Source organism: Kitasatospora sp. NPDC048286, from assembly GCF_043201735.1.
Taxonomy (GTDB): domain Bacteria; phylum Actinomycetota; class Actinomycetes; order Streptomycetales; family Streptomycetaceae; genus Kitasatospora.
Window position 1 is genome coordinate 57,142 of record NZ_JBICZE010000006.1, and the last position, 56,019, is coordinate 113,160.

The 56,019-nt window shown below is 73.2% G+C and carries 52 protein-coding genes (2 of these 52 cut by a window edge); 35 read left to right on the plus strand and 17 right to left on the minus strand.

Annotated features, from left to right (window positions below; genetic code table 11):
- Positions 1-186, plus strand: partial view of an ornithine cyclodeaminase family protein gene (locus ACGF13_RS15715; RefSeq protein ID WP_392874432.1) — the 3' end only. It extends 747 nt beyond the left edge of the window; 186 of the gene's 933 nt are visible here — the last part of the coding sequence; the start codon falls outside the window, past its left edge; the stop codon is at positions 184-186.
- Positions 187-190: 4 nt separating this feature from the next.
- Here ACGF13_RS15715 and ACGF13_RS15720 read toward each other — a convergent pair whose 3' ends face one another.
- Both ACGF13_RS15720 and ACGF13_RS15725 read right to left on the minus strand, forming a co-directional pair.
- A complete protein-coding gene (locus ACGF13_RS15720) occupies positions 191-520 on the minus strand; it encodes a hypothetical protein (protein WP_392874435.1) in 330 nt (109 codons plus the stop codon).
- A gap of 137 nt (positions 521-657) precedes the next feature.
- Positions 658-1,335 (minus strand): TetR/AcrR family transcriptional regulator, encoded by a 678-nt coding sequence (locus ACGF13_RS15725; protein ID WP_392874438.1) that lies wholly within the window; start codon positions 1,333-1,335, stop codon positions 658-660.
- Between the two features lie 119 nt (positions 1,336-1,454).
- Here ACGF13_RS15725 and ACGF13_RS15730 point away from each other — a divergent pair, with 119 nt between their 5' ends.
- From ACGF13_RS15730 to ACGF13_RS15740, 3 genes are all read left to right on the plus strand, one after another.
- The gene (locus ACGF13_RS15730) at positions 1,455-2,336 is read left to right on the plus strand and encodes an NAD(P)-dependent oxidoreductase (RefSeq protein WP_392874440.1); all 882 of its coding nucleotides are present in this window, start codon (positions 1,455-1,457) and stop codon (positions 2,334-2,336) included.
- A 216-nt stretch (positions 2,337-2,552) separates the two neighbouring features.
- Positions 2,553-3,263, plus strand: coding sequence for a GntR family transcriptional regulator (locus tag ACGF13_RS15735; RefSeq protein ID WP_392874442.1), 711 nt, complete (start codon positions 2,553-2,555; stop codon positions 3,261-3,263).
- Positions 3,264-3,362: 99 nt separating this feature from the next.
- Positions 3,363-3,959: a Uma2 family endonuclease gene (locus ACGF13_RS15740; protein WP_392874445.1), complete on the plus strand. Its 597-nt coding sequence runs from the start codon at positions 3,363-3,365 to the stop codon at positions 3,957-3,959.
- A gap of 1 nt (position 3,960) precedes the next feature.
- Here ACGF13_RS15740 and ACGF13_RS15745 read toward each other — a convergent pair whose 3' ends face one another.
- On the minus strand, positions 3,961-4,644 hold the full coding sequence (locus tag ACGF13_RS15745; protein ID WP_392874448.1) for an ABC transporter ATP-binding protein: 684 nt from the start codon (positions 4,642-4,644) through the stop codon (positions 3,961-3,963).
- Positions 4,645-4,717: 73 nt separating this feature from the next.
- Positions 4,718-5,794 carry an ABC transporter permease gene (locus tag ACGF13_RS15750; protein WP_392874451.1) on the minus strand — a complete coding sequence of 359 codons (1,077 nt, stop codon included), beginning with the start codon at positions 5,792-5,794 and terminating at the stop codon, positions 4,718-4,720.
- Positions 5,795-5,957: 163 nt separating this feature from the next.
- Here ACGF13_RS15750 and ACGF13_RS15755 point away from each other — a divergent pair, with 163 nt between their 5' ends.
- The 3 genes from ACGF13_RS15755 to ACGF13_RS15765 are packed head-to-tail and all read left to right on the plus strand — an operon-like array spanning position 5,958 to position 8,859.
- Positions 5,958-7,163, plus strand: coding sequence for a sensor histidine kinase (locus tag ACGF13_RS15755; RefSeq protein ID WP_392874453.1), 1,206 nt, complete (start codon positions 5,958-5,960; stop codon positions 7,161-7,163).
- Complete coding sequence (locus tag ACGF13_RS15760; protein ID WP_392874456.1) at positions 7,160-7,786, plus strand: response regulator; 627 nt, start codon at positions 7,160-7,162, stop codon at positions 7,784-7,786. The genes ACGF13_RS15755 and ACGF13_RS15760 overlap by 4 nt, the downstream gene beginning before the upstream one ends.
- A 50-nt stretch (positions 7,787-7,836) precedes the next feature.
- The gene (locus ACGF13_RS15765) at positions 7,837-8,859 is read left to right on the plus strand and encodes an NAD(P)H-dependent flavin oxidoreductase (RefSeq protein WP_392874459.1); all 1,023 of its coding nucleotides are present in this window, start codon (positions 7,837-7,839) and stop codon (positions 8,857-8,859) included.
- A 4-nt stretch (positions 8,860-8,863) separates the two neighbouring features.
- Here the strand turns inward: ACGF13_RS15765 and ACGF13_RS15770 are convergent, their stop codons facing one another.
- The gene (locus tag ACGF13_RS15770; RefSeq protein ID WP_392874462.1) at positions 8,864-10,315 is read right to left on the minus strand and encodes an aminopeptidase P family protein; all 1,452 of its coding nucleotides are present in this window, start codon (positions 10,313-10,315) and stop codon (positions 8,864-8,866) included.
- Positions 10,316-10,475: 160 nt separating this feature from the next.
- On the opposite strand from ACGF13_RS15770, the gene ACGF13_RS15775 reads away from it, so the two are divergent.
- The 5 genes from ACGF13_RS15775 to ACGF13_RS15795 are packed head-to-tail and all read left to right on the plus strand — an operon-like array spanning position 10,476 to position 16,158.
- Positions 10,476-12,224 (plus strand): ABC transporter substrate-binding protein, encoded by a 1,749-nt coding sequence (locus ACGF13_RS15775; RefSeq protein ID WP_392874465.1) that lies wholly within the window; start codon positions 10,476-10,478, stop codon positions 12,222-12,224.
- A 13-nt stretch (positions 12,225-12,237) separates the two neighbouring features.
- Positions 12,238-13,200: an ABC transporter permease gene (locus ACGF13_RS15780; protein ID WP_392874468.1), complete on the plus strand. Its 963-nt coding sequence runs from the start codon at positions 12,238-12,240 to the stop codon at positions 13,198-13,200.
- Positions 13,197-14,183 (plus strand): ABC transporter permease, encoded by a 987-nt coding sequence (locus ACGF13_RS15785; RefSeq protein ID WP_392874471.1) that lies wholly within the window; start codon positions 13,197-13,199, stop codon positions 14,181-14,183. The genes ACGF13_RS15780 and ACGF13_RS15785 overlap by 4 nt, the downstream gene beginning before the upstream one ends.
- Positions 14,183-15,184 (plus strand): ABC transporter ATP-binding protein, encoded by a 1,002-nt coding sequence (locus ACGF13_RS15790; protein ID WP_392874474.1) that lies wholly within the window; start codon positions 14,183-14,185, stop codon positions 15,182-15,184. The genes ACGF13_RS15785 and ACGF13_RS15790 overlap by 1 nt, the downstream gene beginning before the upstream one ends.
- Entirely contained in the window at positions 15,181-16,158 is a 978-nt protein-coding gene (locus tag ACGF13_RS15795) for an ABC transporter ATP-binding protein (protein WP_392874477.1), read from the plus strand. Before ACGF13_RS15790 ends, ACGF13_RS15795 begins: the two co-directional genes overlap by 4 nt.
- A 161-nt stretch (positions 16,159-16,319) precedes the next feature.
- Here ACGF13_RS15795 and soxR read toward each other — a convergent pair whose 3' ends face one another.
- Positions 16,320-16,793 carry a redox-sensitive transcriptional activator SoxR gene (gene soxR, locus ACGF13_RS15800; protein WP_392874480.1) on the minus strand — a complete coding sequence of 158 codons (474 nt, stop codon included), beginning with the start codon at positions 16,791-16,793 and terminating at the stop codon, positions 16,320-16,322.
- Between the two features lie 60 nt (positions 16,794-16,853).
- Here soxR and ACGF13_RS15805 point away from each other — a divergent pair, with 60 nt between their 5' ends.
- The gene (locus ACGF13_RS15805; RefSeq protein WP_392874483.1) at positions 16,854-18,311 is read left to right on the plus strand and encodes an MFS transporter; all 1,458 of its coding nucleotides are present in this window, start codon (positions 16,854-16,856) and stop codon (positions 18,309-18,311) included.
- 69 nt (positions 18,312-18,380) lie between these two features.
- On the opposite strand, the gene ACGF13_RS15810 is transcribed toward ACGF13_RS15805, so the two are convergent.
- The gene (locus tag ACGF13_RS15810; RefSeq protein WP_392874485.1) at positions 18,381-20,744 is read right to left on the minus strand and encodes an immune inhibitor A domain-containing protein; all 2,364 of its coding nucleotides are present in this window, start codon (positions 20,742-20,744) and stop codon (positions 18,381-18,383) included.
- 169 nt (positions 20,745-20,913) lie between these two features.
- A complete protein-coding gene (locus ACGF13_RS15815; RefSeq protein WP_392874488.1) occupies positions 20,914-22,980 on the minus strand; it encodes a prolyl oligopeptidase family serine peptidase in 2,067 nt (688 codons plus the stop codon).
- Between the two features lie 95 nt (positions 22,981-23,075).
- Between ACGF13_RS15815 and ACGF13_RS15820 the strand changes: the two genes are divergently transcribed.
- Both ACGF13_RS15820 and ACGF13_RS15825 read left to right on the plus strand, forming a co-directional pair.
- Positions 23,076-24,245 carry an aminotransferase class V-fold PLP-dependent enzyme gene (locus tag ACGF13_RS15820; protein ID WP_392874491.1) on the plus strand — a complete coding sequence of 390 codons (1,170 nt, stop codon included), beginning with the start codon at positions 23,076-23,078 and terminating at the stop codon, positions 24,243-24,245.
- Positions 24,246-24,407: 162 nt separating this feature from the next.
- The gene (locus tag ACGF13_RS15825) at positions 24,408-27,263 is read left to right on the plus strand and encodes a DEAD/DEAH box helicase (RefSeq protein WP_392875756.1); all 2,856 of its coding nucleotides are present in this window, start codon (positions 24,408-24,410) and stop codon (positions 27,261-27,263) included.
- A 68-nt stretch (positions 27,264-27,331) separates the two neighbouring features.
- Here ACGF13_RS15825 and ACGF13_RS15830 read toward each other — a convergent pair whose 3' ends face one another.
- The 3 genes from ACGF13_RS15830 to ACGF13_RS15840 form a co-directional block, all read right to left on the minus strand.
- Positions 27,332-28,264 (minus strand): 5'-3' exonuclease H3TH domain-containing protein, encoded by a 933-nt coding sequence (locus tag ACGF13_RS15830; protein WP_392874494.1) that lies wholly within the window; start codon positions 28,262-28,264, stop codon positions 27,332-27,334.
- Positions 28,265-28,293: 29 nt separating this feature from the next.
- The gene (locus tag ACGF13_RS15835) at positions 28,294-29,364 is read right to left on the minus strand and encodes a cation diffusion facilitator family transporter (protein ID WP_392874497.1); all 1,071 of its coding nucleotides are present in this window, start codon (positions 29,362-29,364) and stop codon (positions 28,294-28,296) included.
- A gap of 194 nt (positions 29,365-29,558) precedes the next feature.
- Positions 29,559-30,287: a gamma-glutamyl-gamma-aminobutyrate hydrolase family protein gene (locus ACGF13_RS15840; RefSeq protein WP_392874499.1), complete on the minus strand. Its 729-nt coding sequence runs from the start codon at positions 30,285-30,287 to the stop codon at positions 29,559-29,561.
- A gap of 209 nt (positions 30,288-30,496) precedes the next feature.
- Here ACGF13_RS15840 and ACGF13_RS15845 point away from each other — a divergent pair, with 209 nt between their 5' ends.
- The 4 genes from ACGF13_RS15845 (at position 30,497) to ACGF13_RS15860 (ending at position 35,372) form a co-directional block, all read left to right on the plus strand.
- Positions 30,497-31,900, plus strand: coding sequence for a glutamine synthetase family protein (locus tag ACGF13_RS15845; protein ID WP_392874502.1), 1,404 nt, complete (start codon positions 30,497-30,499; stop codon positions 31,898-31,900).
- Positions 31,901-31,903: 3 nt separating this feature from the next.
- On the plus strand, positions 31,904-33,301 hold the full coding sequence (locus ACGF13_RS15850) for an aldehyde dehydrogenase family protein (RefSeq protein ID WP_392874505.1): 1,398 nt from the start codon (positions 31,904-31,906) through the stop codon (positions 33,299-33,301).
- A 7-nt stretch (positions 33,302-33,308) separates the two neighbouring features.
- Positions 33,309-34,109, plus strand: a complete 801-nt coding sequence (locus ACGF13_RS15855) for a 3-oxoacyl-ACP reductase (RefSeq protein ID WP_392874508.1) — start codon at positions 33,309-33,311, stop codon at positions 34,107-34,109.
- A gap of 111 nt (positions 34,110-34,220) precedes the next feature.
- Entirely contained in the window at positions 34,221-35,372 is a 1,152-nt protein-coding gene (locus ACGF13_RS15860) for a DUF2510 domain-containing protein (RefSeq protein ID WP_392874511.1), read from the plus strand.
- Between the two features lie 136 nt (positions 35,373-35,508).
- Here ACGF13_RS15860 and ACGF13_RS15865 read toward each other — a convergent pair whose 3' ends face one another.
- The 3 genes from ACGF13_RS15865 to ACGF13_RS15875 form a co-directional block, all read right to left on the minus strand.
- On the minus strand, positions 35,509-36,423 hold the full coding sequence (locus tag ACGF13_RS15865) for a lytic polysaccharide monooxygenase (RefSeq protein WP_392874514.1): 915 nt from the start codon (positions 36,421-36,423) through the stop codon (positions 35,509-35,511).
- A gap of 242 nt (positions 36,424-36,665) precedes the next feature.
- On the minus strand, positions 36,666-37,085 hold the full coding sequence (locus ACGF13_RS15870; RefSeq protein ID WP_392874517.1) for a hypothetical protein: 420 nt from the start codon (positions 37,083-37,085) through the stop codon (positions 36,666-36,668).
- Positions 37,086-37,144: 59 nt separating this feature from the next.
- The gene (locus ACGF13_RS15875; protein WP_392874520.1) at positions 37,145-38,368 is read right to left on the minus strand and encodes an amino acid deaminase/aldolase; all 1,224 of its coding nucleotides are present in this window, start codon (positions 38,366-38,368) and stop codon (positions 37,145-37,147) included.
- A gap of 91 nt (positions 38,369-38,459) precedes the next feature.
- Here ACGF13_RS15875 and ACGF13_RS15880 point away from each other — a divergent pair, with 91 nt between their 5' ends.
- Positions 38,460-39,233, plus strand: a complete 774-nt coding sequence (locus ACGF13_RS15880; protein WP_392874523.1) for an SseB family protein — start codon at positions 38,460-38,462, stop codon at positions 39,231-39,233.
- 55 nt (positions 39,234-39,288) lie between these two features.
- Here ACGF13_RS15880 and ACGF13_RS15885 read toward each other — a convergent pair whose 3' ends face one another.
- A complete protein-coding gene (locus ACGF13_RS15885) occupies positions 39,289-39,666 on the minus strand; it encodes a DUF1844 domain-containing protein (RefSeq protein ID WP_224281591.1) in 378 nt (125 codons plus the stop codon).
- Between the two features lie 465 nt (positions 39,667-40,131).
- On the opposite strand from ACGF13_RS15885, the gene infC reads away from it, so the two are divergent.
- The 11 genes from infC (at position 40,132) to ACGF13_RS15940 (ending at position 51,116) form a co-directional block, all read left to right on the plus strand.
- Positions 40,132-40,887, plus strand: coding sequence for a translation initiation factor IF-3 (gene infC / locus ACGF13_RS15890; RefSeq protein WP_392875759.1), 756 nt, complete (start codon positions 40,132-40,134; stop codon positions 40,885-40,887).
- Positions 40,888-41,030: 143 nt separating this feature from the next.
- A complete protein-coding gene (gene rpmI, locus ACGF13_RS15895; protein WP_030055648.1) occupies positions 41,031-41,225 on the plus strand; it encodes a 50S ribosomal protein L35 in 195 nt (64 codons plus the stop codon).
- Positions 41,226-41,334: 109 nt separating this feature from the next.
- A complete protein-coding gene (gene rplT, locus ACGF13_RS15900) occupies positions 41,335-41,730 on the plus strand; it encodes a 50S ribosomal protein L20 (protein WP_030055649.1) in 396 nt (131 codons plus the stop codon).
- Positions 41,731-41,828: 98 nt separating this feature from the next.
- Entirely contained in the window at positions 41,829-42,695 is an 867-nt protein-coding gene (locus ACGF13_RS15905) for a TrmH family RNA methyltransferase (RefSeq protein ID WP_392874526.1), read from the plus strand.
- A 118-nt stretch (positions 42,696-42,813) separates the two neighbouring features.
- On the plus strand, positions 42,814-43,917 hold the full coding sequence (locus ACGF13_RS15910) for an ATP-binding protein (RefSeq protein WP_392874529.1): 1,104 nt from the start codon (positions 42,814-42,816) through the stop codon (positions 43,915-43,917).
- Positions 43,918-44,043: 126 nt separating this feature from the next.
- A complete protein-coding gene (gene pheS / locus ACGF13_RS15915; protein ID WP_316520288.1) occupies positions 44,044-45,165 on the plus strand; it encodes a phenylalanine--tRNA ligase subunit alpha in 1,122 nt (373 codons plus the stop codon).
- Positions 45,165-47,666 carry a phenylalanine--tRNA ligase subunit beta gene (gene pheT, locus ACGF13_RS15920; protein WP_392874533.1) on the plus strand — a complete coding sequence of 834 codons (2,502 nt, stop codon included), beginning with the start codon at positions 45,165-45,167 and terminating at the stop codon, positions 47,664-47,666. The genes pheS and pheT overlap by 1 nt, the downstream gene beginning before the upstream one ends.
- A 134-nt stretch (positions 47,667-47,800) precedes the next feature.
- Entirely contained in the window at positions 47,801-48,238 is a 438-nt protein-coding gene (locus ACGF13_RS15925) for a GntR family transcriptional regulator (protein ID WP_392874536.1), read from the plus strand.
- Positions 48,238-49,164, plus strand: coding sequence for an ATP-binding cassette domain-containing protein (locus tag ACGF13_RS15930; RefSeq protein WP_392874539.1), 927 nt, complete (start codon positions 48,238-48,240; stop codon positions 49,162-49,164). The genes ACGF13_RS15925 and ACGF13_RS15930 overlap by 1 nt, the downstream gene beginning before the upstream one ends.
- A complete protein-coding gene (locus ACGF13_RS15935; RefSeq protein ID WP_392874542.1) occupies positions 49,161-50,126 on the plus strand; it encodes an ABC transporter permease subunit in 966 nt (321 codons plus the stop codon). The genes ACGF13_RS15930 and ACGF13_RS15935 overlap by 4 nt, the downstream gene beginning before the upstream one ends.
- A gap of 147 nt (positions 50,127-50,273) precedes the next feature.
- Positions 50,274-51,116 carry a chitosanase gene (locus tag ACGF13_RS15940; protein ID WP_392874544.1) on the plus strand — a complete coding sequence of 281 codons (843 nt, stop codon included), beginning with the start codon at positions 50,274-50,276 and terminating at the stop codon, positions 51,114-51,116.
- Positions 51,117-51,190: 74 nt separating this feature from the next.
- Here ACGF13_RS15940 and ACGF13_RS15945 read toward each other — a convergent pair whose 3' ends face one another.
- Positions 51,191-52,060 (minus strand): 3-hydroxybutyryl-CoA dehydrogenase, encoded by an 870-nt coding sequence (locus tag ACGF13_RS15945; RefSeq protein ID WP_392874546.1) that lies wholly within the window; start codon positions 52,058-52,060, stop codon positions 51,191-51,193.
- Positions 52,061-52,364: 304 nt separating this feature from the next.
- Between ACGF13_RS15945 and ACGF13_RS15950 the strand changes: the two genes are divergently transcribed.
- Positions 52,365-53,183, plus strand: coding sequence for an SDR family NAD(P)-dependent oxidoreductase (locus tag ACGF13_RS15950; protein ID WP_392874549.1), 819 nt, complete (start codon positions 52,365-52,367; stop codon positions 53,181-53,183).
- 48 nt (positions 53,184-53,231) lie between these two features.
- Here the strand turns inward: ACGF13_RS15950 and ACGF13_RS15955 are convergent, their stop codons facing one another.
- Complete coding sequence (locus tag ACGF13_RS15955) at positions 53,232-54,137, minus strand: polysaccharide deacetylase family protein (RefSeq protein WP_392874552.1); 906 nt, start codon at positions 54,135-54,137, stop codon at positions 53,232-53,234.
- A gap of 214 nt (positions 54,138-54,351) precedes the next feature.
- Between ACGF13_RS15955 and ACGF13_RS15960 the strand changes: the two genes are divergently transcribed.
- From ACGF13_RS15960 to ACGF13_RS15970, 3 genes are all read left to right on the plus strand, one after another.
- The gene (locus ACGF13_RS15960; protein ID WP_392874555.1) at positions 54,352-55,236 is read left to right on the plus strand and encodes an SAM-dependent methyltransferase; all 885 of its coding nucleotides are present in this window, start codon (positions 54,352-54,354) and stop codon (positions 55,234-55,236) included.
- A 135-nt stretch (positions 55,237-55,371) separates the two neighbouring features.
- Positions 55,372-55,926 carry an HD domain-containing protein gene (locus ACGF13_RS15965; protein WP_392874558.1) on the plus strand — a complete coding sequence of 185 codons (555 nt, stop codon included), beginning with the start codon at positions 55,372-55,374 and terminating at the stop codon, positions 55,924-55,926.
- Between the two features lie 45 nt (positions 55,927-55,971).
- On the plus strand, positions 55,972-56,019 hold the 5' portion of the coding sequence (locus tag ACGF13_RS15970; RefSeq protein ID WP_392874561.1) for an FBP domain-containing protein. 459 nt of this gene lie beyond the right edge of the window; only the first 48 of its 507 coding nucleotides appear in the window; its start codon is at positions 55,972-55,974; its stop codon lies off the right edge, out of view.

The window sequence follows — 56,019 nt, forward strand, 5'->3', positions numbered from 1 at the left end:
GGCGTCGCGGCCCGGGAGGCCGGGGACCTGCTGATGGCGGGCGTGGCCGGGCGGCAGCTGTGGAACCTCGCCGAGCTGGTGCGCGGCGACGCGCTGGTGCCGGACGGGCGGCCGCGGTTCTTCAAGAGCGTCGGGATGGCCTGGCAGGACCTGGCCGTCGCGGCGGAGGTGCACCGGCGGCAGTAGCCGCTCAGTCTCCGTGGAAGGCCAGCCAACTGCCCGGAATGGCGGCACAGTTGGCGAGCAGGTTACGCAGGTCGCGGACGGCCGCCCGCTGCTCCTCGGTGGTGCAGCGGGCGAGCAGCGCGGTGGCCTCCTCGAAGGCGGCGCCGGCGTCCTGTTCGTTGAACAGCGTGTCGCCGTACGGGTCGATCCGGCCGAGCCGGTGGTGCGCCGGATCGGTGTGCCGGGCCAGGGCGATGGTGAGGGCCTCGCCGGGGCTCGAAAGGTGCAGCATCCGGGGGCGGGTGCGGCGGCCGTCGTTCGGGCGGCCGTCGTACAGCGCCATGTCGATTCCCACGTCCGTTACTCCTGTCGGTGGTCGGGAGTCGTGGAACCGGAGCCGGCGCAGCGGGAAGGGATCCCCCGCTGCGCCGGCTCCTCGCGTTTTCCCGGCCGGGTTCGCTGGCCCGGTGTCCGGTGTCCGGTGCCCCGGTGTCAGGCCCGGTCGGCGGCGTAGGCGGTGACCAGCCGGGCCAGGTGCTTGCCGGTGACCAGCAGCGGCTCCTCGCTGCGGGCGACCTGGGCGGCGAGCTCGGCGCCCTCCAGGGCGCCGATCACCGTGCCGGCCAGCTCGCGGGCGTCCTCCTCGCCGATACCGGCGGCGCGCAGCCGGTCCGTCACGAGGGCCCGCCAGTTGGCGAAGGCCTCGGCGACCGCCTCCTCGATCACCGGCGCCCGGCCGATCGTCTCCAGGGCGGTGCTGGTGATCGGGCAGCCGTCCTGCCAGTCGGACCTGCGCAGTTCGGTGGCGAGCAGCCGGGTGCAGGAGGTCATCGCCGTGCCCAGGTCCGGCGAGGAGCCGAGCCCGGCGCGCAGCAGGACGGCGAACTCCTCGTCGCCGTGCCGGATCGCCTCGGCGGCCAGCTCCTGCTTGCCGCCGGGGAAGAAGTGGTAGACGGACCCGAGGGTGGCCTCGGCCTCGCGGGAGATCTGCTTGATCCCGGTGCCCTCGTACCCCTGGCGCTGCAGCAGCCGGGAGGTGGCCCGGACGATCCGCTCGCGGGTGCCGGGTTTCGCCTCGGCCGTCGCACTGGTGCCGGCGCCGGTCTTCGTGCCGGTCTTCGCGCCGGCCTTCGGGCCGGTCTTCGCGTCGGCTCTCTCGGGCGTCTTCACGCCGCGATCCTAGCCGAGATTCTGAGTAGAGCGTTCGTTCCAGTCCTGTGCTAGCGTCGGCCCGGCGCTCTGAATAGAGCGTTCGTTCCAGAGGATCGGTCCAGTGGAGGGGAAGACGCATGTCCGTTGAGCGGCAGTCGAAGCGGTCCGTGACGGTGATCGGGCTCGGCCCGATGGGGCAGGCCATGGCCGGGGCGTTCCTGGACGCCGGGTACGAGGTCACGGTGTGGAACCGCACGGCCGCGCGGGCCGGGGAGCTCGTCGCCCGGGGCGCGCGGTTGGCGCCCGACGCGGAGGCGGCGGTGGCGGCGAACGAGCTGGTGGTGCTCAGCCTCACCGACTACGACGCCGTGTTCGAGGTGCTGGAGGCGGTCGAGCCGGCGCTGCGGGGGAAGGTCGTCGCCAACCTCAGCTCGGACACCCCCGGGCGGGCCCGCGAAGCCGCCCGCCGGCTGGCCGAGCTCGGCGCCGTCCACCTGACCGGAGGGGTGCAGGTGCCGCCGTCGGGCATCGGCAACCCCGGGTCGTCCACCTTCTACAGCGGCCCGGTCGAGCCGTTCCGGCGGCACCGGGCGGCCCTGGAGGTGCTCACCGGGGCCGACTACCGGGGCGACGACCCCGGGCTGGCGCAGCTGTACTACCAGATCCAGATGGACCTGTTCTGGACCTCGATGGTCGGCTACCTGCACGCCACGGCGATCGCCGAGGCCAACGGGATCCCGGCCGAGGAGTTCCTGCCGTACCTGAGCTCGACCGCCGCCTCGATGCCCGGCTTCCAGGCGTTCTACGCACCGCGGATCACCGCCGGGGACCACCGCGGGGACGTCGACCGGCTGGCGATGGCGCTGGCGAGCATCGAGCACGTCCGGCACACCGCGGAGGCCTCCGGGGTGGACGGCGCGCTGCCGGCCGTCCTGGCGGAGGCGGTCCGGCGGGGTGTCGAGGCCGGGAACGGCGCGGCGAGCCTGAGCACGCTGGTGGGGCGGTTCCGCCGGGCGTAGCCCTCCGTGCGGGTCCGGAGGTGGGCCTGAAGATCGTGTGCCGTCGGCCGTTGTCACGGCCGACGGCCGCTGCCACCATGGCTTTCGGGGGGTGCGAGGGGTCGTCGCGGCGGGCTCGTGACGGGCTGGTGACGGGTGTTCGAATCACTGGCTGTTGCGCACGCAACGTAACGTGACATTGTACGCTGGTGTTCTGCACCCACCCGGAGGAACACCATGGCCGACCTCAAATCCCGCACCCTGATCTCCGTACAGGAGCGGCTTCGCGACCAGGTCGCCCACGCACTCCGGGCGGCCCTGATCTCCGGCGAACTGCGCCCCGGCGTGGTCTACTCCGCACCCGCGCTCGCCGCCGACTTCGGCGTCTCCGCGACGCCGGTCCGCGAGGCCATGCTCGACCTCGCCCGCGAGGGCCTGGTCGAGGCCGTCCGCAACAAGGGCTTCCGGGTCACCGAGCTGACCGACCGCGACCTCGACGACTTCACCGAGATCCGCGCCCTGATCGAGGTCCCGACCGTCGGCCGGGTGGCCCGCACCGCCACCAAGGAGCAGCTGGAGCGGCTGCGCCCGCAGGCCGAGGCGATCGTCGCGGCGGCCGGCAAGCACGACCTGATCGGCTACCTGGAGGCCGACCGCCAGTTCCACCTGGACCTCCTGGGTCTGGCCGGCAACAGCCGGCTGGTCGAGGTCGTCGGCGACCTGCGCAAGCGCTCGCGCCTGTACGGTCTCAACCGGCTCGACGAGCGCGGCGAGCTGGTCTCCTCGGCCCAGGAGCACCTGGAGCTGCTGGACCTGCTGCTCGCCGGCGACTCCGCCGGGGCGGAGGCCTGCATGACCCGCCACCTCAGCCACGTCCGCTCCCTGTGGGCCGGCGAGGAGAAGCCCGCCGAGCCGGAGCCCTCGGCCCTGCGCCTGCGGTCCAGGTAGGGGCAAACCGCTCGTTCGGGTGAAGAGTGAGGATCGGGCGTCGGGAGATGCCCGGGTTCTACGATGATGCTCTCGACATCGGCAGCCAGGAGGAAATCCATGTCCGCCGCAGCAGTGGAAGAGCCCTTCGAGCAGCTGACGCTGCTCGAATCCGCAGAGCTGGTCTCCCAGCAGCTTGTGGGGCACCGGGTCGAGATCCTCGGAGGACAGATCACAGTGACGCCGCCCGCAGACGGCCAGCACGGTGACTCTCTCACCAGCATGAGCGTTCCGTTCCTCATGGCGGGCCTCCACGGCGATACGACCCGTGTGATCCAGGGGATCGGCCTCTGGCTGCCCCAGGGGCCATCGGACTACGCCGTTCCCGACATGTCGATCGTCGATGCCGACTACGCGGACCACCTGATCGAGCGCAACTGCTACGACCCGGCGATCTTCAGGCTGGTGGTGGAGGTGACCTCCTCGAACCACCTGACCGATCTCAAGATCAAGCCGACCTTGTACGCGGAAGCCGGAGTGCCCGTCTACGCCATCGTCGACCGCAAGAACCTGAAGGTCATGGTCCTGACCGACCCGCGGGACGGCGAGTACCGCGTGCACGCCGTCCACCACCCGGGGCAGTCCTTCACCCTGCCGGAGTCGATCGGAGCGTCGGTGACGCTCTCGGTGGACGACGTGCTGACGGCCAAGAAGTAGGTCAGACCGCCGCCGCGGGCAGCGTCAGCCGGCCGTCGTGGACCTCGGCGACCTGGTCGACGGCCGTCAGGTGGGTGCGGTCGTGGGTGACCAGGACGGTGGCGGTGGCCCGGCGGTGGGTGAGGTCGGTGATCAGGTCGAGGACGGCGGCGCCGCGTTCGTGGTCGAGGGCGCTGGTGGGTTCGTCCACCAGGAGCACCGTGGGGTCGTTCATCAGCGCGCGGGCGATGTTGACCCGCTGACGCTGGCCGCCGGAGAGCTGGTGGGGGCGGCGGGCGGCCTGGTCGCGCAGGCCGACGGCGTCCAGGAGTTCCAGGGCGCGGGGCAGGGCGCTGCGCGGGGGGCGGCCGTCGAGGTGGGCCATCACCTGCAGCTGCTCCACGGCGGTGAGCGAGGGCAGCAGGTTGGCCTGCTGGAAGACGATGCCGATCCTGCTGCGGCGCAGCGCGGTGAGGTCCGCCCGGCTGAGGCCCGTGGTGTCGGTGCCGTCGATGACGACCTGCCCGGAGTCCGGGGTGATCAGGGTGGCGGCCACCGCCAGCAGGCTGGACTTGCCGGAGCCGGAGGGGCCGACGACGGCGGTGAGCGAGCCCTTGGGGACGGTCAGCGAGACCTCGTCGAGGGCGGTGAGGCGGCCGTCGCCGTCCGGGTAGGTCAGGGTGATGCGGTCCAGTACGAGGCTCATACGCCCGTCTCGCTTCGCTCGGCGGAGGCATTCGCCCACGCGCACCTTTCAATGGTCACTTCGCTTTGCTCGTTCATCGGGCGCTCCCCAGGGCGGTCAGCGGGTCGACGGAGGTGATCCGGCGGATGGACAGGGCCGCGCCGATCGCGCCGAGGGCGATCATGACGGCGGCGGGCAGCAGGACGGTCGGGGCGTCCAGCACGAAGGGGACGGCGGAGCCGATCAGCGCGCCGAAGCCGGAGGCGATCGCGGTGCCCAGCAGGGTGCCGAGCACCAGCAGCAGGACGGCCTGGCCGAGGGCGTCGCGCAGCAGGTAGCGGGTTGAGGCGCCGAGGGCCTTGAGGACGGCGATGTCGCCGCTGCGCTGGATCGTCCAGACGGTGAAGAACGCGCCGATCACCAGGGCGGAGATGGCGAACAGGAAGCCGCGCATCAGCTGGAGGGAGCCGTTCTCCGAGGTGTAGGAGCCGATCGCGGCGAGGGCGTCGTCGCGGGTGTGGGTCTCGGTGCCGTGGCGGGCGTCGGCGGCGGCCAGGTCGGCGCCCTTCGCCGTGTCGAGTGCGATGACGGTGGCGTGGCCGGCGCCGCCGGGGGCGAACCGCTGCCAGTCGGTGAGGCTGGTCCAGATCACCGGGGTGTGGCTGTACGCGGCGTCGCCGTCGACGGCGGCGACCCGCAGCGGGTGCCCGGCCAGGGTGAACTCGGCGCCGGTGGTGAGGCCGCCCAGGTTCTCCGCGGCGGTCTTGGACAGCACGGCCTGGCCGGCGGTGATCCGGCCGCCCTGCGGGGCGAGGCCGGAGCCCTCCGGGACGCCGAAGGCGGACAGTGCGGCGGTGCGCTGCCCGGCGGCGGCCTTGGTGGTGGTGATGCCGAGCGGCTGGGCGGAGGTGACGCCGGGCTCGCGGGCCCAGGCCTGCCACTGTTCGGGGGTGACCTGGGAGTCGGTGAAGGAGAGCTTCTGCCCGTCGGCGGGCTTGCCGAAGACCAGGTGGTCGGCGGGCAGGCCGGTGATGGCGGAGATGTTCTGCCGGCCGAGCCCGGCGGTCAGTCCGGACAGCAGGCCGACCAGGACGGTGATCAGCACGATGACGGTCCCCATCAGGGCGAACCGCCCCTTGGCGAACCTCAGGTCCCTCCAGGCGACGAACACGTTGGGCCTTCCTCTGCGCAGGTGTTTTCGACCCTTCCACCGTCCTGGACGACGGGGCCTCGGGGCATCGCGCCGGGGATTGCATCCTGGGCATCAAAGGGAAGACGCCGAGTTCAACCTTTTGATTGATGCCGGACCGGTGGTGCCGACTTAGGCTGGACGGATGGCGACCGAACGATCCAGAACCACCCCCGTCGCCCGCGTCCTCCAGGTCTGCCTGCACCTGCTCGTGGCGGGCCTGCTCGCGCTCGCCGTCGCCCGGGCCGTCTTCGTCGACCGCAGCGGTGATCCCGCGGCCGTCGCCGCGGCGGCCACCGCGATGGCGGCCGTCTACACCGTCGGGCCGCAGCTGGCCGCCGTGCGCCGTTCGCGCCGGGCGGCCGCGCTCTGGCTGGTGCTGCTCGGCGTCACCTGGGCGGGTGTGCTGATCGCCACCCAGGACGGGGTCTGGCTGGCCTTCCCGCTGTACTTCCTGGAGCTGCACCTGCTCGGGCGGCGCGGCGGCCTGGTCGCCGTCGGGCTGACCGCCGCCGCGTCGATCGCCGCGTGGTCCTGGCACCAGCACAGCTTCAGCTTCGCCGCCTCGATCGGGCCCGCGCTCGGCGCGGCCGTCGCCACCGCGACCGTGCTCGGCTACCAGGCGCTGTACCGGGAGAGCGAGGAGCGGCGCCGGTTGATCGACGACCTCACCGCCGCCCGCGCCGACGCCGCCGCCGCGCACCACGCGGCCGGGGTGCTGGCCGAGCGCGAGCGGCTCGCCCGGGAGATCCACGACACCCTCGCGCAGAGCCTCAGCTCCATCCAGTTGCTGCTGCGGGCCGCCCAGCGGGCCCTGCCGGAGCGCACCGAGGCCGCCGCCGGGTACGTCGAGCAGGCGCGCCAGGCCGCGCAGGACAACCTGGACGAGGCCCGCAGGTTCGTCCGGGCGCTCACCCCGCCCGCGCTGGACGGGGATCCGCTGCCGGTCGCGCTGGAGCGGCTGTGCGCGACGACGACGGCGCACGGCACGCTGCCCGTCCACCTGCACGTCTCCGGCGACCCGGTCCGCTTGCCGGCCGCGCAGGAGGTCGCGCTGCTGCGGATCGCGCAGTCGGCGCTCGGCAACACCATCCGGCACGCGGCGGCGACCCGCGCCGAGGTGACACTCAGCTACATGGAGGGCGAGGTGGCGTTGGACGTGGTCGACGACGGGGCCGGGTTCGATCCGGCGGCGGTCGCGGGCCGCACCAGTGAGGAGGGCGGGTTCGGGCTGCCCTCGATGCGGGCCAGGGCGCGGGCGCTCGGCGGCAGCTTCACGGTGGAGTCGGTGCCCGGCGAGGGCACGGCGGTGGCGGTGCAGCTGCCGGTCACCGCGGAGGCCGGCTCGTGATCGGGCTGCTCATCGCGGACGACCACCCGGTGGTGCGGGCCGGACTGCGGGCGGTGCTGGAGTCCGAGCCGGACTTCACCATCGTCGCGGAGGCGGCCACCGCCGAGCGGGCCGTCGAGCTGGCCGCGGAGCCGGGCGTGGACGTGGTGCTGATGGACCTCCAGTTCGGTCCGGGGTCGGCGATGAACGGGGCGCAGGCCACCGCGGCGATCACCGCCAGGCCGGGCGCGCCCCGGGTGCTGGTGGTCACCACGTACGACACCGACGCGGACACCCTGCCGGCCCTGGAGGCCGGCGCCACCGGCTACCTGCTGAAGGACGCGCCACCGGAGGAACTGGCCCAGGCGGTACGGGCCGCCGCGGCCGGGCGCAGCGCGCTGGCGCCCAGCGTCGCGGACCGGCTGCTGGAGCGGATGCGGACGCCGGCGGCGGCGCTCAGCGCCCGGGAGACCGAGGTGCTGGGGCTGGTCGCGGACGGGCTGGCCAACCAGCGGATCAGCCAGCGGCTGCACCTGAGCCAGGCCACGGTGAAGTCCCATCTGGTGCACATCTACACCAAGTTGGGGGTGGACTCGCGTACGGCGGCGGTGCGCGAGGCGCGACGGCGGGGGCTGATCCGCTGAGCGTAGGGTGGGATCGGTCCCCGTGCCCGCCCGCAGTGTGAGGAGCCCCGATGGCCGTCGGTATCCATGACCTCGCCGTGCCCGTGATCGCCGCCCCGATGGCGGGCGGGCCCTCGACGCCCGAGCTGGTGGCGGCGGTGAACCGGGCCGGCGGGCTGGGGTTCCTGGCCGCCGGGATGAAGAGTGCCGCCGGGATGTCCGAACAGATCGCCGCGGTACGGAAGGCCGGCGACCGGCCGTTCGGGGTGAACCTCTTCGTGCCGGGCCCGCCCGGGGACCGGGTGGCCGTCGCCGCCTACCGGGAGCGGCTGCGGCCCGAGGCCGAGCGGTGGGACGTGACGCTGCCGGAGGAGGCCGAGCCGGACCGGGACGACTGGGAGGCCAAGCTCGCCGCGCTGGTCGCGGACCCGGTGCCGGTGGTCTCGTACACCTTCGGGTTGCCGACGGCCGAGGAGGCGGCGGCGCTGCGGGCGGTCGGGACGACCCAGGTCGCCACCGTCACCACGCCGCGGGAGGCGCGGGCGGCGCAGGCCCTCGGGATGGACGCGCTGTGCGTGCAGGGCCCGGAGGCGGGCGGCCACCGGGGCACCCACCGGGTGGCGGACGTGCCGGGGGACCTGCCGCTGCTCCGACTGCTGCCCGCCGTACGGGAGGTGACGGCGCTGCCGCTGGTCGCCGCGGGCGGGCTCGGCGACGGCCCGGCCGTCGCGGCGGCCCTGCGGGCGGGGGCGGTGGCGGTGCAGCTGGGCACGGCGCTGCTGCGCTCCGACGAGTCCGGTGCCCCGGCCGCCCACCGGGCCGCGCTCGTCGAACTCCCGGAGACGGCCGTCACCCGGGCCTTCACCGGCCGTCCCGCCCGCGGCCTGCGCAACGCCTTCATCGACCGCTACGGCCCCTACGCCCCGCCCGCCTACCCCGAGGTCAACCGCCTCACCACCCCCCTGCGCGCCGCCGCCGCCCGCCGCGGCGACACCGCCGCCATGCACCTCTGGGCCGGCACGGCCCACCTGCTCGCCCGCACCGGCCCCGCGGAGGCGATCGTCACCGAGCTGTGGCGCGCGGCGCGGGGGTAGTCGCTCAGCTCAGCAGGTCGGCCATCCAGGACTCGACGGCGTCGGCGGTGCGGGGGAGGGCGCCGGACATCAGGTGGGCGCCGTCGGCGGTGATGACCAGGTCGTCCTCGATGCGGATGCCGAGGCCGCGGAGTTCGGCGGGGAGGGTCTCGTCGTCGGGCTGGAGGTAGAGGCCGGGTTCGACGGTGAGGACCATGCCCTCCTCCAGGGTGCCGTCGAGGTAGCGGTCGGCGCGGGACCTGGCGCAGTCGTGGTAGTCGAGGCCGAGCATGTGGCCGCTGCCGCAGAGGGTGTAGCGGCGGTAGAGGCCGTTGTCCTCGGCGAGGGCCTCCTCGGCGGAGACGGGCAGGACGCCCCAGTCGGCGAGGCCCTCGGCGATGACGCGCATGGCGGCGCGGTGGAAGTCGCGGAACTGCGCCCCCGGGCGCAGGGCGGCGATGCCGGCGCTCTGGGCGGCGAGGACGAGGTCGTAGGCCTGGCGCTGGACCGGGGTGAAGGTGCCGCTGAGCGGGAGGGTGCGGGTGATGTCGGCGGCGTAGAGGGTGTCGGTCTCGACGCCCGCGTCCAGCAGCAGCAGGGAGTTCGGGTCGAGGGCGCCGTCGTTGCGGATCCAGTGCAGCACGCAGGCGTGGGCGCCGGAGGCGGCGATGGTGGTGTACGAGGTGCCGTTGCCCTCGGCGCGGGCGCGCAGGTCGAAGACGCCCTCGATCCAGCGTTCGCCGCGGTGGTGGCGCAGGGCGGTGGGCAGGGCGCGGACGACGTCCTCGAAGCCGGTGGTGGTGTGGTCGACGGCCAGCTGCAGCTGGCCGATCTCCCAGGCGTCCTTGACCAGGCGCAACTCGGAGAGGACGGCGGCCAGTTCGCCGTCGCGGAGTCCGTCGTCCGGCCGCCCGGTGGCCTCGTCGACCAGCGGGTCGGTGCCGGCCAGCACCCGGGTGGGCGGCTGGGGGCCGCTGAGCAGCTTGCCGAGGTCGTCGAGGTGTTCGGTGCGCACCCCGGTGAGTCGGGCCGCCTCGGCGAGGTCGGGCCGGGAGCCGACCCAGAACTCGCCGTAGCGGCGGTCGCGGTAGAACTCGCCGCCGTCGCGGGGGGAACGCGGGCGCAGGTAGAGGATCGGCTCGTGGCCTTCGGGGCCGGCCGGTTCGAGGACCAGGACGTGGTCGGCCTGGTCCTCGCCGGTGAGGCCGGTGAGCCAGACGTACGCGCTGTGCGGGCGGAAGCGGTAGTCGAGGTCGTTGCAGCGGACCTTGAGCCGGCCGGCCGGGACGATCAGCCGTTCGCCGGGGAAGGCGGCGGAGAGCCGGGCGCGGCGGCCGGGGAAGCGGTCGTAGCCGGGGACCCGCCGGTCGGTGGGGAGCGGGGTGGCGGCCCAGCTGGTGGCCATGAACGAGGCGAGGGCGGGGGAGACCGGGAGGTCGTGGCTTCCGGTGTTGAGGCCGGTCGTGGGGAGGGTCACCGGTGAACTCCTAGATGGGGCTGGGGAGATGCGGGCACGGACACAGCTCGGTAACGGAGGGCGTCACCTCTTGTGCAGTGCAATTTCACATTACTATGTTACGGGTCACACAGCGCAGCCGGCCAGATCGCGGGATCGGGCCCCCACAGCGGAGTTGCACATGACCAGGCGCACCCACGCCGCCCTCGCGGCGGCCCTCGCGGCGACCCTCACCCTCGGCCTCGGGGCCTGCTCCAACGACAAGAGCGACAGCGGCACCGACGCCGCCCCCTCCGACGGCAAGGGCCCGGGCGCGGCGTCCGGCTCGATCATCGGCGGCACCCCGGTCAAGGGCGGCACCCTCACCGTCCTGACCAACCAGGACTTCGCCCACCTCGACCCGGCCCGCAACTGGACCGTCCCGCACATGGACTTCGGCACCCGGCTGATCTACCGCACCCTGACCACCTTCAAGTCCGAACCGGGCGCCGCCGGCAGCGAGATCGTCCCGGACCTCGCCACCGACCTCGGCAAGTCCTCCGAGGGCGGCAAGGTGTGGACCTTCACGCTGAAGGACGGCCTCAAGTACGAGGACGGCACGCCGATCAAGTCCGCCGACATCAAGTACAACGTCGAGCGCTCCTTCTCCCCGGACCTCACCGGCGGCCCCGACTACGCGATCCAGTACATGGCGGGCGGCGAGAACTACAAGGGCCCGCTGGGCGGCGAGCACCTGGCCAGCATCGAGACCCCGGACGACAAGACGATCGTCTTCCACCTGAAGCGCCCGGTCGCCGAGTTCTCCTCCACCGTCTCGCTGCCGACCTTCTCCCCGGTGCCGCAGTCCCAGGAGAAGGGCACCCAGTACGACGCCCGGCCGTTCTCCTCCGGCCCGTACAAGATCGAGACCTACGACCGCGGCAAGCAGCTGGTGCTGGTCCGCAACACCAACTGGGACGCGGCCACCGACACCGTCCGCAAGGCGTACCCGGACAAGGTCGTGGTCACCCAGGGCATCAAGGGCGGCCAGGCCGACGACCGGATCATCGCCAGCGACGGCGCCGACGCCAACGCCATCAACATGCCCTGGATGCAGCACGAGACCGTCGCCAAGGTGCTGCCCAAGCCGGACATCAAGTCCCGGATGGCCGCCGAGGTCACCGGCTGCACCGACATGCTGTACCTGAACACCGCCAAGGCCCCCTTCGACGACCCGAAGGTGCGCGAGGCGATGATGTGGGCGGTCGACCGCGACGCGCAGGTGACGGCCTTCGGCGGCCCGGCGATGGCCGACGTGGCGACCTCCTACCTGCCGCCCTCGCTGACCGCCGGCGTCAAGTCCGACCCGTTGAAGATCCCGGCCACCGGGGACCCGGAGAAGGCCAAGAAGCTGCTCCAGGACGCCGGCAAGACCGACCTCAAGGTCTCGCTCACCGTCTCGCTCGGCGACAAGACCCGTGCCGAGGCGATCCAGCAGTCGCTGTCCAAGGCCGGCGTCCAGGTCACCATCAACACCACCGACCCGTCAGCCTTCCAGGACACCGTCGGCGACATCAAGAACGCCCCGGACCTGACCATCCAGGGCTGGTGCCCCGACTACCCCTCCGGTGCGACCTTCCTGCCGTTCCAGTTCGACGGCCGCACCATCAAGGAGAAGGGCAACCAGGGCAACCTGAGCCAGTTCAAGGACCAGGCCACGATGGACCGGATGGACCAGATCGCGGCCATGACGGACGTCAACGAGGCCAACAAGGCCTGGCAGCAGCTGGACCAGGACCTGCTGAAGAAGGCCCCGGCCGTCCCGCTGATCTGGCAGCGCCGCCCCCTGCTGGTCGGCTCCAACGTGGCCGGCGCGTTCGGCAACCAGGGCTACGCCGGCATGCTCGACCTGGGTGCCATCGGCCTCAAGGACCCCGCCAAGGGCAAGTGAGGGGCCGTCAGCGATGAGTACCACCACTGAGCCCCCCGCCGTGGCCGACGCCACGGCGGGGGGCGCCAAGAAGAGTGCCGGGCGCGGGCCCTGGCGGCTGGTCTGGGACCAGCTGTGGGCCAAGGGCTCGGCCCGGTTCGGACTGATCACCGTCGGCGTGCTGCTCCTGGCCGCCGCGCTGGCCGGCCCGCTCAGCTCGCTCGGCGGCTGGACCCCCGAGGAGTTCGACAAGCGCGCCATCGACCCGTACCTGGGCGGCGTGCCCCGGGGCGACTTCGGCGGCATCAGCGCCCGGCACTGGCTCGGCGTCGAGCCGGGCACCGGCCGCGACCTGTTCGCCCGGGTGCTGCACGGCGGCCAGGTCTCCCTGCTGATCGCCTTCACCGCGACGGCCGTCGTCGTGCTCGTCGGCACCCTGGCCGGCATCGCGGCGGGCTACTTCGGCGGGCGCGTCGACACCCTGCTGTCCCGGCTGATGGACCTCACGATGTCCTTCCCCTCGCTGATCTTCATGATCGCGATGATGTCGGTGGCCAAGGACGTCAACCGGATCCTGCTGATCACCCTGGTGATCGGGCTGTTCACCTGGCCCGGCATCGCCCGGGTGGTGCGCGGCCAGACCCTCTCGCTCAAGCACCGCGAGTACGTCGAGGCCGCCAAGGTCGGCGGGGCGCGCTCCTGGCGCATCCTCACCCGGGAGATCCTGCCGAACGTCTCCGGCCCGATCATCGCCTACACCACCCTGCTGGTCCCCGGCATGATCGCCACCGAGGCCGCGCTCAGCTACCTCGGCGTGGGCGTCCGCCCGCCGACCGCGTCCTGGGGCCAGATGATCGCCGAGAGCATCGTGCACTACGAGACCGACCCGACCTACTTCCTGATCCCGACCGCCTTCCTGTTCGTCGCCGTGCTCGCGTTCACCCTGCTCGGGGACGCGCTGCGCGACATCCTCGACCCCCGGGGAGGCCGGTCGTGATCCTCTACCTCGGCCGCCGGCTGCTCGGCGTGGTGGGCATCCTGCTCGCCATCTGCGCCATCACCTTCACCATCTTCTACCTGCTGCCCAACGACCCGGCCGCGGCCGCCTGCGGCAAGACCTGCAGCCCCGAGCGGCTCGCCGACGTCAAGGCGGCGATGGGCCTGGACAAGCCGGTCTGGGACCAGTTCCTCGCCTACCTCGGCGGCATCTTCGCCGGCCGCGACTACGGCTCCGGCCCCAGCGCCGTGCACTGCGGCTTCCCCTGCCTCGGCTACTCCTACGAGTACGGGCTGCCGGTGTGGGACCTGCTCACCGACCGCCTGCCGGTCTCCATCTCGCTGGCACTCGGCGCGGCCGTGCTCTGGCTGGTCCTCGGCCTCGGCGCGGGCGTCACCTCGGCGCTGCGCAAGGGCCGGCCGGTCGACAAGGCGCTGATGGTGCTGTCCGTCGGCACCGCCTCGCTGCCGGTCTACTTCACCTCGATCATGCTGATCTGGGGCGTCGTCAGGACGGCCGGCCTGCTGCCCTACCCGGCGTACCACAAGTTCACCGAGAACCCCTTCGAGTGGGCCTCCAACCTGCTGCTGCCGTGGATCGCGCTGGCCCTGCTGTACGCGGCGATGTACGCCCGGCAGAGCCGCAACTCGATGATCGAGACGATGGCCGAGCCGTACATCCGCACCGCCCGGGCCAAGGGCCTGCCGTCGCGGACGGTCACCGTCAAGCACGGGCTGCGCTCCGGGATGACGCCGATCCTGACCATCTTCGGGATGGACCTCGGCGGGCTGCTGGCCGGTGCCGTCATCACCGAGTCGATCTTCGGCCTGCCCGGCGTCGGCCGGCTGTTCTACGACGGCCTGGCCCGATCCGACCAGCCCGTCATCCTCGGCGTCACCCTGCTCGCGGCCTTCTTCATCGTCGCGGCGAACCTGCTGGTCGACCTGCTCTACGCGTTCGTCGACCCGAGAGTGAGGTACTGATGGCCGAGCTGTTGGAGGTCGAGGACCTCAAGGTCGCCTTCGACACCCCGCGCGGCACCGTCCGGGCGGTGGACGGGATCTCCTTCACCGTCCAGGCCGGGCGGACCCTGGGGTTGGTCGGCGAGTCGGGCAGCGGGAAGTCCGTCACCTCGCTCGCCGTCATGGGCCTGCACCGCGGCGCCACCGTCACCGGCTCGATCCGGCTGAACGGCCAGGAGCTGAGCGGCCTGGGGGAGCGGGAGCTGGGAGTCGTCCGGGGCCGGCGGATCGCGATGATCTTCCAGGACCCGCTGTCCAGCCTGCACCCCTTCTACACCGTCGGGGAGCAGATCGCCGAGCACTACCGGGTGCACTTCAAGGCCAACCGCAAGGCCGGGCGGGCCCGGGCGGTGGAGATGCTGGCCGAGGTCGGCATCCCCGAGCCGGCCCGCCGGGTCGACGAGTACCCGCACCAGTTCTCCGGCGGCATGCGCCAGCGCGTCATGATCGCCATGGCGCTCGCCTGCGAGCCCGAGCTGCTGATCGCCGACGAGCCCACCACGGCGCTCGACGTCACCGTCCAGGCGCAGATCCTCGACCTGATCGCCCGGATCCAGCAGGAGCGCGGCCTCGGCGTCGTGATGATCACCCACGACCTCGGCGTGGTCGCCCGGGTCGCCCACGAGGTCCTGGTCATGTACGGCGGCCGGGCCGCCGAACAGGCCCCGGTGGACCGGCTGTTCGCGCAGCCCGCGCACCCGTACACGCGCGGCCTGCTGGACTCGCTGCCGCGCCTGGACGACACCGACGACGCCCCGCTGCGGGCCATCCCCGGCAGCCCGCCGTCGCTGATCGCCCCCGCCCCCGGCTGCTCCTTCGCCCCGCGCTGCGCCCGCACCACCGCCGCGTCCGCCGAGGAGCACGCCCGCTGCCTGGCCGAGCGCCCCCTGCTCGGCCCGCTCGCCCCCGGCCACCAGGCCGCCTGCCACCTGCCGCTGGTGCCGGAAGGGGTGTCGCGATGACTCAGCCGTTGCTCTCGGTACGGGACCTGGTGAAGACCTTCCCCGGCCGGCGCGGGCGCACCGGGCGGCCCGGCGCGCCGATCCGGGCGGTGGACGGGGTGAGCTTCGACGTCGGCGCGGGCGAGACGCTCGGCCTGGTCGGCGAGTCCGGCTGCGGCAAGTCGACCACCGGGCGGATGATCGTCCGGCTGCTCGACCCGACCTCGGGCACCGTCACCTTCGACGGCACCGAGATCGGCGGGCTCTCCCAGGCGCAGCTGCGGCCGCACCGGCGCGACCTCCAGATGGTCTTCCAGGACCCGTACTCCTCGCTCAACCCCCGGCAGACGGTGGCCCGGATCATCTCCGAGCCGCTGCTGGTCCAGGGCGAGAGCGCGACGGCCGCGCGCGAGCGGGCCGCCGAGCTGATGGAGCTGGTCGGGCTGATCCCCGAGCACCTGGACCGCTACCCGCACGAGTTCTCCGGCGGCCAGGCCCAGCGCATCGGCATCGCCCGCTCGCTGGCCACCTCGCCGCGGCTGGTGATCGCCGACGAGCCGGTCTCCGCGCTGGACGTCTCCATCCAGGCCCAGGTGGTCAACCTGATGGAGCGGCTCCAGAAGGAGCTGGGGCTGGCGTACGTGTTCATCGCCCACGACCTCTCGGTGGTCAAGCGGGTCTGCGACCGGGTCGCGGTGATGTACCTGGGCCGGATCGTGGAGATCGGCGACAAGGCCGAGGTGTACGGCAACCCCGCGCACCCGTACACCAGGGCGCTGCTGTCCGCCGTCCCGCTGCCCGACCCGGAGGCGGAGCGGACCAGGGAGCGGATCGTGCTGCTCGGCGACCCGCCGAGCCCGGCCGCCCCGCCCCCCGGCTGCACCTTCCACCCGCGCTGCCCGAAGGCCCAGGACCTGTGCCGGACCGAGCGGCCGCTGCTGAGGATCGCCGGGCCCGGCGAGCGGCAGGCGGCCTGCCACTTCCCGGAGGCCTGAGGCGTGTCCCGCGGATTCCGTCGGCCCCGGCCCGGATCCGCGGGACCCGGCCCGAGGCACCAATGACCCCCGGTCGGACGCGGCGGGGAACCCTGCGAGGGCCGCGTCCGACCGGGTTCCACCCTTCCCGTCCCAGGCCTCGTCCCGTCCCGGCCCTCGTCTCAGTCCTCGACGGGCAGCAGGCCCTCGCCCGGCAGCAGCCGGCGCGGGCCCGGCCCCTCGGCGGCGAGTTCGTCCCCCGGGTTGAGCACCCGGCAGCGGCGCAGCGACACGCAGCCGCAGCCGATGCAGCCGGTCAGCTCCTCCTCCAGCCGCTCCAGCTCGGCCCGGCGGGCGCGCAGCTGCTCGGCCCAGCGCCGGGAGATCCGCTCCCAGTCGTGCTTGCCGGGCATCCGGTCCTCGGGCAGTCCGGTGAACACCTCGGCGACCTCGGAGAGCGGGATGCCGAGCCGTTTGGCGACCAGGATGAGCGAGATCCGGCGCAGCACGTGCCGCCGGTAGCGGCGCTGGTTGCCCGCCGTGCGCTCGGAGGAGATCAGCCCCTGGTCCTCGTAGAAGCGCACCGCCGAGGTGGCGATCCCGGCCCGCCGGGCCACCTCGCCGACGCTCAGCAGATCGACCGGTGCGGTGGTCATGGCGGCTCCTCGGCGGTCGGTCTTGACTTCAAGTTTTGTTGAAGTCCTAGCGTACCGGACGTGACCGAATCAGTTGCCGCCAAGAACGACAGAACCCAGCCCGAGCTGGGAAGTTACCCTAAGGAGTCGCCGTCCGCGGGAGCCACCGGCGGGTGGCGCGAACTCTTCTCCCGCCGCTACGCCGCCCCCGCCTCGATCCTGGCCGGCGGCGTCGCGCTGTACGCGATGAACCTCTACTTCACCGCCGCCCTGATGCCCTCGATCGTGGCCGACATCGGCGGCGAGCGGTACTACGCCTGGGTGGCCACCGGCTTCCTGACGGCCGCCGTCATCGCCTCGATGCTGGTCAGCCGTCTGCTGGACCGGCTCGGCGCCGCCCGGGCCTACGTGCTGGGCTTCCTGGTCTTCGGCGCCGGCGCGGTGGTCAACGCGCTCAGCCCGTCGATGGCGGCGCTGATCACCGGCCGGGTGGTGCAGGGCCTCGGCGGCGGCCTGGTCGCCGGGCTCGGCTACGCCGTGATCCGCAGCGCCCTGCCGGAGCGGCTGTGGACCCGTGCGGCCGGGCTGGTCTCCGCGATGTGGGGTGTCGGCACCCTGGTCGGCCCGTCGCTGGGCGGGCTCTTCGCCCAGCTCGGCATCTGGCGCGGGGCGTACGTCCTGCTGCTGGCCGCCGCGCTCGTGCTGGCGGCGCTGGCCCGCCGGGTGCTGCCCGGGCGCTCCGGCGCGGGGCACGGCAGCGGCCCGGTGCCGCTGCCCTCGCTGCTGCTGCTCACCCTGGCGGCGGCCGCCTTCAGCGTCAGCTCGACCGTGCCGAGCGGCTGGCCGACGGCGCTCTGCCTGCTCGCCGGACTGGCGCTGCTGGCGGGCTTCGTCTCGGCCGAGCGGCGCGCGGCGGCGACGGTGCTGCCGCAGCAGACCTACCGGGCCGGCAACCCGCTGAAGTGGCTCTACCTGACCGTCGCGGTGCTCTGCGCGGGCGTGGTGACGGAGAACTTCATCCCGCTGTTCGGCCAGGAGCTGGGCGGGCTCTCCCCGCTGGTGGCCGGGTTCCTCGGCGCCACGACCTCGGCCGGCTGGACCACCGCCCAGCTGTTCAGCGTCGGCATCGAGTCGGCCCGCGGCTGGGCCCTGGCGATCCGCACCGCGCCGCTGGTGCTGGTCGCCGGCCTGCTGGTCTACGGGCTGTCGCAGACCGGGCACGCCTCCGGGCTTCGGGTCCTGCTGTGGGCGGTGGCGCTGTTCGGCGCCGGCACCGGGATCGGGCTGGCCTTCCCGCACCTGAGCGTGGCCGCGATGCGCAGCAGCAGCGACCCGGCCGAGGGCGGCAAGGCGGCCGCGGCGATCAACACCACCCAGCTGATCGCCTTCTCGGTGACCTCGGCACTGGCCGGCACGCTGGTCAACCTGGGCGGCGACACCCCGGTCGACTCGGCCCGGTACATGACCTTCGGGATAGCCGCGATCACCGTCCTCGGGGTGGCGACCGCGGCCCGCACCGCCCGTGCTCTGGGGCGGTGAGGACACGGACCGGCCCCGGATCCCCTTCGTCGGGGGGATCCGGGGCCGCTTTTCACACGGTTGCGCGGGTCAGGAGGCCGGGCCGACCCGGACGGTGGTGATCTTCCCGCCCTGGGACTCCCGGACGACCTCGATCTTCGTGTTGGTGTCCGGCACCTTCACCGTCAGCTGCGGCGTCGCCGGGTCGCCGTACACCCCGGTGTGGTCGTTGAACACCGGCACGGCCGGCTTCGCCGGGACCCGCACCGCGACGCCGCCCTTGTGCAGGGTGAACGGCGTGGTCGGCTTGAGCGAGAAGGGCGCGTCGTACGTCTGCGCCCGCCCGTTGACCAGGGTGCCGTCGGCGAAGCGGACCGGCGCCGGGTGGGCGTCGACCGGCAGGATCAGCCCGCCGCCGGGGTGGTCCTTGGTGTTGTTGTCACCGTACGAGGTGTCCCACAGCCAGACCAGGACGCCCTCCTGGTACGGGTAGTTGTCCACCACGTTGGCCTTGCCCGCGACGCCGCCGTAGCCGAAGTTGTACGGGCCGGTCTTCAGGAACGCCCCGTAGCCGGTGTAGCGGCGGTTCTCGGCGAGGTACGCGCGCGGGTGCTGCTTGACGGCGGTGCGGCCGGTGATGACCGTGAAGCCGCCGGCCGTCCAGCCGCCGGTGCCGTTCTCGGCGCCGTCGGTGAACAGCACGGTGGCGCCGGCGGTGGCCTTCACGGCGTCCACCAGCACGCCCCGGCCGTGGGTGTTGCTGTCCGAGGTGACGTGGAAGCGCAGCCGCACCTGCTGCCCGAGGTAGCCGTCCAGCGGGATGTGCAGCTGCTTGTAGCCGCCGGAACTGCCGCTCAGCCCAGGGGTGTTGGCACTGGTGTTGCCGATCGGGGCGCCGTCCACGGTGCCGCCGAGGGCGGTCCAGTGCTTGCCCTGGTCGGTGGAGGCCTCGACGGTCAGGAAGTCGTAGTCCTGCTCGGTGTCGTACCAGACCGCCGCGTCCAGGGCGGCCGGGCCGGCGGCGGTGCGCAGGTCGACGTCCCGGGCGAGGGAGTTGTCGAGGTTGTCGCCGGTGTCGCTCCACCACTGCCGGCCGCCCTCGTACGGGTCGGCGAGGTCGGTGCTGGTGGTGCCGTCCGGCAGGTGCACCAGGACCGCCTGGGCCTGGTCGGTGTTGTAGCTGCTCACCCCGAGGGCGTGGGTGGAGCGGGTGGCGGCCTGCGCCTCGTCGTAGTCGAGCCAGCCGAACTGCAGCTTGCTCCAGGCGTCGAGGTCGCCGGGGTAGCCGCCGGTGGTGTTCGGGCCCTTGCCCAGGTAGGAGCCGGAGGACATCAGCGACCAGAAGTTGACGCTGTTGTCGCCGCCGCTGGTGGGGTACAGGTCGGGCAGGCCGAGGTTGTGGCCGTACTCGTGGGCGAACAGGCCGACGCCGCTGTTCTCGCCCGCCTGGACGTAGTCGTAGACGTACAGGCCGGTGTCGCCGACGGGGGCGCCGCCGATCCTGTTGCCCTCCGGGCCGGTCTGTCCGGTCGCGTCCGGGAAGGTCCAGCTGCGGTGCGCCCACAGCGCGTCGGCGCCCTGGGCGCCGCCGCCCCAGGTCTCGTCCACGCCCGCGTGCACCACGACGACGTTGTCCAGGTAGCCGTCCGGCTGGGCGAACTCGCCGTCCTTGTCGTGGTCGTAGCGGTCGTAGACGTCGTACTGGGCGAGCTGCGCCTTGATGTCGGCGGCGGAGCGGCCCTTGGCGATCTCGCCGTCGTACCAGGCCTTGACGGCGTCCCGGATGAACTCCTGGCCCTGGGTCCAGGCGCCGGAGCCCTGCGGGCCCTTGTTGCTGCCGTAGCGGGCCTCGTTGTACGGGACGGTGACCCAGTCGCTGACGGTGCCCTCGACGTCGTACCGGCCGGAGGACTGGGTGCGGTAGTAGTTGCGCATCGACACCGCGCCGGGCGTGTCGTCGAAGAACATCTTCTGGTAGTACGCGCGGTCGAAGTCCGCCGACCACAGGGTGTGGTTGTCGTCCTGGCCCGGCTTGGGGATCTGGTTGTGGCGTGGGCCGGGGGTGCCGCCGTAGCGGGCCTGGCCGTTCCACTGGGTGGTGGTGTCCACCTGGTCGCCGAACTGGGCGAGGATCACGAAGACCTTGTCCGTGCGCTGGTGCGCGAGTTGGACGTAGTCGTCGCCGATCTTCACCTTCGCCGGGGCCCGCTTGCCGGCGCTCTTGGCGACGGTGCCCTTGTTGAGCTGTTCCAGGGCCTTGCCGCGCAGCGCCTGGCGCTCGCGCTCCTGCGGGACCAGCGGTGCGGGCGGGGCCTCGGCGCCCTGCCCTGCGTCGGCGGGGGCGGCGAGGGCGGCGGGGGTCGGGGGTGCGGCCTGGGCGGGGGTGCCCAGCAGGGTGGCCGCTATCGCGCCGGTGGTGAGCGCGGCGGCGAGGGCGGCGGACAGTCTGCGCAACTGACCGTTCCTTTCCGGGGGATGGGGGTCCTTCGGGTCATCAGTCGGTGAAGCGCAGGTAATATTTCACATGTGACCGGTCACGTGGAAGGGGCTGGGGCAAGTGGAAGGGGCGCCGCACCCGGCGGTGCGACGCCCCTCGGCACTCCGCCCGGGGCGGTGCGACGGATCACTCCAAAGAGGCCCGCAGGAAGGCGAGTTCGGCCTGGGCCAGCTGCTCCAGCAGCCCGCCCGGGGTCATGTGGGTGGCGCCGGGCAGCGGCAGCACGTTGTGCGGGCGGCCGGCCCTGGTGAGCGCCTGGGAGAGCAGCAGGGTGTGCGAGGGGTGGACGTTGTCGTCCGCCAGCCCGTGGATCAGCAGCAGCGGCCTGGCCAGGCCGGGCGCGTCGGTGAGCAGGCAGTCGTCGGCGTAGCCCTCGGGGTTCTCCTGCGGCAGGTCCATGTAGCGCTCGGTGTACGCGGTGTCGTAGAGCCGGAAGTCGGTGGGCGGGGCGCCCGCGCAGGCGGCGTGGAAGACGTCCGGGCGGCGCAGCACGGCGAGCGCCGCGAGGTAGCCGCCGTACGACCAGCCGCGCACGCCGACCCGGCCGAGGTCGAGGTCCGGGTGCTCCTCGGCGAGCGCGTGCAGGGCGTCGACCTGGTCGTCCAGGGTCACCCGGGAGAAGCGGCGGAAGATGGTCCGGCTGAAGGCGGGGGAGACGAACGGGGTGCCGCCGTTGTCGACGGTGACCACCGCGAAGCCCTGGTCGGCCCACCACTGCTTGAGCTGCCAGCGGCGCGGCTCGTTGGCCACCGCCTGGTAGCCGGGCCCGCCGTAGACGTCCAGCAGGACGGGCAGCCGCCGGCCGGGGACGTGGCCGCGCGGGTACACCACGGCGGCGGGCAGGGCGCGTTCGGTGACCCGGGAACGCTGCGGCTCCACCCGGTGGGGCAGTGGGGCGCTGAGGTCGGTGAGCGGCAGCTCGCGGCCGTCGAGGCTGACGACGCGCCGGACGCCGCCGGCGTCGGCCGAGGTGAGCAGCAGGGTGTCGGCGGCGGCGAGGGCGGTGTGGGTGCCGGGGCTGGAGGTGAGCGGCTCGGGGGCGCCGCCGTCCGGGTCGATCAGGTGGACGTACTGGTCGAAGGGGTCGCCCTCGCCGGTCTCGCAGAGCAGCCGGCCGCGCAGCCGGCCGACGACCCGGCGGATCTGCAGGCCGGTGGTGTCCAGCGGCTTGCCGTCCAGCGCGAGGCCGCGGGCCTGCGGGGTGTCGTGGACGGTGAGCAGTCGGCCGTCGGCCAGCCGGGCGGGGGTGCCGGGCAGGTCGTCCACCCAGAACTCGTCGGTGGTGCGGGAGAGTTCGTCGGTCCTGCCGGTCTGCGGGTCGGCGCTCAGCAGCAGCACGTTCTGCTGCAGGCGGTCGGCGACGGTGAGCAGCACCTCCCCGTCGGAGGCCCAGGAGGCGGCGCAGACGTACGGGAACTCCTCGGCGTCCCAGTGCAGTCGGACCCGGGTGCCGTCGAGGCCGAGCGCCCAGAGCTGGACGTCCGCGTTGGGGCCGCCGGCCTGCGGGTAGGCGAAGTCCTCGGGCGCCTCGCCGGGGTTCGCCGGGTCGGCGAAGTACCGCCGGGGGACGGCGGACTCGTCGACCCGGGCGGCCAGCAGCGCGCGGCCGTCCGGGCGCCACCAGTGGCCCCGGTGGCGGCCGAGCTCCTCGGCGGCGGCGAACTCGGCGACGCCCCAGCGGGCGCCGTCGGCGGGGGAGAACGGTTCGAGGGCGGGGGTGACGAACAGGGCGTCCCCGGCGACGTAGGCGACGCGCTGCCCGGTGGCGTCCGGCCGGGGGTCGAACGCGGGCCCGGCGACCGGGAGTTCGTCGCTGGTGCCGGCGGCGGTGTCGGTGCGGAACAGCCGGCCGTCCAGGGTGAAGACGGCGGTGGAGAGGTCGGCGGTGGCGGCGTACGTGCCGATCCCGGCGGCGACCAGCCGGGTGCGCTCGCGCAGCCGGCGCTCGACGGCGGGCAGGTCGTCGCGCCGGCCGGTGCGGCCGGGCAGCAGTGCGGCCGGGTCGGCGACCAGCCGCTCCTCGCCGGTGGTGGTGTCGAGCAGGTGGAGGCGGTCGACCGGGTCCTCCGGACCGGTGGAGCGGAGCAGCAGCAGCCGGGTACCGTCCTCGGCGAAGGTGTACGCACGCGGTGCGCCGAAGGTGAACCGGCCGGTACGGGCGCTGAGGGCAAGGAAGGCGTCGGTGATGGTCACGGCCCGATGGTGGTCGCGAGGTGCGCGCCCCGACCAGTAGTCTGTCATGTGAAATGTCACACATCAGTGTGAGTGTCAGCCAGCGGAGGAAACCCGTGATCGAGGACCTGCGGACCGCCGAACCCCCGGCCCCGTTGCCCGCCGCCGACGGGCTGTTCAGCGTGTCGCCGGCGGCGCACCTGAACCACGGCTCGTTCGGGGCCGTGCCCGTCCCGGTGCAGCGGGCGCAGGAGCGCCTGCGCGTCGAGCACGAGCAGGACCCGGACGGCTTCTTCGCCGACCTCCCGGCCCGGATCGCCGCGGCCAGGACCCTGCTCGCCGCCGAACTGGCCACCGACCCGGACCGGCTCGCGCTGGTCTCCAACGTCACCGAGGCGGTCGCGATCGCCCTCGACAGCATCCCCTTCGCGCCCGGCGACCGGATCCTGGTCACCGACCACGGCTACGGCGCGGTGACGCGGGCCGCCGCCCGCAAGGCCGCCGAGACGGGCGCCGAGGTCGTGGTCGCCCCCGTCCCCCTGGAAGCCCCCGACGAGCAGGCCGTCCGGGAGGCCGTGCTCGCCGCCGTGGACGACCGCACCACCGTCGCGATCCTCGACCAGCTCACCTCGCCCACCGCCCGCCTGGTGGCCGGCCCGGCGCTGCTCGCCGACCTGCGCGCCCGCGGCGTCACCACCGTGGTGGACGGCGCCCACGCACCCGGCATGCTGCCCGCCCCGATCGACCCGAACGCCGACTTCTGGTTCGGCAACCTGCACAAGTGGGCCTTCGCCCCGCGCGCCACCGGGGTGCTCGCCGTCCGCCCCGAGTGGACCGCCCGGATCCGCCCGCTGGCGCTGTCCTGGGAGCACGACAAGGGCTTCCCGGGCAACGTCGAGTGGCGCGGCACCTGCGACTACACGCCCTGGCTGGCCGCCCCGGCCGGCTTCGAGCTGCTGCGCGGACTCGGCCACGCGGCGGTGGCCGCCCACAACACCGCCCTCGCCGGGTACGGCCGCCGGGTGCTGGCCGAGCGGGCCGGCCTGGCCCCGCTGCCCGCGACGCCCGGGGTGTGGATGAGCACCGTCCGGCTGCCCGCCGGGTACGGCGAGACCGAGCCGCAGGTGAAGGCGCTGATGGCCGAGGTGTGGCACCGGCTCGGCGCCCGGATCGCCGTCCGCCCCTGGGAGGGCGGCGGGGTGCTGCGGGTCAGCGCGCAGCTCTACAACCGGCCGCAGGAGTACGAGCGGCTGGCGGACGGGCTGGTGGAGCTGCTGAAGGGCTAGCCGCTTCGAACCCGAAACCGTCCCGATCACCCGGAGACATTTGCGACCATGGAACCGGGAGAGGAGTGATCCCGTCGCACGGAAAACGGTGCTATCGATGTCACTCCTCCCGGGTAACCTCTCGCTGAGATGCGAGATCACACCAACCACACCCGGACGGCGATGAACACCCCCGATCCAGAGCCCCAGGACGACCAGGAGCTCAGCCCCGCCGAGGCGTACGCGGCCAGCCGTCGCCGGGCCCAGGAGCAGGCCACCGCCCTGTACGGCTTCCAGCAGCTGTACGACTTCCCGCTGGACGACTTCCAGCTGGAGGCCTGCGAGACGCTGGAGGCCGGATCCGGCGTCCTGGTCGCCGCCCCCACCGGCTCCGGGAAGACCATCGTCGGCGAGTTCGCCGTGCACCTGGCCCTGGCCTCGGGCCGCAAGTGCTTCTACACCACGCCGATCAAGGCGCTCTCCAACCAGAAGTACGGGGACCTGGTCAAGCGCTACGGCGCCGCCAAGGTCGGCCTGCTCACCGGCGACAACTCCGTCAACGGCGACGCACCCGTGGTGGTCATGACCACCGAGGTGCTGCGCAACATGCTCTACGCGGGCTCCAGCACCCTCGACGGCCTCGGCTACGTCGTGATGGACGAGGTGCACTACCTCGCCGACCGCTTCCGCGGCGCCGTCTGGGAGGAGGTCATCATCCACCTCCCCGAGTCGGTCACCCTCGTCTCGCTCTCCGCGACCGTCTCCAACGCCGAGGAGTTCGGCGACTGGCTGGACACCGTGCGCGGCGGCACCAAGGTGATCGTCTCCGAGACCCGCCCCGTGCCGCTGTGGCAGCACGTGATGGCCGGCAACCGGATGTACGACCTGTTCGCCAACCCCGACCGGGACGGCCGCCCCAAGAACAACCTGAAGAACCCCGGCAAGGCCGTCAACCCCGAGTTGGTCCGGCTCGCCCGCTCCGAGCTCGACCGCAACCCGCGCGACCGCTTCGGCCGCGGCCGGGGCCGCTCGATGCCCAACGGCCGTCCCGGCCGGGTCTGGACGCCGGGCCGGGTGGACGTCATCGACCGGCTCGACGCCGAGGGCCTGCTGCCCGCGATCACCTTCATCTTCAGCCGGGCCGGCTGCGAGGCCGCCGTCCAGCAGTGCCTCAGCTCCGGGCTGCGGCTCAACAAGGACTCCGAGCGCGCCCAGGTCCGGGCCTTCGTCGAGGAGCGCTGCGCCGACATCCCCGACGAGGACCTGCACGTCCTCGGCTACTTCGAGTGGCTGGACGGGCTGGAGCGCGGCATCGCCGCCCACCACGCCGGGATGCTGCCCCGGTTCAAGGAGGTCGTCGAAGAGCTCTTCGTGAAGGGCCTGGTCAAGGCCGTCTTCGCGACCGAGACCCTCGCGCTCGGCATCAACATGCCCGCCCGCTCGGTGGTCATGGAGAAGCTGGTCAAGTGGAACGGCGAGACCCACGCCGACATCACCCCCGGCGAGTACACCCAGCTCACCGGCCGGGCCGGGCGGCGCGGCATCGACGTCGAGGGCCACGCCGTGGTCCTCTGGCAGCGCGGCCTCGACCCGGAGGCGCTGGCCGGCCTGGCCGGCACCCGCACCTACCCGCTGAAGTCCTCGTTCCGGCCCTCGTACAACATGGCCGTCAACCTGGTCTCCCAGTTCGGTCGGCACCGCTCGCGCGAGCTGCTGGAGACGTCCTTCGCCCAGTTCCAGGCGGACCGCTCGGTGGTCGGCATCGCCCGCCAGGTGCAGCGCAACGAGGAGGGGCTGGAGGGCTACCGCGAGTCGATGACCTGCCACCTCGGCGACTTCGACGAGTACATGGAGCTGCGCCGCCGGCTCAAGGACCGCGAGAACGAGATGGCCCGCGAGGGCACCAGCCAGCGCCGCGCGGCCGCCGTCGAGTCCATCGAGCAGCTGAAGCCCGGCGACGTCATCCACGTGCCCACCGGCAAGTTCGCCGGCCTCGCCCTGGTCCTCGACCCGGGCCTGCCGCCGGTCAACCGCTCCGGCCGGGGCGGCCCGCGCCACCCCGACTTCCAGGACGGCCCGCGCCCGGTGGTGCTCACCGCCGAGCGGCAGGTCAAGCGGCTCGCCATGATCGACTTCCCGCACCCGGTCGCCGCCATCGAACGGCTGCGCATCCCCAAGTCCTTCAACCCGCGCAGCCCGCAGTCCCGGCGCGACCTCGCCTCGGCACTGCGCACCAAGGCCGGACACCTGGAGCCCGAGCGCTTCCGGCGCGGCCGCGCGGCCGCCGCCGACGACCCGGAGATCACCCGGCTGCGCACCGAACTGCGCCAGCACCCCTGCCACGGCTGCTCCGACCGCGAGGACCACGCCCGCTGGGCCGAGCGCTACCACCGGCTGCACCGCGACACCGAACTGCTGGAACGCCGGATGCGCTCGCGCACCCACACCATCGCCCGCACCTTCGACCGGGTCTGCGCGCTGCTCACCGACCTCGGCTACCTCAGCGGGGACACCGTCACCGACGACGGCAAGCGGCTCGGCCGGCTCTACGGCGAACTCGACCTGCTCGCCTCCGAGTGCATCCGTGAGGGCGTCTGGAGCGGCCTGGCCGCCGCCGAACTCGCCGCCTGCGCCTCGGCGCTGGTGTACGAGGCCCGCCAGTCCGACGACGCCGGCGCCCCCCGGGTGCCGGAGGGCGCGGCCAAGGAGGCGCTCGGCAAGATGGTCCGGATCTGGGGCCACCTGGACGCCCTGGAGGAGCAGCACCGGATCAACACCGCCGAGGGCGTCGGCCAGCGCGAGCCCGACCTGGGCTTCGCCTGGGTCGCCTACCGCTGGGCGCTCGGCCACAACCTCGACCAGGTCCTGCGCGACGCCGACATGCCGGCCGGCGACTTCGTCCGCTGGACCAAGCAGCTGATCGACGTCCTCGGCCAGATCCAGGACGCCGCCGGCGAGGACGCCGAACTCCGCAGGACCGCCCGCAAGGCCGTCGACGGCCTCCGCCGCGGCATCATCGCCTACTCCTCCGTCGGCTAGCCGCCCGAACCCCCGCAGGGGGCCCGCGCGTTCGCCACGAACGCGCGGGCCCCTCGGCGTGTGGCGGCTCAGCGGGTGGCGAGGGCGTCGAGGAGGCGGTCGAGGGAGGTGCCGAGGCCCCAGCGGGTGGAGAGTTCCTCGAGGGTCATGGGGTAGAGGGGTTCGCGGGGGAGGGCCGGGTCGAAGTCCGGGAGGGGGGCGTCGTCGGCGACGCGGACGACCGTGGGGGCGACGTCGAGGTAGGCGGCGCCCTCGACGATGTTGCGGCGGCGGGCGGGGGTGAGCTTGGAGGCGACGTCGAGGGCGGCGGCGCGGATGGCCGCGAGGTCGCCGTACTCGTTGATCAGCTGGGCGGCGGTCTTCTCGCCGATGCCCTTGACGCCGGGCAGGCCGTCCGACGGGTCCCCGCGCAGGGCGGCCATGTCGGCGTACCGGGCGCCGCGCACGCCGTACTTCTCCAGCAGCACCGCGTCGTCGGTGACCTGGAGGTTGCCCATGCCCTTGACCGGGTAGAGCACGGTGATCCCGCGGGCGTCGTCCACCAGTTGGAAGAGGTCGCGGTCGCCGGTGACGATCTGTACCGGTCCGGTCGAGCGGGCGGTGAGGGTGCCGATGACGTCGTCCGCCTCGTAGCCGGGGGAGCCGACGCGGGCGATGCCGAGGGCGTCCAGCACCTGTTCGATCACCGGGACCTGCGGGGCCAGGGTGTCGGGCACCTCCTCCTCGCCGTCCTCGGCCGCCTCGGCGACCCGGTGGGTCTTGTAGGAGGGGACGAGGTCGACCCGCCACTGCGGGCGCCAGTCGGCGTCCATGCAGGCCACCAACTGGTCGGGCCGGTGGTCGTGGACCAGCCGGGCGATGAAGTCCAGCAGGCCGCGGACGGCGTTGACCGGCTCACCCTGCGGCGAGCGCAGGGTGTCCGGTACGCCGAAGTAGGCCCGGAAGTAGAGGCTGGCGGAGTCGAGCAGCATCAGTCGCGGTGCGGTCACGTGTCGAATCATGCCGTACGGGGATGACGGACGGACGGTTCTCAGTGCTCGTGCGGGCCGGCGCGGTGGACCGGGCCGTGGGCGTCGGCGCAGTGTTCGGCGGCGGTGTCGGACGGGGTGGCGATCTGCAACAGTGCGCCGGCCTCGTCCTCGCCGACGTGGTCGACCTGGAGGGTGGAGTGGGTGATGCCGTACTCGTCCGCGAGCCGGCGCTGCAGGGAGCGCCGCACCGCGTGGCAGTCGCCGCCGGGGGTGACCAGGACGTGTGCGGACAGGGCGGGCTGGCCGGAGGTGATCTCCCAGATGTGCAGGTCGTGGATCTCCTCCACCAGCGGCTCGGTGACCATCCGGTCGGCCACCGTGTCCGGGTCGATCCCGGCCGGGGCGGCCTCCAGGAAGATCCGCCCGGAGTCGCGGACCAGCGCGATGCCGGCCTTGAGCATCAGCGCGACGACGATCAGCGAGGCGATTGCGTCGGCCCGGGCGAAGCCGGTGGTCAGGACGACGGCGCCGGCGACGGCGGTGGCGATGAACGCGTACAGGTCGGTCAGCACGTGCTGGAAGGCGCCCTCGACGTTCAGCGAACTGCGGTTGGCCTTGGACATGCACCAGGTGGCCGCGAGGTTGACCACGATCCCGACCAGCGCGGTGACCAGCACCAGCGAGCCGGTGACCTCCGGCGGTTCGAACAGCCGGGTGATCGCCTCGTAGCCCAGCCAGGCCGACAGCACCAGCAGGGTGACGCCGTTGGCCTGGGCGGAGAGGATCTCGGCGCGCTTGAGGCCGTAGGTGTAGCCGCCCCGCGCCGGGCGGGCGGCGAGCCGCATGGCGACCAGCGCGAGCGCGATCGAGGCGGCGTCGGTGAGCATGTGCGCGGCGTCCGAGATCAGCGCCAGGGACTGGGCGGCGAAGCCGACCGCGACCTCGCCGGCCATGAAGACGACGATCAGGGCGAGGGCGCCGAGCAGCCAGCGTCGGTCCGCGTCGGCGGAGACACCGTGCGAGTGGCCGCCGTGGCCGCCTGAGCCGTGCGCGTGCCCGCCGGAGCCGTGCGCGTGCGAGTGCTTGTGGTCATGCGCATGATCATCGTGCGAATGCTCGTGCCCGGCCATGGAAGTCCTCTCTGGGCGCACGGGTGGGAAAGGGGGCGCGTTGCGACCGCCCCGCAACCGAAGTGAACCGCAGAATCGACAAAGATCCAAAGGCTGTACTGGTGACCGTTGTCGTTGCCGTTCAGAGGGGCGCACCCGGTGCGTTCCGCAACCGGCCGAACAGCCGAAATCCCCTGCCCCCGCGCCCAGTTGTGCTACCCCAGCACCAGTGTGTCGAGGACCGCCGCGGTGGCCGCCCGGACCAGGGCCCGCATCAGCCGCAGGTCGTCCCCCTGCTCCGGGTGCCACTGCACCCCGAGCGTGAACCCCGGCCCCTCCACCGCCTCCACCGTCCCGTCCGGCGCGTGGGCGCTCACCCGCAGGCCCGACCCCACCCGGTCGACGGCCTGGTGGTGGAAGGTCGGCACCTCCAACTCGCTCTCCGGCAGCAGCCCGCCCAGCAGCGTCCCCGGCACCGGGCGCACCGGGTGCGAGCCGTAGCGGCCGGGCGTCCCGCCGTGCACGTCCACCGGCACCACGTCCGGCAGGTGCTGCACCAACGTCCCGCCGCACACCACGTTCAGGATCTGCATCCCCCGGCAGACCGCCAGCAGCGGCATCCCCGCCGCCAGTGCCGACCGCAGCAGCGCGACCTCCCAGGCGTCCCGCTCCGGCGAGTCCACCTCCGTCGCCGGGTGGGCCGGCTCCCCGTAGTAGGCCGGGTCGATGTCCGGCCCGCCGGCGATCACCAGGCCGTCCAGCCGGGCCAGCACCTCCGGCGCGCGCTCCGGGGCGTCCGGCGGCAGCAGGACCGCGATCCCGCCGGAGTCCCGGACCTGCGCGGTGTACCGCTCGGGCAGCAGGGCCACCCGGCGGCCCCGCCAATCGCTCCAACTCGCGTCCACCAGGTAGGTGCTGACGCCGATCAAAGGCCTGCGATCCATGGCGCGCATTCTCCCCCCGAAGGGGCTGATCCACCGTCAGCCACGCGCGTCGGCGCGCCACGGGCGGCCGGCGTCGCATCGGTTCCCCGCCGGACCCCGCCCGTCCCCTCCCGACACCCGCCCGCCCTCTTCCGCCCCGCGAGCCGCAGGCCGTACGGTTCGCTGTGACCGCTTGATCTCGAAGAGTGATCGAGGAGGAGGGCTCGGCCATGCCCGATACGCCCGAACTGTCCGAACGGGCCGCCGCCGGCGCGCCGTCCCGGCCGCCGCTGACCCTGGACGGCCTGCGCGCCCTGGTGGACGCCGGCGAGGTGCACACCGTCGCGCTCGCCTTCACCGACATGCAGGGCCGTCTCCAGGGCAAGCGCTTCGCCGCCCGGTTCTTCCTCGACGAGGTCGCCGAGCACGGCGCCGAGGCCTGCGACTACCTGCTGGCCGTCGACGTCGACCTGAACACCGTGGACGGCTACGCCTTCTCCTCCTGGGCCACCGGCTACGGCGACTTCGCGATGCGCCCCGACCTTGGCACCCTGCGGCTGACCCCCTGGCAGCCCGGCACCGCCCAGGTCACGGCCGACCTCGCCCGGCACGGCGGCCACCCGGTGGACGCCGCCCCGCGCCAGCTGCTGCGCCGCCAGATCGCCCGGCTCGCCGAGCACGGCCTGGCCGCCGACATCGGCACCGAGCTGGAGTTCCTGGTCTTCCGCGACACCTACGAGCAGGCCTGGCAGGGCGGCTACCGCGGCCTGACCCCGGCGAACCTCTACAACGTGGACTACTCGATGCTCGGCACCGCCCGGGTCGAGCCGCTGCTGTCCCGGATCCGCACCGAGATGGCCGGCGCCGGCCTGGTGGTGGAGTCCGCCAAGGGCGAGTGCAACCTCGGCCAGCACGAGATCGCCTTCCGCTACGCCGACGCCCTCACCACCTGCGACCAGCACAGCGTCTACAAGACCGGTGCGAAGGAGATCGCCGCCCAACTCGGTTGCGCGCTCACCTTCATGGCCAAGTACGACGAGCGCGAGGGCAACAGCTGCCACATCCACCTCTCGCTGCGCGACGCCGTCGGCGCCCCCGCCTTCGCCGACCGGGACGGCCGGATGACCGACACCATGCGGCACTTCCTGGCCGGCCAGCTGGTCGCGCTGCGCGAGTTCGGCCTGCTGTACGCGCCGAACATCAACTCCTACAAGCGCTACCGCCCGGGCTCCTTCGCCCCGACCGCCGTCGCCTGGGGCCGGGACAACCGCACCTGCGCCTACCGGGTGGTCGGCCACGGCCCCGGCCTGCGGATGGAGAACCGGGTGCCGGGCGGCGACGTCAACCCGTACCTCGCGGTGGCCGGGATGATCGCGGCCGGCCTGCACGGGCTGCAGCGCAAGCTGGAACTGCCCGCACCCTGCCTCGGCAACGCCTACGCGGTCGAGGAGTACGCCCGGGTGCCCGCATCGCTGCGCGAGGCGGCGGACCTGTGGGCGCAGAGCGCCCTGGCCCGGGAGGCCTTCGGTGACGACGTGGTCGACCACTACCTGAACATGGCCCGGGTCGAGCAGGCCGCCTACGACGGGGCGGTCACCGACTGGGAGCGCTACCGATCCTTCGAACGGATGTGACCCGTGACCGAGCCGAACGTGAACGTGAACGCGGACGCGGACGCCGGGAGCAGCAGCGTCCGCAATCCCGCCACCGGCGAGGTGCTCGCCACCGTCCCCGACACCACCCCCGGGCAGCTGGACGCGGCCGTCCGGCGCGCGGTGAGGGCCCAGGCCGGCTGGGCCGCGCTGGCCCCCGGCGAACGCGCCCGGCTGCTGCGCCGGTTCGCCGACCAGGTCGAGGTGCACGTCCCCGAACTGGCCGCCCTGGAGGTGGCGGAGGCCGGCCACCTCCTGGCCAACGCCCACTGGGAGGCCGGCAACGTCCGGGACCTCCTGGAGTACGCGGCCGGGGGAGTGGAGCGGCTGACCGGCCGGCAGATCCCCGTCCCCGGCGGCCTGGACGTGACCTTCCACGAGCCGGTGGGCGTGGTCGGGGTGATCGCGCCGTGGAACTTCCCGATGCCGATCGCCGCCTGGGGCTTCGCCCCCGCCCTGGCGGCCGGCAACGCCGTCCTGCTCAAGCCCGCCGAGGCCACCCCGCTGACCGCCCTGCGGCTGGCCGAACTCGCCCTCGCGGCCGGCCTGCCCGAGGGCCTGTTCCAGACCGTCCCCGGCGCGGGCGCCACCACCGGCCGGGCCCTGGTGGACCACCCGGCCGTCCGCAAGATCGTCTTCACCGGCTCGACCGTCGTCGGCAAGGAGGTCGCCGCCCGCTGCGCCGCCCACGCCAAGCGGGTCACCCTGGAACTCGGCGGCAAGAGCCCCAACATCGTCTTCGCCGACGCCGACCTGGCCCGCGCCGCCGACCCGATGTCCTTCGCCGACAACAGCGGCCAGGACTGCTGCGCCCGCAGCCGGATCCTGGTCCAGCGCGAGGTGTACGAGGACTTCCTCGCCCTGCTGCTGCCCGCCGTCGAGACCCTGCGCACCGGCGACCCGGCCGACCCGCAGGCCCAGCTCGGCCCGCTGATCTCGGCCGCCCAGGTCCGCCGGGTGTCCTCCTACGTCACCCCCGACCTGCCGGTGCTGGCCCGCGGAAAGGTCCCGGACGGGCCCGGCTACTGGTACCCGCCGACGGTGGTCGCCCCCGGGGACCCGGAGGTCCCGGCCGTCACCGAGGAGATCTTCGGCCCGGTCGCCGCCGTCCTGCCGTTCACCGACGAGGCCGACGCGCTGCGGCTGGCCAACGCCACCCGCTACGGGCTGTCCGGCTCGATCTGGACCCGGGACGTCGGCCGGGCGCTGCGCCTGGCCCGGGGCGTACGGGCGGGCAACCTGTCGGTCAACTCGCACTCCTCGGTGCGCTTCTGGACGCCCTTCGGCGGCTACGGCGAGTCCGGGGTGGGCCGCGAGCTGGGGCCGGACGCGCTGCGCCACTTCACCGAGACCAAGAACGTCTTCATCCACAGCGAGGAGTGACAGCCCGATGAGCGAGAAGCACGCCGCGCGGGACGAAGCCGTCTGCCGCCGACTGGTCGGCCGCACCGCCGTGGTCACCGGCGCGGGCAGCGGGATCGGCCTGGCCGCCGCCCGCCGGCTCGCCTCGGAGGGGGCGAAGGTGGTCTGCGCCGACCTCGACGAGGACACCGGCCGGGCCGCCGCCAAGGAGGTCGGCGGGCTGTTCGTGCACACCGACGTCACCGACCCGTACATGGTCGAGGCGCTGTTCGACGAGGCGTACGAGACCTACGGCAGCGTGGACGTCGCCTTCAACAACGCGGGCATCTCGCCGCCCGAGGACGACTCGATCCTGACCACCGGACTGGACGCCTGGCGGAAGGTCCAGGAGGTCAACCTGACCTCCGTCTACCTGTGCTGCAAGGCCGCGCTGCCGTACATGCGCCGGCACGGGCGGGGCTCGATCATCAACACCGCCAGCTTCGTGGCCCGGATGGGCGCGGCCACCTCGCAGATCTCCTACACCGCCTCCAAGGGCGGGGTGCTGGCGATGTCCCGCGAGCTGGGCGTGCAGTTCGCCCGGGAGGGCATCCGGGTCAACGCGCTCTCGCCCGGACCGGTGGACACCCCGCTGCTGCGCGAGCTGTTCGCCGCGGACCCGGAGCGGGCCGCCCGCCGGCTGGTGCACATCCCGCTCGGCCGGTTCGCCCGGGCCGAGGAGATCGCCGCCGCGGTGGCGTTCCTGGCCAGCGACGACTCCTCGTTCATCACGGCGAGCGAGTTCCTGGTGGACGGCGGCATCTCCGGGGCGTACGTGACCCCGCTGTAGGCTCGTCCCCGTCGGCGCACCCGGGTTCTCACCGGAATCTCATCGAAAACGGCCGGAATTTCCGGCTGCGCTGATTTCGCGCTTATCCGGCTGCCTTTAGATTTCTCTACCGTGAGCGAGCAGATTCCCGCCGGGTGGTACCCGGACCCGAAGGACACCTCCGGCGACCCGAGGCCGCAGCGGTGGTGGGACGGCAGGGGCTGGACGGCCGACACCCGGCCCGCGCCCTCGGACGCCCCGGCACCGGGCGCCCCGGCGGGCGCTCCGGACTCCCCGCAGGCGGAGCCGACGGCCGCCGCGGCCCCGCAGCCGGGGACGGCCGAGCAGCCCCGGGTGCTGGAGGGCGAGGTGCTGGACAGCGGCCCGACCGTCCGCTACCCGGAGCCGCCGCCCTTCGGCACCGCCTACGGCTCGCCCGCCGGGCCGCCGCGCAAGCCCCGGCGCAAGCCCTCCAAGCTGGTGGTCGCGACCACCCTCGCCGCCCTGCTCGGCCTCGGCGCGGGCTCGGGGATCACCTACCTCGCGACGGACGGCCACCAGGACCGCGACCCACGCAGCGCCCGCCCGGCCCCGCAGGGCGGCAACGGCCCGTGGGGCGGCATCCCGGGCTTCGGCGACCCCGGCGACGGCGGGGGCGGGGACGGCAAGGGCGGCAACGGGGGCGGGGGTGGCAACGGCGGCGGCCGGACCCGCCCGAGCACCGACCAGGCGATCGACGTGGTCAACCGGATCGTCCTGCCGGTCCCGGACGGCTGGCAGGGCGGCACCACCGACAAGGGGTACGCCATGCTCACCGTCGGCTCGTACACCTGCGTGGACGGCCAGGACCAGTGCTCCCTCGGCGGCGCGAACACCGGCCGGATCACCGGCGGCGGCACCGACGTCCAGGCGGCGGCCAAGGCCGACATCGCGTCGGCGGCCAAGGACTCGTACGGCGACGTCACCGGGCACCAGGAGCTCAAGTCCGAGGCCGTGAAGGTCAACGGCCAGGACGGCTACCTGGTCCGCTGGAAGGTGGACGTGCCCAAGGGCAACAGCGGCTACGTGCAGACCGTGGTCTTCCCGTCCGCCGACGGGAAGTCGCTGCTCTCGGTGCACTTCGGCTTCGACATCGCCGACAAGTCGCCGGACGTCGCGGTGATGGACACCATCGTCCAGGGCATCACCACCTACAAGGGCAAGCTCCCGGCCATCCCCGGCCTGCCCGGGACCGGCTCCGGCGGGCCCGGCGCGGGCGCCGGCGCCGGCGGCACCACCACCTGAGCCCCGCGCTCCTCACACCACACGGCGGCGGCCCACCCGGAGGGAAACCGGGTGGGCCGCCGTTCGTCGTCGCGCGGGGTGGTGTCACGGGACCGGGCCGGACGGGGGAGTGGCCGGCCCGGTCCCGCGCCCGGCGTCAGGAGTCGCGTCGAACAGCCTCGACACGACGGCGCCGGAGCACCATGCCGGCCCAGCCGACACCGATCGCGGCGGCGCCGGCGAGCAGCAGCGGACCGGTGGCCGAGGTGCCGCCCACGGCCGCGGAGGCGGTCGGGATCACCCGGCCGGCCGGGGAGTCCGGGTCCCCGCCGTGGCCGTGGTGGGCGACCGTGGACTTGGAGGCGTCGGCCGCGATCTGGGCGTCGCTGGGCGCGGCCGGAGCCTGGGCGGCGAGCGCCGACACGGCGGTGGTGGAGGCGCCGAAGTCGACGTCGGAGCAGGAGTAGAAGGCCTCCGGGCTGTCGCTGCGCTGCCACACCGTGTAGAGGACCTGACGGCCGGTGCGCTGCGGCAGGGTGCCGGAGTAGGTGTAGAAGCCGTTGACGGCGTTGCGGTCGACCTGCACCTGGGCGACCGGGGTCGAGTCGAGGTCCGACCACTTCAGCGGCTTGGTGGGGTCGTAGCTCGGCTTGGTGATGTAGACGGTCTGGGTGCCGACGTGCGGCGCGGTGGTGCGGAACTGGAAGGTGAAGGCGCCGGCCTTCACCGCGGTAGCCGGCCAGTCGGTGCGCGGCCAGTCCAGCGCCGCGTACTTGTCCCGGTTGGCCGAGCAGAGCTTGCCGTCCGGGATCAGCGCCTGGGAGTTGCCGTTGGCGTTGGCGATGTTGACCTCGTTCCAGTCGTACAGCGGCTGGGTGCCGCCGGCGGCGACGAGGTCCTTGCAGACCTGGGACACCGGGTGCTCGGGGCCCTCGGCGTAGCAGGCGGCGACGCGGCTCACGGGGTTGGTCATCGTGCCGTGGGCGCTGGCGGTACCGGCGGTGGCACCGGCCACCGCGACGACCGCGGCGCCGATCACGCCGACGGACAGGGCGGTTCGCTTGATGGACATGGGGTGGGGACTCCTCGACCGTCGTTCCGGGCGTGTGTGGGGGAACGGGCACGCCTGCCCGTTCGGGAGCCGCCGGCCCGGCGCGCGACCCCCGGGCCGAAGCGTAGGATTGGTCTGGACCAGAAGGCAATAGCCGCGCGTGCTGCGCTTGTTGACGGACTGTAGGCCCCCGAGCAGCGCAAAGGCCCGATGGACGGCTGTGGTTAGCCGTTCCATCGGGCCCCGTTAAGGCTCCGGAAAGGTCAGCGCTGCAAGCCGTGGACGCTGCCGGCCTGGATCACGAGGTCGCTGTTGACGGTCGTGCTCCCGCTGATGATGTTGATGATGTACGTCCCGCCGGGCTCCTTGTGGAACTGGCCGGGAAGGAACTCCTGGAGGATCTCGAAGAGCTCCTCGGCCGCCTCCGGGTTCGCCCGGAACAGCGCGCGCAGCCGGTTGCGAACCGCCGCGGCCTGGTCGGCCAGGACCTCCTCGTCGCCGCCCGCCTCCAGCACCTCGGCGCGGATCACCTCCAGCTCCGCGCTCGCCTCCTCGTCCCGCTCGCCGCGCCCGAGCAGCCGGGCGATCCGCGAACTGGCCTGGTTCCAGGCGGCCGTGGCCATCAGCCCGGCCACCGAGGTCGCCCCGGACCTCAGCATCTCCTGCACGAGTTCGGCGTCCATGCTGCTCCCTTGTCGTACCGCAGTGTCGGCACCACGGTAGGGCAAGGGCGGACGAGGCGTCAGAGGAACGTCTTGCCCTCGCCCCGGTACGTCGGCGCGGTCCGTACGATCCGGTCGCCCTCGACCAGGTGCAGCTCGGCGAAGCGTTCGCACAGCTCGCCCGCCTTGGCGTGCCGGAACCAGACCCGGTCGCCGATCAGCAGGTCGTCCGCCGCCGAGCCGAGCAGCGGGGTCTGCACCTCCCCGGCGCCCTCCGCCGGGTCGTAGCGCAGCCCGGCCGGCAGGTACGGCACCGGGGAGCGGTCCGGGCCGGCCGCGCCGGAGGCCGGGTAGCCGCCGCCGAGGACGGTCACCACGCCGAGGCCGGGGCGGCGCACCACCGGCTGGCCGAACAGCGCGGCCGGGCGGCCCCGGAAGGCGCGGTAGTTGTCGAAGAGCTGCGGCTGGTACAGCCCGGAGCCGGCGGCCACCTCGGTGACGGCGCGCTCGGCCACGGTGGACTCCACGCTGCCGGTGCCGCCGCCGTTGACGAACTCCAGGTCGGCCACCCGCCGCAGCCGCCGGACCGCCGCCGCGCGCCGCTCGGCCAGCTCCGTCCTGGCCTTGGCCTGCATCAACCGGATCAGCCCGGAGCGCACCGGCCGCCCGGGCACCCGGTCTCCCACCCCGGCGACGTGCCCCTCGTACGCCATCAGGCCGACCACCCGGAAGCCCCGGCGGCGCTGGACGAGCTCGGCGAAGGCGCCGAGGTCCTCGGGGGTGCGCAGCGGCGAGCGGCGGGCGCCGACCCGGACCCGGCCGCCGAGCAGCTGCAGCGAGGTGTCCAGCTCCAGGCAGACCCGCACCTCGGCGTCGCCGCCGCGGGCCTCGTCGATCAGGTCCAGCTGGGCCGGGTCGTCCAGCACGACGGTGATCTCGCGGGCGGCCTCCGGGTCGGCGGTCAGCTCGGCGAAGCCGGCCCGGTCGGCGGAGGGGTAGGCGAGCAGGACGTCGCTGACGCCGGTGCGGGCCAGCCAGAGCGACTCGTCCAGGGTGAAGCTCATCACCCCGAGGAAGCCGTCCGCGGCCAGCGCCCGGTCCAGCAGGGCCCGGCAGCGGATCGACTTGCTGGCCAGCCGGATCGGCTTGCCGCCGGCCCGGCGGACCAGGTCGGCGGCGTTCGCGTCGAACGCGGCGAGGTCCACGACGGCCACCGGCCCGTCCAGGTGGGCGGTGGCGCGGTCGTACCGGAGGCGGTCGGACACCGGGGCGGGTGCGGTCGCGGGCGCGTCGAGGATCACCATGGGCGCAGGGTGCCACAGCGCGCTACCGGTGGGTAGGGGCCGCGTGCAGGGAAATGGGGCCGTCCGCGCGCGGTGGCATAGGGTCGGGCGGGTGGACCGCAAAGACTTCTCCAACCCGGCGTTCGTCGGCAAGAGCATCCCGAACCCCGGCTTCTCCGACGACGACGGCACCGCCGACCCGGCGCTCGCCGAGGCCCTCGCCCGCTGGTCGCAGGACCGCGCGGCCGAGCCGCAGGTGCTGGCGGCGCTGCCCCCCACCCGGCTGATGGTCCCGATCGTCGCGATCCTCGGCGAGGTCGAGGTGAGCCCGGACGGGCACCGGCACGAGAAGACCAGCGACATGGCCGTCCCGGTGCTGGAGGCCCCGGACGGGCGCCGCGCGTTGCCGGCCTTCACGTCGCTCGAGGCGCTCACCCGCTGGCGCGCCGACGCCCGCCCGGCACCGACGGCGGCCCCGCAGGCCGCGATGGTCGCCTACTCGGAGCGCGCCGACACCCTGCTGATCGACCCGGCCGGGCCGGTGCCGTTTCAGCTGAGCGGCGCCCGGCTGCGGGCGCTCGCGGAGAACCGCCCGTTCCTGCCGCCGGTCCGCGACCCGGAGGTGCGCGAGGCGGTCCGTGCGCTGCTGGCGGCCGAGCCGCAGGTGGTCAGCGGGCTGCTGGCGGCCTCGGAGGGCTCGGACGGGGTGCTCGCGGTGGTGTTCGACCCGGCGCTGGACCAGGCCGGGCTGCAGGCGGCCGCGCAGCGGGTCGGGCAGGCGGTGGCCGCCGACCCGGTGCTGCGGGTGCGGCTGGACCGGGGGCTGGACCTCGCGGTGCTGCCGGCGAGTGCGGAGCTGCCGGGGGAGCCGCTCCACAGGCGTTGAGAACGCCGAAGGGAGTACCTACTGGTCCAGTAGGTACTCCCTTCGAGGTCCGGTCTCAGGAGTAGACCGGCCCGGTGAACTTCTCGCCCGGTCCGGCGCCCGGGGCGTCCGGGACGATGGACGCCTCGCGGAAGGCGAGCTGCAGCGAGCGCAGCCCGTCCCGCAGCGGCGCGGCGTGGAAGTTGCTGATCTCCGGGGCGCCGGCGGTGACGAGCCCGGCGAGCGCGGTGATCAGCTTGCGGGCCTCGTCCAGGTCCTTGTCCTTCTCGCCGCCCTCGGCGAGACCGCACTTGACGGCGGCGGCGCTCATCAGGTGCACCGCGACGGTGGTGATCACCTCGACGGCCGGGACCTCGGCGATGTCGCGGGTGAGGTCGTCGAAGCCGATCGCGTCGTCGTCCGCGCCGGGGGTCTGGGTGGGCTCGCTGCTCAAGGGAGGCTCGTTCCTTCGTGCCGTGTGGGTACACGTGGAGCGTACAAGGGCCCCAGGGGGCGCGGACGAGGCAGTGCGCCGGGGCGGAATAGCGTTCGACCCCCCGACGCTGTAAGCTTCGAGACTGACCGGCCGGGATCCCGTATGGGCACTCGGCCAGCAAGTGGAGGCTCCACCGAGGAGGCCCGAGAGGGCAACCGCGAAAGTCTCCCACCTGATCGGCCTCCGGGTCGACGGGTCCCGGTCCGCGACGGGCGCCCCTGGTGCCGAGTCGCCGCAGCGCCCCTCACCGGGCGCAGCCCCCGGTTGTGTGGAGCCCCGCTTGTACCGAGCGGGGCTTTTTTCGTGTGGCGGTGTACGTACCGGACAGCGCAGCACGAATGAAGCCCCGCCCAGTGGTCGAGTCCACTACGTGCGACCGCCGTCCGACGGCCGCATCGCAGAAGGTGCAACCGAGGAGGCCCCATCAGCACCGAGCCCCGCATCAACGACCGGATTCGCGTCCCCGAGGTGCGACTCGTCGGTCCCAGCGGCGAGCAGGTCGGCATCGTGCCGCTTGCCAAGGCGCTGGAGCTCGCGCAGGAGTACGACCTCGACCTGGTCGAGGTCGCGGCGACCGCCCGGCCGCCGGTGTGCAAGCTCATGGACTACGGCAAGTTCAAGTACGAGTCGGCCATGAAGGCCCGTGAGGCGCGCAAGAACCAGGCGCACACGGTCATCAAGGAGATGAAGCTCCGGCCGAAGATCGACCCGCACGACTATGACACCAAGAAGGGTCACGTCGTCCGGTTCCTCAAGCAGGGCGACAAGGTCAAGATCACGATCATGTTCCGCGGTCGTGAGCAGTCCCGCCCCGAGCTGGGCTTCCGTCTGCTTCAGCGGCTCGCCGACGACGTCCAGGACCTGGGCTTCGTCGAGTCCTCGCCCAAGCAGGACGGCCGTAACATGATCATGGTCCTTGGCCCGCACAAGAAGAAGACCGAGGCGATGGCCGAGGCCCGCGCCCTCGCGGACGCCCGCAAGGCCGAGCGTCAGGGCCGCACCGCCGGCTCCGACGCCCCTGAGGACGCCGAGGTCGAGGACGTCGTGACCGAGGACGTCGTGACCGAGGACGCCGTGACCGAGGACGCCGTGACCGAGGCGCAGGACGCCCCGGCCGAGGCGCCGGCCGTCGAGGCCGACGCTCCGGTCGAGCAGCCGGCCGCCTCCCAGGGCGCCTGAGCCTTCACCGGCCAGGAGGGCCCGGGAGACCGGCCCACAGGGTGACGGGGCGGCCCGCCCGGTCACCGCAGATCCATCCAGTTCACGCCCGCGTGGCAAACGCCGCGCGGGCGTGGACGGGACCGACGAGGAGATACGGCGAAATGCCGAAGCAGAAGACGCACAGTGGCGCCAGCAAGCGCTTCAAGATCAGTGGCTCTGGCAAGGTGCTGCGCGAGCGCGCCGGCCGCCGCCACCTCCTGGAGCACAAGCCCTCGACGCTGACCCGCAAGCTGGCCGGGACCGTCGAGCTGGCCCCCGCTGACGCCAAGAAGATCAAGAAGCTTCTCGGCAAGTGATCGCCCTCCCGCCCGGCGCGAGCCGCGAGCGGGGCAGCTGATCCTTCCCGACCCATTCGAATGACGGACCACGTGAAGTAGTCCGTGGTCCAACCCAAGGAGTAATCAAGTGGCACGCGTCAAGCGGGCAGTCAACGCCCACAAGAAGCGCCGGGTCATCCTGGAGCGCGCCAGCGGCTACCGTGGCCAGCGTTCGCGCCTGTACCGCAAGGCCAAGGAGCAGGTCACCCACTCGCTGGTCTACAACTTCAACGACCGCAAGAAGCGCAAGGGCGACTTCCGTCAGCTGTGGATCCAGCGCATCAACGCTGCGGCCCGTGCCAACGGCATCACCTACAACCGCTTCGTGCAGGGCCTGAAGGCCGCCAGCGTCGAGATCGACCGCAAGATGCTGGCCGACCTGGCCGTCAACGACCCGGGTGCGTTCGCCTCCCTGGTCGAGGTCGCCCAGAAGGCGCTGCCGGCCGACGTGAACGCCCCGAAGGCCGCCGCCGACGCCGCCTGATCTTCCGAGATCGGTTGAGCTCTGACCGGACCCGCAGGCTCGCCTGCGGGTCCGGTCCTGCTTTGCCCCCTCCTTCAGCGCCTCCGGAGAACGAGACCATGCCGAGCACCGACACCCCCCTGCTGACCTCCCTGCGCTCGCCGCGCGTCGTGGCCGCCCGCCGGCTGGCCAAGCGCAACCAGCGCACCAAGGAGCGCCGCTTCCTGGCCGAGGGCCCGCAGGCCGTCCGGGAGGCCATCGCCTTCGGCAGGCTGCCGGGCACCGGTGAGCACGCCGTGGTCGAGGTCTACACGACCGTGGAGGCCGCCGAACGGCACGCCGGCATCGTCGAGGCCGCCCTGGCCGAGGGGCTGCCGGTGCTGACCGCCACCGACGAGGTGATCGCCGGGATCTGCGACACGGTGACCCCGCAGGGCATCGTGGCGCTCTGCCGCTTCATCGACACCCCGTTCGACGAGGTGCTCCGGGCCCGCCCCAAGCTGGTCGCGATCCTCGCCCACGTGCGCGACCCCGGGAACGCCGGCACCGTGCTGCGCACGGCCGACGCGGCCGGCGCGGACGCCGTGGTGCTCACCGACGCCTCGGTGGACCTCTACAACCCGAAGGCCGTCCGGGCCTCCGTGGGCAGCCTGTTCCACCTGCCGGTGGCGGTCGGCGTGCCGGTCGAGGAGGCCGTCGGCAGGCTGCGCGAGGCCGGCGTCCGGGTGCTCGCCGCGGACGGCGCAGGGGAGCGCGACCTGGACCGGGAGCTGGACGAGGGCACCCTGGGCGCGCCCGGCGCATGGGTGTTCGGCAACGAGGCGTGGGGGCTTCCGGAGGAGACCCGCGCGCTCACCGACGAGGTCGTGCGCGTCCCGATCCACGGTCACGCCGAGAGCCTCAACCTGGCCACCGCGGCGGCCGTCTGCCTGTACGCCTCGGCCCGCGCCCAGCGTTCGCCCGGCGGCTGCCGTTCGAACGTCTGACGCACCCCGGGGGCGCGTCCGGATCACCCCCTTGCAAGCCCTACTGCACGGGCTCGGGAGGCGCTAGGGTCTGCCTCTGTGGGGGGAACGGCACGGTGGGTAATCGGGGAGGCAACCCATGGTCGGCAGCGGGCCCGAGCTCGACCCGGACGACCTGCCGGACGGCCTGGTGGTCGCCGACGCGCTGGGCCGGGTGGTCTGCTTCAACCGGGTCGCGGCCCGGCTCACCGGCGTGCTCCCGCAGGCCGCGCTCGGCAGTGAGCTGGAGGACGTCCTCCCGCTGGAGGACCTGGACGGCCGCCGCTGGTGGCAGCTGACCGACCCGTACGGCGGCCTGGCCATCCGCACCCGCCAGCCGGAGCGCAACCTGCTGCTGCCCGGGGGGCGCGAGGTGCTGGTCTCCGCCCGGTACGTGCGCAGCGCGCCGGGCGGGCCGCTGGAGCGCCTGGTGATCGCCCTGCGCGGCACCGAGGCCCGGCGCCGCACCGAGCGCAGCCACGCCGAGCTGATCGCCACCGTGGCGCACGAGCTGCGCTCCCCGCTCACCAGCGTCAAGGGCTTCACGGCGACGCTGCTGGCCAAGTGGGAGCGGTTCACCGACGGGCAGAAGCGGCTGATGCTGGAGACCGTCGACGCCGACGCCGACCGGGTCACCCGGCTGATCGCCGAACTGCTGGACATCTCCCGGATCGACTCCGGCCGGCTGGAGCTGCGCAAGCAGGTGGTCGACCTGGCCGCGGCGGTGCGCCGGCACGTCGAGCGCAAGGTCGCCACCGGCATCCCCGAGGACCGCTTCGACATCCGGATCAGCGAGCCGCTGACCGTCCTGTGGGCCGACCCGGACAAGGTCGACCAGGTGCTCGCCAACCTGCTGGAAAACGCGGTGCGGCACGGTGACGGAACTGTCACCATCGAGGTGGCACCGGCCAAGGAGGTCGTCGAGGCGCCCCTCTGGGAGCGCGACGGCACTCCACCCCGCATCGTGGAGGGCACAGCGGTCACCGTGAGCGACGAAGGCGGCGGGATCCCCGAGGAGTCGGTGCCCCGCGTCTTCACCCGCTTCTGGCGCGGCTCCAAGCGCGGCGGCACCGGCCTGGGCCTCTACATCGTCAAGGGCATCGTGGAAGCCCACGGCGGCTCGATCCGCGTCGACCGCGCCCCGGGCGCCGGCGCCCGGTTCCGATTCATCCTGCCCGCCGGGGTCCCGGACTTCATGCTCTAGGGCTCCGTCGGGGCGGGCTGTGGGGAAGCGGCGCCGAGCGGCGCTACACGCTGCGACTACACTCGACCTTTGGCGTTCACCCCAAGACCTTGAGCACGGACGAGCAGGAGCACGGGAAAGATAGAGATGTCGGCACCCAACAAGTCGTACGACCCGGTCGAGGTCGAGGCCCTCAAGCCCGAGGTGGTGGAGCAGGCGCGGGACGAGGCGATCGCCGCGTTCGCCGCCGCCGGCTCCCTGGACGAGCTGAAGCAGGCCAAGGTCGCCCACACCGGCGACCGCTCCGCGCTCTCGCTCGCGAACCGCGAGATCGGGGCCCTGCCCCCGCACGCCAAGGCGGCCGCCGGAAAGCTGATCGGCCAGGCCCGCGGGGCCGTCAACCAGGCCCTCGCCAAGCGGCAGGCCGAGCTGGAGGCCGAGCGGGACGCCCGCGTGCTGGTCGAGGAGGCGGTGGACGTCACGCTGCCGTACGACCGCGCCCCGCGCGGCGCCCGGCACCCGCTGACCACCATGGCCGAGCGCATCGAGGACACCTTCGTCGCGATGGGCTACCAGGTCGCCGAGGGCCCCGAGGTCGAGGCCGAGTGGCTCAACTTCGACGCCCTCAACCTGGGCCCGGACCACCCGGCCCGCTCGATGCAGGACACCTTCTTCGTCCAGGCTCCGGACGGCTCCGCCGACTCCGGCGTGGTGCTGCGCACCCAGACCTCCCCGGTCCAGGCCCGCACCATGCTCGACCGCGAGCCCCCCATCTACGTGGTCTGCCCGGGCCGGGTCTACCGGACCGACGAGCTGGACGCCACCCACACCCCGGTCTTCCGCCAGGTCGAGGGTCTCGCGGTGGACGAGGGCATCACCTTCGCCGACCTCAAGGGCACCATCGAGGTGCTGGTCGAGAAGCTGATCGGCGGCGGCCTGGAGCTGCGCTGGCGCCCCTCGTACTTCCCGTTCACCGAGCCGAGCGCGGAGATCGACCTCCAGTGCTTCGTGTGCCGCGGCGAGAGCGTCGGCAACCCGGACCGGCCGTGCCGGACCTGCTCCTCCGAGGGCTGGATCGAGCTCGGCGGCTGCGGCGTGGTCAACCCGCGGGTGCTGGTCGCCTGCGGTGTCGACCCCAACCGCTACAGCGGCTTCGCCTTCGGCCTGGGCCTGGAGCGGATCCTGATGAATCGTCACAACGTCGCCGACATGCGCGACATGGTCGAGGGTGACGTCCGCTTCACCCTCCCGTTCGGGATGGAGATCTGATGCGCGTCCCGCTTTCCTGGCTGCGCGAGTACGTCGACCTGCCGGCCGGCGAGACCGGTCGTGACGTCGCGGAGCGCCTGGTCCGGGCCGGCCTGGAGGTCGAGACCGTCGAGCAGATCGGCGCGGACCTCAAGGGCCCGCTGGTGGTCGGCGAGGTGCTCTCCATCGAGGAGCTGTCCGGCTTCAAGAAGCCGATCCGGCACTGCTTCGTGAACGTCGGCGACGCCAACGGCACCGGCGAGCCGCAGGAGATCGTCTGCGGTGCGACGAACTTCGCCGTCGGCGACAAGGTCGTCGTCGTGCTCCCGGGCGCCGTGCTGCCCGGCCCGTTCCCGATCGCCGCCCGCAAGACCTACGGCCAGACCTCGGCCGGCATGATCTGCTCCGCCCGCGAGCTGGGCATGGGCGACGACCACAACGGCATCATCGTGCTCCCGCCGGAGTACGAGGCCGGCACCGACGCCATCGAGCTGCTCCAGCTCGTCGACGAGGTGCTCGACATCGCCGTCACCCCGGACCGCGGCTACTGCCTGTCCATGCGCGGCGTGGCCCGTGAGGCCGCCGCCGCGTACGGGCTGCCGCTGGCCGACCCGGCGCTGCTCGACGTGCCGCCGGCGAACTCCTTCGGCTACCTGGTGAAGGTCAACGACCAGGCCGGCTGTGACCGCTTCGTGGCCCGTACGGTCGTCGGTCTCGACCCGAACGCCAAGTCCCCGATCTGGCTCCAGCGCCGGCTGCAGAAGTCGGGCATCCGCCCGATCTCGCTGACCGTCGACATCACCAACTACGTGATGCTGGAGGTCGGCCAGCCGCTGCACGCCTACGACAAGCAGCGCGTGGACGGCCCGATCGTCGTCCGCCGGGCGGCGCAGGGCGAGGCGCTCACCACCCTCGACGGGGTCGAGCGCAAGCTCTCCGCCGAGGACCTGCTGATCTGCGACAACAGCGGCCCGATCGGCCTGGCCGGTGTGATGGGCGGCGCCTCCACCGAGATCCTCGACCCGGCCGCAGGCCCGGGCACCACCGAGGTGATCATCGAGGCGGCGCACTTCGACGCGGTCGCCATCGCCCGCAGCGCCAAGCGGCACAAGCTGCCCTCCGAGGCGTCCAAGCGCTTCGAGCGCGGCGTCGACCCGGAGGCCGCCCGCGCCGCCGCGCAGCGCGCCGTCGACCTGCTGGTCCTGATCGCCGGCGGCACCGCCGAGGCCGGGGTCACCGACATCGCCGCCCCGCACCCGGTGCGCACCATCACCATCGCCGCCGACCTGCCCGACCGGGTGGCCGGCACCGGGTACGGCCGCGAGACCGTCACCCGGCGCCTGCAGGAGGTCGGCTGCTCGGTCTCCGGCGCCGACATCCTGCAGGTCACCCCGCCGACCTGGCGCCCCGACCTCACCGACCCGTACGACCTCGCCGAGGAGGTCATCCGGCTGGAGGGCTACGACAACGTCCCCGCCCGGATGCCGAACGTCCCCCCGGGCAAGGGCCTGACCGAGGCCCAGCGGGTGCACCGCCGGATCGGCGTGGCGCTGGCCGGGGCCGGCTACGTCGAGGTCAACAACTACCCGTTCCTCGGCGAGACCGCCTTCGAGGCGCTCGGCCTGGAGGCGGACGACCGGCGCCGCCGCACGGTGAAGCTGGTCAACCCGCTGAACGACGAGGAGCCGGCGCTGCGCACCACGCTGCTGCCGGGCCTGCTCGGCGCGCTGCGCCGCAACGTCGGCCGGGGCAACACCGACCTGGCGATCTTCGAGACCGGCACCGTCTTCCTGCCCAAGGACGAGCTGAGCGTGGCCCCGCGCCCGGCGGTCGACCACCGGCCCAGCGCCGAGGAGCTGGCCGCGCTGGACGCCGCGCTGCCGGACCAGCCGCGCCGCATCGCCGTCGCCCTCGCGGGCGAGCGGCTGCCCTCGGGCTGGTGGGGCAAGGGCGCCCAGGCCTCCTGGGCGGACGCCGTCGAGGCGGCCCGCACGGTGGCCCGGGCGGCCGGCATCGAGCTGGCCGTCCGCCAGGGCCAGCTCGCGCCGTGGCACCCGGGCCGCTGCGCCGAGCTGCTGGTGGCGGGCACCGACCGGGTGGTCGGCCACGCCGGTGAGCTGCACCCGCGGGTCGTCAAGGCGCTCGGGCTGCCGGCCCGCACCGCCGCGATGGAGCTCGACATCGACCTGCTCACCGCCGACGGCGCCGAGCGGGTCGGCGGCCCGACCGTCTCCGGCTTCCCGGTGGCGACCCAGGACGTCGCGCTGATCGTCGACACCGCCGTTCCGGCGGCCGAGGTCGAGGCCGCGCTGCGTGCCGGCGCGGGCGAACTGCTGGAGGCCATCCGGCTGTTCGACGTGTTCACCGGCGAGCAGGTCGGCGAGGGCAAGAAGTCGCTGGCGTACGCGCTGCGCTTCCGCGCGGTCGACCGCACCCTGACCGCCGACGAGGCCACCGCCGCCCGTGAGGCGGCCGTCGCCGAGGCCGTCGCCCGCACCGGCGCGGTGCTGCGCGGCGCCTGACGCGGCAGCCGGCGCGTCAGCGCCCGAGGAGGGCCCCGTCCCGGACCACGAGTCCGGGGCGGGGCCCTTTCCGTTTCCCGCCTCCTCCTCCGCGGAGTTGACGGCACCTCAGTCCGTCGTTTATCTCTTTACCTATGGAAGTAGATAAAGACGCCGACCAGCCCTCCCCGATCGAGTTCCGTCTGGACCCGGCCTCCGGTGTCCCGACCTACCTGCAGCTCGTGCAGCAGGTCGAACAGGCGCTGCGGATGGGCTGGTTGACCGAGGGGGACCGGCTGCCCCGGGTGCGCGAGGTGGTGGCCGGCCTCGCGATCAACCCGAACACGGTGCTCAAGGCGTACCGCGAGCTGGAGCACCGCGGCCTCGCGGCCGGCCGCCGGGGCCAGGGCACCTTCGTGCGGGGCCTGCCCGCCGGGGTGGTGCCGCTGCGCGAGCGGACCGCGCTGCGCCGGGGGCTGCTGGACTGGATGTGCTCGGCGCGGACCGCCGGGCTGGACGAGGAGGGGATGGCCGCGGTGTTCGAGGACGCGCTGCGCGACCTGCGCGAGGGCCGGGGCGGGGTGGTGGCCTGATGGCCGTGGACACGGTGATCGACTGCGCCGGGCTCGGCAAGCGCTACCGCCGATCCTGGGCGCTGCGGGACTGCCGGCTCGCCGTCCCCGCCGGGCACGTGGTGGCCCTGGTCGGCCCGAACGGCGCCGGCAAGACCACGATGCTCGGCCTGGCCGCCGGACTGGCCCTGCCGAGCGAGGGCGCGTTGACCGTCCTCGGCGACCAACTGCCCGGCTCGCCGCGCGCGTTGGATCGGATCGGCTTCGTCGCCCAGAACGCCGCGCTCTACCCCGGCCTGCCGGTGCGCGACCTGCTGGCGATGGGCCGACACCTCAACCGCCGCTGGGACGAGGCCCGGGCCCGTACCCACCTGGACGGCCTCGGCATCCCGCTGGACCGCAGGTACGGCCGGCTCTCCGGCGGCCAGCAGGCCCAGGTCTCGCTCGCCCTGGCCCTCGCCAAGCGGCCCGAACTCCTGCTGCTGGACGAGCCGTTGGCGTCCCTCGACCCACTCGCCCGGCACGACTTCATGGCCGTGCTGCTGACCGCGGTGGCCGAGGACGGGATGTCGGTGGTGTTCTCCTCGCACGCCGTCAACGAGCTGGAGCAGAGCTGCGACTACCTGGTGGTGCTCGGCGGCGGCCGGGTCCAGGTGGCGGGGGAGGTGGACGACCTGCTGGCCGGCCACCGGATGCTGACCGGCCCGACCGCGGAGGCCGACACGGTCGCGCGGCGGCTGCCGGTGGTCCGCGACCGCCGGGCCGGCGTTCAGTCCCACCTGCTGGTGCGGACCGGCGGCCCGGACGCTCCGGTCTCCGGCTCCTGGCGCCAACAGCGCATCGGACTGGAGGAGTTGGTGATCTCCTACCTGCGCGAACCGGCCGCCTCCGCGCTCCCCGGCCCGCGCGGGGCCGTCCCGTCGAACGAGAAGGTGCTGCTGCCGTGAGCTCCCTGTCCCTCGCACCGCCCCGCTCCGCCGTCCTGCGGGCGGCCGTGCTGCGCCACCGGCCCGCGCTGCGGACCCTGCTGGGTGTCCTCGCCGGGTTCCTCGTCCTGCTGGGCGTCACCGGGTACTACATCCACGCAGGGCTGGACCGCTCCGGTGCGGCCGGGTGCGACATGGCGCTGCGGACCTGCAACGAGCGGTGGAAGGAGTTCCTGCGCGGGTCCGGCCCCGAGCTGATGGTCGGTGGGAATGTGACGTACTTCCTCGGGGGCGCCCTCGGGGCGTTCGTCGGATCCCCGCTGCTGGCCCGGGAGTTCGAGCACGGCACGGTCCGCTTCGCGTGGACCCAGGGGGCCGGGCGCACCCGCTGGACGGTCGGCGGGCTGGTGGTCGGCGGCAGTGCGCTGGCCGTCGCGACGGCCCTGGTGGCGGCGGCGCTCAGCTGGTGGATCGAACCGATGGCGGTCCACGGGGGGCGGTTCACTCCGTTGGTGTTCACCAGTGCCCCGCCCGCGCTGGTCGGACGGGTACTGCTGGTCTTCGCGCTTTCCGCGCTCGCCGGGGTCGTGCTGCGGCGGACGGTGGTGGCGCTGGGGATCGGGGTGGTGGCCTCGGTGGTGACCACCCTGGTGGCCGAGTCGCTGCGTTTCCACTACCGCGCACCGCTCGAGGACACCCTGCACACGCTCGCCCAGACCTCGCTGGACCACCGCTGGGAGGGTGGCATCTGGGTCACCGACCCGGCGGGGAACCGACTCGACCTCGGCCGGCTCTACGACCTGGGCGGCGACTACTACGGAGCCCAGAAGCTGCTGAGCGAGGGCGGCTATTCGCTGCACGAGTCCTACCAGCCGGACAGCCGCTACTGGACGTTCCAGTTCATCGAGTTCGGCTGGATGACCCTGCTCGCCGTGGCCCTGTGCGCGGCGGCGGTCTGGTGGGTGCGGCGCAGGGCGTTCTGACCCGGCGTCCGGTCGACGGCTGCGACCTGCGGCTTCGAACTTTCCTTGAAGAGGTTCCGTCAAAACCCTTGCGGGAGTGCGGTCGGACGGCTTTCCTACTTCTCGTTAGGAAAGTTTCCTAACCCCCCGAGGAATCGGAGCGTCCCCATGCGCCCTCAGCCCCGTCGTGCCCTCCGCATCGCCCTCGCCGCCGCCCTGGTGGCCGCGCCGCTCACCGTCGCGGCCACCTCGGCGGCCCAGGCCGCCCCGTCGCCGGCCGCCGCCGTCCAGCTCAAGGGGGTCGGGCTGGACGACCCGCACAAGAAGGACATCGCCATGCAGCTGGTGTCCAGCGCGGAGAACTCGTCGCTGGACTGGAAGGCCCAGTACAAGTACATCGAGGACATCAAGGACGGCCGCGGCTACACCGCCGGCATCATCGGCTTCTGCTCCGGCACCGGTGACATGCTGGAGCTGGTCCAGCACTACACCGACCTCAAGCCCGGCAACGTCCTGGCCAAGTACCTGCCGGCCCTGAAGAAGGTCAACGGCACCGAATCGCACGCCGGCCTCGGCTCCGCGTTCGAGAAGGACTGGGCCACCGCCGCCAAGGACACCGTCTTCCAGCAGGCCCAGAACGACGAGCGCGACCGGGTGTACTTCAACCCCGCCGTCAAGCAGGCCAAGAGCGACGGCCTGCGCGCGCTCGGCCAGTTCGCCTACTACGACGCCATCGTCATGCACGGCCCGGGCAACAGCTCGGACAGCTTCGGCGGCATCCGCGCCGCCGCGATGAAGAAGGCCAAGACCCCCGCTCAGGGCGGCGACGAGGCCACCTACCTCAAGGCCTTCCTGGACGCCCGCAAGGTGGTCATGAAGAAGGAGGAGGCACACTCCGACACCAGCCGGGTGGACACCGAGCAGCTGGTCTTCCTCAACGCCAAGAACTTCGACCTCAACCCGCCGCTGAAGTGGAAGGTCTACGGCGACAGCTACGCCATCAACAGCTGACGCCACGCCGAGCACGAGGGCCCGGCGGCCGGTTCACGGCCGCCGGGCCCCGTCGTCCGGGAGCGCCGGGGGTGTCAGGCGCTCGCGGTGTAGTCGTAGAAGCCCCGGCCGGACTTGCGGCCCAGCAGGCCCGCGTCCACCATCCGGGAGAGCAGCGGGGGAGCGGCGTACAGCGGCTCCTTGTACTCGTCGTACATCGACTCGGCGATCGAGACGATGGTGTCCAGGCCGATCAGGTCGCACAGCCGCAGCGGGCCCATCGGGTGGGCGCAGCCGGCCTCCATGCCCTTGTCGATGTCGGAGGCGGTGGCCACGCCCGACTCGAACATCCGCACCGCGGACAGCAGGTACGGCACCAGCAGCGCGTTGACCACGAAGCCGGCCCGGTCACGGGCGCGGATCGGCTCCTTGCCGAGCACCTGGGAGGCGAAGGCCTCCACCCGCTCGGTGGTGGTCGCCGAGGTGGTCAGCGTGGGGATGACCTCGACCAGCTTCTGCACCGGCGCCGGGTTGAAGAAGTGCAGGCCGATCACCTGCTCCGGGCGGGTGGTGGCGGCGGCCAGCTTCACGATCGGGATCGAGGAGGTGTTGGAGGCGAGGATCGCGTCGCGGCGCTCGATCACCCGGTCCAGGGTCTCGAAGATCCCGACCTTGATGTCCTCGCGCTCGGCGACGGCCTCGACCACCAGGTCGCGGTCGGCGAAGTCGGACAGGTCGACGGTGAAGGACAGCCGGGCCAGCGCCTCGTCCCGCTGCTCGGGCGTCAGCTTGCCCCGCTTGACCGCCGTGTCCAGGGAGTTGGTCAGCCGGGTGCGGCCGAACTCCAGCGCCTCACCGCTGGCCTCCGACACCAGGACGTCCAGCCCGGCCCGGGCGAAGACCTCGGCGATGCCCGACCCCATCAGGCCGCAGCCGATCACTCCGACGCGCGCGATGTCACTCACTCAGTTGCCCTTCGACGGTGCTGGGGGTCGCCCAGCTACGGGTGGCCCAGCGAGCTGCTGGACGACGGGCCGGTGAACCGGAATGGGTGCACCGGTCACCGCCCCGACGACGTTACTACTCCGTACCGGCCAGTAGGTCACCCCCTCCCCGGCCGGGTGCCACCGCCGGGAATCCCCCGAACGGGTGAGGCGGGAGCCCCGGTCCCGTGTGCCCGGGGCCGGTTCCGCCGGTCGGCCGACAGAATGCCGCAGACGGGGGCCGGGGCCGAAGCGGACAGGGCCGGGGGCACGAAGGGAGCACAGCGTGTCGACGGGATCGCTCGCAGGACAGGTCGCCCTGATCACCGGCGCCGGCCGGGGCATCGGCCGGGAACTCGCCATCGGCCTGGCCGCCGAGGGGACGTCCGTCGGCCTGGTCGGCCGCACCCACGAGACCCTGACCGACACCCTCAAGGAGTGCGTCAAGCGCGGCTCCCGGGGCGTCGCCGTGACCGCCGACGTCACCCGCCCGGGCTCGGTGCGCGAGGCGGTCCGGGTGATCGAGCGCGACCTCGGGCCGACCACCCTGCTGATCAACAACGCCGGCCTGGTCGACCGCGCCGAGGTGCCGCTCTGGGAGACCGACGCCAACCAGTGGTGGCAGGTGATCGAGACCAACCTGCGCGGTCCCTACAACCTGCTGCGCTGCGTGCTGCCCGGCATGGTCGCCCGCCGGCGCGGCCGGGTGGTCAACCTCAACTCGGGCTTCGCGCTGCGCCCGGACGGCAACTACACGGCGTACGCCACCTCCAAGGGCGCGCTGCTCCAGCTCTCCGACAACATGGCGGACTCGCTCGCCCGCAACGGCATCGTGGTCCTCGACATCAGCCCGGGCGCGGTGGCCACCGACATGACCGCCGGGATGCCGATGTTCCGGGACACCACGGCCTGGGGCTCCATCCCGTACATGGTGGCCGTCATCGTGGACGCCGCCCGCGGCCGCTTCGACGGGCTGCACGGCCGGTTCATCCACGCCGGCCGGGACGACCTGGAGGAGCTGGTCAACCGAGCCGAGGCGATCCGCGTCGCGGACGCCCGCACGCTGCGGCTGCGCCCGTACAAGGACGACGACCCGATGGTCTGACCGGGTGTCCGGGCCGGAGCGTCCGGATGCCCGGGCCGGGGCCGGGGGTCAGGCGCAGAGCTGGCTGGCGGTCACCGGCTTGAGCCCCGCCTTGGCCAGGCCGTCCAGGATCGCGGGCAGCGCGTCCGCCGTGCACTGGTGCCCCATGTGCAGTGCCACCACCGAGCCGCCGCGCGCCGAGTTCAGTACCCGGCGCTGCAGCTCGGCGGCCGAGGGGTCGTTGTAGTCGCGCGGGTCCACGTCGAAGGACAGCACGTGCTCGTACCCGACCGCCTTGGCCTGCTCGCGCACCATCGGGGTGGCGTACTGCGCGGCGGAGGGGCGGAACCAGCGGCCGATCGAGCCGGTGAGCTTCTGCAGGCGCTCCGCGCACTGGGCGATCTCGGCACGGGCCTGCTCCGGTGTCATGGCCGAGATGTTGAGGTGGTTCTGGGTGTGGTTGCCCAGCTCGTGGCCGCCGTCCAGGATCCGCCGGGCCATCTGCGGCTGCTGGTCGAGCCAGCTGCCGACGACCATCACGGTCAGCCTGGCACCGCGCTGCTCGGCGACCTCCAGCAGCGCGGTGGCCAGCTTCGGGTCGCCGCTGCCGTGGAAGGTGAGCGCCACGTTCCTGCCGGTGCGCGGCCCGTACGCGACCTCGACCGGGGTGCCCGGCGCGAGCGGCGGCAGCACCGGCGGGGCCGGCGGGGTGGACGGCTGGGCGGCGGCGGTCGGCTCGCCGTCGGGCCCGGCTTCCGCCGGGTCGGCGGGCGTGGCGGAGGCCGGGCCCTCGCCGCCGCTCCAGGCCGGGTCGGTGGTGTGCTGCGGGTCCACGGTGCCGGGGTGCGCGGCCAGCGCCCCCGGGTCGGCCCGGCGGAGGTTCCCGGTGCCGCAGGCGGTGAGCAGGCCGCCCGCGGCGGCGAGGGCGGCGAGGCGGACGGTGGAGCGCAGTACGGTGCGGCGGTCGGCAGTCATCGGCAGCCAGCATAGAGAGGACGGCTCCGGCGGGCGATCCGGTCCGTCCGGTCGGCCGGACCGGCCTTGACGTGCACACACTCTGTCACCGGCAGTTGCGTAAACCTGAACTCCCGCTGTTTCCGCGCCGTGTCCTTGGATACGATCACCGCGCACCGCGTGTTGACAGGCGGTGGCCAAACTCTTCCGGTATTGCGCATTGGGGGCGGACAGGATGTACGAGGACGGCGCGGCGACCGGCCGGGGCACGGACACCGAGTGGGACTGGGCCAGAACCGACGACTGGCAGCCGCCGAGCGAGCTGGACACCGGCGTCCCGCACACCGCCCGGATGTACGACTACTACCTCGGCGGCAAGGACAACTTCGAGGCCGACCGCAAGGCCGCCCAGGCCGCGATAGCCGCCTACCCCGCGCTGCCGCTGCTGGCCCGCACCAACCGGCAGTTCCTCGGCCGCGCCGTGGAGTTCGTGGCGGGCCGGGGCGTGCGCCAGTTCGTCGACATCGGCACCGGCATCCCGGCCGTCGGCTCCACCAGCGAGGTCGCCCAGCGGGTCGCCCCGGACGCCCGGGTGGTGTACGTGGACAACGACCCGATCGTCGCCACCCACGCCCGCGCCCTGCTGGCGAGCCACCCCGCCGGGCACACCTCGGTGATCGAGGCCGACCTGCGGGACCCGGCCGCGATCCTCGGCCACCCCGCGCTGGCCGGCGCCGTCGACCTCTCCCAGCCGGTCGCGCTGATGCTCGTCGCCGTGCTGCACTTCATCCGGGACGAGGAGGGCGCCCAGCAGATCGTCCACACCCTGCGCGACGCGCTCGCCCCCGGCAGCGCGCTGATCCTCTCCCACGGCAGCCCGGACTTCGCCTCCCGCGAGAGCGCCTCCGAGGGCACCCGCATCTACCGCAGCGCCAGCGCCCCGCTCGTGCTGCGCCCTCGCGCCGGCGTCGAGCCCTTCTTCGGCGACTTCGAGTTCGCCGGCCCCGGGCTCGTCCAGCTCCCGCTCTGGCGCCCCACCGCGGGCCACGTCCCCACCACCGAACTCCCCGAGGGCTGGCAGGACGTGTCGGCGTACGCCGGCGTCGCCTTCAAGAAGTGACCTCAGCCGGCCTCCGGTAGTTCTCGGTCGTCCGCTCAGGTCCGGTCCCGGCGCCCCCCTCCTACGCCGGGACCGGACCGTCGAAGCCTACGGACCCCCACTGACAGTCCCTCACCGTCCCGGCTACCCTGCGGCGTGACCGCCACCGCCCTGCCGCCGCTTCCCCCGGACGTCGCCGAACTGCTGCGCGCCCTCGACGCCCCGCCCCGCCTGGTCGCCCACCTCGCCCTGGTGCACGAAGTGGCCGAGGAGATCACCGGGTTCTGCGCCCGCGAGGGCCTGGTCTTCGACCGCGAGGCCGTCCTCTACGGTGCCGCCACCCACGACATCGGCAAGACCGTCCACCCCGAGGAGCTCTCCGCCCCCGGCTCCCGGCACGAGCCCGCCGGACACGCCCTGCTGCTCGCCCACGGCGTCCCCGAGCACCTCGCCCGCTTCGCCCGCACCCACGCGAGCTGGGACGGCCCCGGTGTCACCGTCGAGTCACTGCTGGTCAGCCTGGCCGACAAGGCCTGGAAGGACAGGCGGGTCCGGGACCTGGAGGACCTGGTGGTCGAGCGCCTCGCCGCCGCCGGCGGGCGGGAGCGCTGGGAGGCCTTCCTCGCCCTGGACGACCTGCTCACCCGGATCGGCGAGGACGCCCCGCGCCGGCTCGCCGTCCAGGCCGCCCACCCGGTGCGGACCGGGTGAAAATCGGAGCGACACGGCCGGTCGGCGGGTGTTAGCTTCCGCGGCATGGAATCCCTGGGTGAGAACGAGATCCGCGCGTCCTTCGTCAACTGC

What these genes read in the sequence shown, in the direction of transcription:
- ACGF13_RS15730 (WP_392874440.1), top strand. Translation starts at nt 1,455, where the DNA reads ATGTCCGTTGAGCGGCAGTCGAAGCGGTCCGTGACGGTGATCGGGCTC.
- ACGF13_RS15735 (WP_392874442.1), top strand. Translation starts at nt 2,553, where the DNA reads ATGGCCGACCTCAAATCCCGCACCCTGATCTCCGTACAGGAGCGGCTT.
- ACGF13_RS15740 (WP_392874445.1), top strand. Translation starts at nt 3,363, where the DNA reads ATGTCCGCCGCAGCAGTGGAAGAGCCCTTCGAGCAGCTGACGCTGCTC.
- ACGF13_RS15745 (WP_392874448.1), bottom strand. Translation starts at nt 4,644, where the DNA reads ATGAGCCTCGTACTGGACCGCATCACCCTGACCTACCCGGACGGCGAC.
- ACGF13_RS15755 (WP_392874453.1), top strand. Translation starts at nt 5,958, where the DNA reads ATGGCGACCGAACGATCCAGAACCACCCCCGTCGCCCGCGTCCTCCAG.
- ACGF13_RS15765 (WP_392874459.1), top strand. Translation starts at nt 7,837, where the DNA reads ATGGCCGTCGGTATCCATGACCTCGCCGTGCCCGTGATCGCCGCCCCG.
- ACGF13_RS15775 (WP_392874465.1), top strand. Translation starts at nt 10,476, where the DNA reads ATGACCAGGCGCACCCACGCCGCCCTCGCGGCGGCCCTCGCGGCGACC.
- ACGF13_RS15780 (WP_392874468.1), top strand. Translation starts at nt 12,238, where the DNA reads ATGAGTACCACCACTGAGCCCCCCGCCGTGGCCGACGCCACGGCGGGG.
- ACGF13_RS15790 (WP_392874474.1), top strand. Translation starts at nt 14,183, where the DNA reads ATGGCCGAGCTGTTGGAGGTCGAGGACCTCAAGGTCGCCTTCGACACC.
- ACGF13_RS15795 (WP_392874477.1), top strand. Translation starts at nt 15,181, where the DNA reads ATGACTCAGCCGTTGCTCTCGGTACGGGACCTGGTGAAGACCTTCCCC.
- soxR (WP_392874480.1), bottom strand. Translation starts at nt 16,793, where the DNA reads ATGACCACCGCACCGGTCGATCTGCTGAGCGTCGGCGAGGTGGCCCGG.
- ACGF13_RS15825 (WP_392875756.1), top strand. Translation starts at nt 24,408, where the DNA reads ATGAACACCCCCGATCCAGAGCCCCAGGACGACCAGGAGCTCAGCCCC.
- ACGF13_RS15830 (WP_392874494.1), bottom strand. Translation starts at nt 28,264, where the DNA reads ATGATTCGACACGTGACCGCACCGCGACTGATGCTGCTCGACTCCGCC.
- ACGF13_RS15835 (WP_392874497.1), bottom strand. Translation starts at nt 29,364, where the DNA reads ATGGCCGGGCACGAGCATTCGCACGATGATCATGCGCATGACCACAAG.
- ACGF13_RS15840 (WP_392874499.1), bottom strand. Translation starts at nt 30,287, where the DNA reads ATGGATCGCAGGCCTTTGATCGGCGTCAGCACCTACCTGGTGGACGCG.
- ACGF13_RS15845 (WP_392874502.1), top strand. Translation starts at nt 30,497, where the DNA reads ATGCCCGATACGCCCGAACTGTCCGAACGGGCCGCCGCCGGCGCGCCG.
- ACGF13_RS15855 (WP_392874508.1), top strand. Translation starts at nt 33,309, where the DNA reads ATGAGCGAGAAGCACGCCGCGCGGGACGAAGCCGTCTGCCGCCGACTG.
- ACGF13_RS15865 (WP_392874514.1), bottom strand. Translation starts at nt 36,423, where the DNA reads ATGTCCATCAAGCGAACCGCCCTGTCCGTCGGCGTGATCGGCGCCGCG.
- ACGF13_RS15870 (WP_392874517.1), bottom strand. Translation starts at nt 37,085, where the DNA reads ATGGACGCCGAACTCGTGCAGGAGATGCTGAGGTCCGGGGCGACCTCG.
- ACGF13_RS15875 (WP_392874520.1), bottom strand. Translation starts at nt 38,368, where the DNA reads ATGGTGATCCTCGACGCGCCCGCGACCGCACCCGCCCCGGTGTCCGAC.
- rpmI (WP_030055648.1), top strand. Translation starts at nt 41,031, where the DNA reads ATGCCGAAGCAGAAGACGCACAGTGGCGCCAGCAAGCGCTTCAAGATC.
- ACGF13_RS15905 (WP_392874526.1), top strand. Translation starts at nt 41,829, where the DNA reads ATGCCGAGCACCGACACCCCCCTGCTGACCTCCCTGCGCTCGCCGCGC.
- ACGF13_RS15910 (WP_392874529.1), top strand. Translation starts at nt 42,814, where the DNA reads ATGGTCGGCAGCGGGCCCGAGCTCGACCCGGACGACCTGCCGGACGGC.
- pheS (WP_316520288.1), top strand. Translation starts at nt 44,044, where the DNA reads ATGTCGGCACCCAACAAGTCGTACGACCCGGTCGAGGTCGAGGCCCTC.
- pheT (WP_392874533.1), top strand. Translation starts at nt 45,165, where the DNA reads ATGCGCGTCCCGCTTTCCTGGCTGCGCGAGTACGTCGACCTGCCGGCC.
- ACGF13_RS15925 (WP_392874536.1), top strand. Translation starts at nt 47,801, where the DNA reads ATGGAAGTAGATAAAGACGCCGACCAGCCCTCCCCGATCGAGTTCCGT.
- ACGF13_RS15930 (WP_392874539.1), top strand. Translation starts at nt 48,238, where the DNA reads ATGGCCGTGGACACGGTGATCGACTGCGCCGGGCTCGGCAAGCGCTAC.
- ACGF13_RS15940 (WP_392874544.1), top strand. Translation starts at nt 50,274, where the DNA reads ATGCGCCCTCAGCCCCGTCGTGCCCTCCGCATCGCCCTCGCCGCCGCC.
- ACGF13_RS15955 (WP_392874552.1), bottom strand. Translation starts at nt 54,137, where the DNA reads ATGACTGCCGACCGCCGCACCGTACTGCGCTCCACCGTCCGCCTCGCC.
- ACGF13_RS15960 (WP_392874555.1), top strand. Translation starts at nt 54,352, where the DNA reads ATGTACGAGGACGGCGCGGCGACCGGCCGGGGCACGGACACCGAGTGG.